This window comes from Kitasatospora sp. NPDC089797, assembly GCF_040684795.1.
GTDB lineage: Bacteria > Actinomycetota > Actinomycetes > Streptomycetales > Streptomycetaceae > Kitasatospora.
On sequence record NZ_JBFBGS010000026.1, the window covers coordinates 1 to 56516 of the forward strand.

Below are 56516 nucleotides of genomic sequence, written 5' to 3' on the forward strand. Positions count from 1 at the left end.
TGATCCACCCCGAAGGGCTTCACCGTTCGACTTGCATGTGTTAAGCACGCCGCCAGCGTTCGTCCTGAGCCAGGATCAAACTCTCCGTGAATGTCAACCGGTAATCCGGTCAAACACCCGCGTTGAGCGGCACGGCAACCACCGGAATAGGGCGGCCCCGCGCACTGCGTCCTCGCTAGTGTTATTTCAAAAGGAATCTCCAACCCCGATCAAGTGACCGAGGCCGGGGATGTCAACATATCTGGCGTTGACTTTTGGCACGCTGTTGAGTTCTCAAGGAACGGACGCTTCCTTCGGACCGCCTTCCAGCGGGCCCTCCGGGCGCTTCGTTCTTTCGTGTTTCCAGCTTACCAGATGTTTTCCGCTCCGTTTTCCGGGGCTTCGTCATCCAACTCGCTGGTGTCGTCTGCGGCTTGACGCCCCGTCCGACGTTCCAAACTCTAGCCGATCCCCGCTCCGAAAAGCGAATCCGGCCGCAATCCGATAAAACGCACATGCCAAATAAGCACCGAACCGAGACGCGAAAAAGCGAAACAGCCGGCACGAACCGAGAAGTGGTGTTCCAAAGGATTGGCTGCCCCGGGACCGTCCGCGCGGATGCGTGTCCGGTGCTCCCAGCCAGGCAGCTCGAAGAACTGTACGCGCATCTGCGTCCGGATGCAAACGACCTGCAAAGGGGGCAGGCCGGACCCCGGGGAGAGGGGTCCGGCCTGCGGCGCGGGCGGGCTCAGCTGTTGGTGGGGAAGCCCAGGTTGATGCCGCCGTGGGACGGGTCCAGCCAGCGCTGGGTCACGGCCTTGCCGCGGGTGAAGAACTGCACGCCGTCCGGGCCGTACGCGTGGGCGTCGCCGAACAGCGAGGCCTTCCAGCCGCCGAAGGAGTAGTAGGCGACCGGCACCGGGATCGGCACGTTGATGCCGACCATGCCGACCTCCACCTCGAACTGGAAGCGCCGGGCCGCGCCGCCGTCGTTGGTGAAGAGGGCGGTCCCGTTGCCGTACGGGTTGGCGTTGATGAGTGCCAGGCCCTCGTCGTACGAGGCGACGCGCACGACCGAGAGGACCGGGCCGAAGATCTCGTCGTTGTAGACGGACATGCCGGGCTTCACGTGGTCGAACAGCGTGGGGCCGAGCCAGAAGCCCTCGGAGGTCGGGGAGCCGTTCCGGTCCTCGGCGGTGATCGGGTGCTTGCGGCCGTCCACCGCGAGCTCGGCGCCGTCGGCGACACCGGACTCGACGTAGGAGGTGACCTTGTCGCGGTGCTGGCCGGTGACCAGCGGGCCCATCTCGGACTCGCCGTTGCAGCCGGGGCCGACCTTCAGGGTGGCGATCCGCTGCTTGATCTTGTCGACCAGCTCGTCGCCGATCGGGTCGACCGCGACCAGGACGGAGACGGCCATGCAGCGCTCGCCCGCCGCGCCGAAGCCGGCGTTGACGGCGGCGTCGGCCGCGAGGTCGAGGTCGGCGTCGGGCAGCACCAGCATGTGGTTCTTGGCGCCGCCGAGGGCCTGCACGCGCTTGCCGTAGCGGGTGCCGGTCTCGTAGACGTAGCGGGCGATCGGGGTCGAGCCGACGAAGCTGACGGACTTGATGTCCGGGTGCTCCAGCAGTCGGTCGACGGCGACCTTGTCGCCGTGCACGACGTTGAAGACGCCGTCCGGCAGCCCCGCCTCCTTCCACAGCTCCGCCAGGAAGTTGGCGGCGGACGGGTCCTTCTCGGAGGGCTTCACCACGACGGTGTTGCCGGCCGCGATGGCGATCGGGAAGAACCACATCGGCACCATGGCCGGGAAGTTGAACGGCGAGATGATCGCGACCGGGCCGAGCGGCTGGCGGATCGAGTAGACGTCGATGCCGGTGGAGGCCTGCTCGGTGAAGCCGCCCTTGATCAGCTGCGGGATGCCGCAGGCGTACTCGACGACCTCCAGGCCGCGGGCGATCTCGCCCAGCGCGTCCGAGTGCACCTTGCCGTGCTCGGCGACGATGATCGAGGCCAGCTCGTCCCGGCGGGCGTTCAGCAGCTCGCGGAAGGCGAAGAGCACCGTGGACCGCTTGGCCACCGAGGCGGTGCGCCACTCGGCGAAGGCCGAGGCCGCGGCGGCCACGGCCTGGTCGACCTCGGCGATCCCGGCGAAGTCCACCTGGCCGGCCACCTGGCCGGTGGCGGGGTCGAAGATGTCGCCGCGGCGGGGCGCCGCACCGGCGGTGGCGACCGACCGGCCGCCGATCCAGTGGGTGATGTGCTTGCTCAAGTCCGTCTGCCTCCGAAGTCCCGGGCGGCGTCCTGCCACCGGTCCGGTCTGGCGCCGCCCGCGAGAGGGCCGGGCGACGGAAATTCACGGGGCTACCGCGCTCGTCTCCCAGTCTGGTGGCGCTCGGGGCACGGCTCAACGAACAGGCTGACGGGGATCACGGATTCAGCCTTACAGGTCGTCCAGCCACTCCCCCGGACGGGTGAACCGGCCGGAACCGGTCCCAGGGCCGCTCGCCCTCACTCCTCGTCCTCCAGGTACGGATCGTGCAACCCGTCCGCGGCCTCCCGGGTCTCCAGCAGGTCCAGCCGCAGGTCCTGCGCCCAGGCCAGTGCCCACCGCTTGAGCCCGTCCACCGCCCCGGCCTCGACGCCCCGGGCCCGGAACCGGCCGTCCGCCGCCTCGGCCAGCGTCTCCAGCCGGTCGGCGAGCGCGGCCGCCTGGAAGTCAGGGTCCAACTCACCTGCCAGCACCAGCAGTTCGCCCTCCCGGTAGTTGCGGGTGAGGGCGTGCACGTCGATCAGGTCGCGCGGCATGCCCCGGTCGACCAGCAGGGCGGTGGTGAGCGCGGCCGCGTCCTCCAGGGCAACCACCGGCAGCACCACCGGCGGCTCATCCGGCAGCACGACCGCCGGCCCGGGGCCGGGCGGGCCGGCGGAGTCCGCCGCCGGAACGCCGAAGTCCAGCCGGACCGGCCGGTGGCCGAGCGGCTCCTTCCGCAGCTCCACCGAGTGCGACCGCCCGCCCAGCGCCAGCCGTACGGTGAGTTGTTCCAGGCGTGGCGCGCCCGGCCGCTCCACGGCCTCGCCGCCGGCCGCGCGGTACGCCCCGGCCAGCGCAGCGGCCACCTCCGGCAGATCGGCGCCACCGGTGGCCAGGGTGAGCCCGTCCTGCGGACAGGCCGCCACACCGTGGGCGCGCAGCGCGTGCCCACCGGCCAGCGCCAGCCCGTACCGGACGCAGACCGGCCCGGCGACGGCGGCCAGGCGCAGCTGGGCGGGGCCCGGCCGAAGGGACGCGTCGACGGTGTGCGGGGCGGTGGTCACGCCTCCAGTCTGACCCGACGGCCCGCCCCGCGCGCAGCCACCGCGCTCAGGCCCCGCAGCCACCGCCACGGGCGCCGCGCCGCCAGCGCACGGCCACCGCGGTAGAGCGCTACCAGCCGCCGAGCCCGGCCGCCGCCTCGTGCAGGACCAGCTCCAGCAGCACCGGGTCGTTGAGCCGCCCGGAGCCGTCGGGGGGCACCAGCCAGCGCACCCCCCGGCTGCTGCGTCCGGGGTGGGGGACGACGATCCAGGTGCCCTCCCCCGCGCCGCGCACGCCGGTGCCGACCCAGCGGGCGGCCGTGCCGACCGGCACCAGGAAGCTGACGTGCTCCTCCCCGAAGTCGGCCAGGACCGGGCCCCGCGGGCCGGTGGCCAGGAGGCCGAGGAGGTCCGCGGCCGGGCGGCCGAGGCGGCCGGGGACGACCAGCACGTCCCAGCGGCGTCCGGCCGGCAGCAGCATCAGGCCGAGCCCGGTGCGTTCCCACCGCTCCCGGAAGGCCTCCGGGTCCGGTGCCACCTGGGCGAGCCAGTCCAGTCCGGTGCACTCCATGTCATGTCCCCGCTTCTCGCCGTTCGTACCGGTCGGGCGCGGCGGGGCGTACGAGACCCGCCGTCACCAGGGAGAGGCGGACGGCGGGTCCCTCTTACACGGGTCGCGGGAACATACCCGGCGGTACTCGACGGTCGGCCGCCGGAGCACCCGGCCGCCGAGGTAGCCGGTCACCGGCTCGGTCAGCTGTCGAAGCCGAGCCCCAGCCGGTCGAGGGTGCGCAGCCAGAGGTTGCGGTGGCCGCCGTTGCGGTCGGCGCGCTCCAGCGAGCGGGTGGTGATCTCGATCCCGGCCCAGCGCACCGGCTCGGGCGGGAACGGCAGCGGCTTGGAGCGCACCATGTCCAGCGAGGTGCGCTCGGTGCGCCCGCCCGCGAGCAGGTCGAGCATCACCTCGGCGCCGAAGCGGGTCGAGCCGACGCCGAGCCCGGTGAATCCGACGGCGTAGGCGACCTTGCCCCGGTAGGCGGTGTCGAAGAACGCCGAGAACCGGCTGCAGGTGTCGATGGCGCCGCCCCAGGCGTTGGTGAAGCGCAGCCCCTCCAACTGCGGGAAGCAGCGGAAGAAGTGGTGCGCCAGGGTGCGGAAGGTCTCCGGGCGCTGGTCGTACTCGTGCCGGACGCGGCCGCCGTAGTGGTAGACCGCGTCGTAGCCGCCCCAGAGGATCCGGTTGTCCGCGGAGAGCCGGAAGTAGTGGAACTTGTTGGCGCTGTCGCCGAGCCCCTGCCGGCCGCGCCAGCCGATCGAGGCGAGCTGCTCGTCGCTGAGCGGCTCGGTCATCAGCGCGTAGTCGTACACCGGCACGACGTACGGACGGACGCGCTTGAGCAGGGACGGGAACACGTTGGTGCCGAGCGCGACCCGGCGGGCGAAGACCCGGCCGTACGGGGTGCGGGCGGCCATCCCGCTGCCGTGCTCGCGCAGTTCGGTGGCCCGGGTGTGCTCGAAGATCCGCACGCCCTGGCCCAGGCAGGCCTCCTTGAGGCCCCAGGCGAGCTTGGCCGGGTGGACCATGGCCACGCCGTCCTTGTCCCAGACCCCGCCGAGGAAGGTCGGCGAGTTCACCTCGGCGCGCAGCTGGTCGGCGTCCAGGACGGTCAGGTCGAGGCCGTAGCGGGCGACGGCCTCGGCCATCTCGTGCAGTTCCTCGACCTGGTGGGGCTGGGTGGCGACGTCGATCTCACCGGTGCGCTCCCACTCGGCGTCGATGCCGTAGCGCTTGAGGGTGGCCTCGATGCCGTCGAGGTTGACGGCACCGAGGCGTTCGAGCTCGGCCAGTTCGGACGGCCAGCGGTCCAGGCCGTTGCCGAAGCCGTGGGTGAGGCTGGCCGCGCAGAATCCGCCGTTGCGCCCGGACGCGGCCCACCCGACCTCGTTGCCCTCGACCAGGACGACGTCCAGCGAGGGGTCGCGCTCCTTGGCGATGAGGGCGGTCCACAGGCCGGAGTAGCCGCCGCCGACGACCAGCAGGTCGCAGGTGGTGTCGCCGACCAGGGCGGGCAGGGCCGCCGGCCGACCCGGGTCCTCCAGCCAGAAGGGGGTGGGCCTGGCGTCACTGAGCGCGCGGGCGGAGTCCATGCATTATCAGCCACTTTCTACGGATAGGTGATGTTTCGGGCCACCGCTGACCGACCGTACGTCAGGCGGCGGCCTTCCGGCGGTTGCCGAGCCACTGGCCCGCCACGGTCAGCGCGACCGCGGCCACGAACATCGCGGTGCCGATGACGTTCACCTGCACCGGGATGCCGCGCTGCGAGGCGCCCCAGACGAACATCGGGAAGGTGACCGTGGTCGGGCCCGAGTTGAACTGGGTGATGATGAAGTCGTCGAAGGAGAGCGCGAAGCTGAGCAGCGCGCCGGCGGCGATGCCGGGGGCGGCCAGCGGCAGGGTGACCCGCAGGAAGGTCTGGGTGGGGGTCGCGTAGAGGTCCTGGGCGGCCTGTTCGAGCCTCGGGTCCATGCTCATCACGCGCGCCTTGACGGCGGTCACCACGAAGCTGAGGCAGAACATGATGTGCGCGATGAGGATGGTGGTGAAGCCGAACGGGATGCGCATGTTGAGGAACAGCGTCCCCAGCGAGGCGGCCATGACCACCTCGGGCATGGCCATCGGCAGGAAGATCATCGCGGTGGTGGCGGAGCGGCCGCGGAAGCGGTAGCGGGCCAGCGCGAAGGCGACCATGGTGCCGAGCACGGTGGCGCCGACGGTGGCGAGCACCGCGATCTGCAGGCTGAGCGAGAGCGACTGGCACATGTCGGCCACGCCGCAGGGGTTGGTCCAGGCGTCGGTGGAGAACTCGTTCCACTCGTAGTTGAACTTGCCGACCGGCTTGTTGAACGAGAAGGCCAGCACGACCAGGTTGGGCAGCACCAGGTAGGCGAGGGCCAACAGGCCGGCCAGGACCACCAGGTGGGCGCGGACCCACTTCAGGATGCGGGACATCAGACCAGTTCCTCCGTCCCGGCCTTGCGCATGTAGACCGTCACCATGCCCAGGATCAGGGCCATCAGGATGAAGCTCAGCGCGGCCGCCGTGGGGTAGTCGAGCACGTTCAGGAACTGCTTCTGGATGCCGTTGCCGACCATCTGCTCGCTCGGCGAGCCCAGCAGCTGGGCGTTGATGTAGTCGCCGGAGGCCGGGATGAAGGTCAGCAGGGTGCCCGCGACCACGCCCGGCAGCGAGATCGGGAAGGTGACCTTGCGGAAGGTGGTGAACGGCCGGGCGTAGAGGTCGCCGGCCGCCTCGTGCAGCCGGGGGTCGATCCGTTCCAGCGAGGTGTACAGCGGCAGGATCATGAACGGCAGGAAGTTGTAGGTCAGACCGCAGACCACGGCGAGCGGGGTGGCGAGCACCCGGTCCCCGGAGGTGAGCCCGAGCGCGTTGGTCACGTCCAGGACGTGCAGGGTGTTGAGCGCGCCGACCACCGGGCCGCCGTCGGACAGGATGGTCTTCCAGGCCAGCGTGCGGATCAGGAAGCTGGTGAAGAACGGCGCGATGACCAGGATCAGGATCACGTTGCGCCAGCGCCGGCTCGCCTTGAAGGCGATGGTGTACGCCAGCGGGTAGCCGACGGCCAGGCAGAGCACGGTGGCGATGGCCGCGTAGGAGAACGAGCGGACGAAGTGCCACTTGTACTCGACCAGGGCGTCCCAGTAGGTCGAGACGTGCCAGGTGACCTTGAAGCCCGCTTCGAGCGAGCCGGTCTGCAGCGAGGTGGACGCCTGGTAGACCATCGGGACGGCGAAGAAGATCACCAGCCAGGCGATGCCGGGCAGCAGCAGCCAGTACGGGGTGAGCTTGCGCTTCGGCTTCGGCCCGGCCTCCGGGAGCGGGATGACCTGGGGTGCGGCCGCCGGGGTGGTGGTGGTCACGCGGCCGCCTCCCCGGTGCCCGCGTCGATCGCCTGGGCGGCGTCCAGCGCGAAGGAGTGCGCCGGGTTCCAGTGCAGCTGCACCGGAGCGCCGGGCACGATCCGGGTGTCGCGCTCCATGTTCTGCTCGAAGACGGTGACCTCCTGGCCGCCGTCGGTGCGCACCACGTACTGGGTGGAGACGCCGATGAAGCTGGAGTCGAGCACGGTGCCGGACAGCCGGTTGCGGCCCTCGGCGACCTGCTCGGAGGCGTGGGCGATGGTGATCTTCTCCGGCCGCACGCCCAGGTGGACCTGCTTGGCCTCGGTGCTGCAGCGCGCCCTCGGCACCGCCAGCCGGGCACCGGCCACGGTGAGCAGCAGGTCCTCGCCCGCACCGCCGGTGACCTCGGCGGGCAGCAGGTTGGACTGCCCGAGGAAGTTGGCCACGAAGGTGGTGCCGGGATTCTCGTACAGGTCGGCGGGCGCGCCCAGCTGCTCGACCCGGCCGCCGTTCATCACCGCGATGGTGTCGGCCATCGTCATGGCCTCCTCCTGGTCGTGGGTGACGTGCACGAAGGTGATGCCGACCTCGGTCTGGATCCGCTTGAGCTCCAGCTGCATCTGGCGGCGCAGCTTGAGGTCGAGGGCTCCGAGCGGCTCGTCCAGCAGCAGCACCTGGGGGTGGTTGATCAGTGCCCGGGCGACCGCGACGCGCTGCTGCTGGCCGCCGGAGAGCTGGTGCGGCTTGCGGCGGGCGTACGGGCCCAGCTCGACCAGCTCCAGCATCTCCTCGACCTGCTTCTTGACGTCCTTCCTGCCGCGCCGGCGCAGGCCGAAGGCGACGTTCTCGAAGATGTCCAGGTGCGGGAAGAGCGCGTAGCTCTGGAAGACGGTGTTCACCGGCCGCTTGTACGGGGGCAGCGCGGTGACGTCCTGGCCGCCGATCAGGACGGTGCCGCTGGTGGGCTCCTCCAGGCCGGCGATCATGCGCAGGGTGGTGGTCTTGCCGCAGCCGGAGGCGCCGAGCAGGGCGAAGAAGGAGCCCTGGGGGACGGTCAGGTCGAGCGGGTGGACGGCGGTGAACGAGCCGTAGGTCTTGCCGATGCCGGTGAGGCGGACGTCGCCGCCGGCCGCGTCGCGCAGCTGGTCTGTCATGGGTGTCTTCCTGGTCTGTCTGCCGGCAGGGTCTGTGGGCCGGGTGCGGGTCAGGCGCCGATGAGCTTGGAGAACTTCTGCTCGAAGTCGCTCTCCTCGCCCTCGGTGAGCGTGCGGAACACGTGCGCCTTGGCCGCCATCTCGGGGGTGGGTACGACCAGCGGGTTGGCCGCGGTGTCCGGGGCGAGGGTGGCGAGCTCCTCCTTCATCCCGGTGACGGCGGAGACGAAGCCGATGCCCGCGACCAGCTGCGCCGCGATCTTCGGCTGATAGTAGAAGTCGATCAGCTTTTCCGCGTTCGTCTTGTGCCGCGCCTTGGCCGGGACCAGCATGTTGTCGGTCGAGGCCAGGTAGCCCTTCTCCGGGATGGCGAACTCGATGTCCGGGTTGTCGGCGCGCAGTTGGATCAGGTCACCGCCCCAGGCGATGCAGGCGGCGATGTCCCCGGAGGACAGCTCCTGGCCGTAGTCGTTGCCGGTGAACCGGCGGATCTGCTTGTTGTCGACGGCCTTCTGCAGCCGGGCGACCGCGGCGTCGTAGTCGTCCGCGGTGAACTTCGCCGGGTCCTTGCCCTGGTCCAGCAGGACCATCCCGATGCTGTCGCGCATCTCGGAGAGGAAGGTGACCCGGCCCTTCAGCTCGGGGTCGTCCAGCAGTTGGGAGACGCTGGTGACCTCCTTGCCCCTGGTCGCCTTCCGGTTGTACGCGACGACGGTCTGGATGCCGGCCCAGGGGTAGGTGTAGAGCCGGCCCGGGTCCCAGTCGGGGGCGCGGAAGCGGGCCTCGACGTTGGTGATCGCGGTGGTGACGTTCGCCGGGTCGAGCTTCTGCGCCCAGCCGAGCCGGATCAGCCGGGCCGCCATCCAGTCGGTGAGCACCACCAGGTCGCGGCCGGTGTCCTGGCCGGCCGCCAGCTGCGGCTTGACCTTGCCGAAGAACTCGACGTTGTCGTTGACGTCCTCGTTGTACTTGACCTTGATCCCGGTGGCGGCGGTGAAGGCGTCCAGGGTGCCGTGCTTCTGCTTGTCCTTCTCGTCGGTGTCGATGTACAGCGGCCAGTTGGAGAAGTCCACCTCCTTCTCACTGTCCGAGAAGTCCTTGGCGGCGTTGGCGGTCGAGTCGCCGGTCGCCCTGGGGGCGGCCGGGATGCCGCAGGCGGCCAGGGTGCCCGCCCCGGCGGTCAGCGCGGCGGCGCGCAGCAGGGTGCGGCGGCCGACCGCGGCCCGGCCACCGGCCAGGCTGCGTTCCCAGGCCTTGCGGACGGGTTCGGGCAGACCGTCGGTGAGCTCGTTGAACGCCTTGAACGCCATGGAACGGGCCTCCTGGGGAAAGAGGGGTGCGTGGGGGAGCACCCCGGTCTCGGGGGTTATCTGTCTCCGAAGACGGTGCGGTGCCAGTCCTTGCGGGCCACCGCGGTGGTGTCGAACATGACGTGCTTGACCTGGGTGTACTCGTCCAGCGAGTACTGGGACATGTCCTTGCCGTAGCCGGACGCCTTGTAGCCGCCGTGCGGCATCTCGCTGATGATCGGGATGTGGTCGTTGACCCAGACGCAGCCGGCGGCGAGCTCCCGGGTGGCGCGCAGCGAGCGGTGCACGTTGCCCGTCCAGGCCGAGGCGGCCAGGCCGTACGGGGTGTCGTTGGCCAGTCGCAGGCCCTCGTCGTCGCCGTCGAAGGGCAGCACCACCAGCACCGGGCCGAAGATCTCGCCCTGGACCACCTCGCTGTCCTGGGCGGCGCCGGTGATCAGGGTCGGCGCGTAGTAGGCGCCCCGGGTCAGGTCGAAGCCGTCGTGGCCGCGCTCCGGGGCCGGGCCGCCGGTGACGACGGTGGCGTAGGAGCGGGCGCGCTCCACGAAGCCGGCCACCCGGTCCCGGTGGGCGAAGGAGACCAGCGGGCCGAGGTCGGTGCGCGGGTCGCGCGGGTCGCCGATCCGGACCGCCGCGAACAGCTCGGCGACCCCGGCGACGAAGGCCTCGTAGAGCGGGCGCTGGACGTACGCGCGGGTGGCGGCGGTGCAGTCCTGGCCGCCGTTGATCAGCGCGGCGGCGACGGCGCCGTGCACCACGGCGTCCAGGTCGGCGTCGTCGAAGACCACGAACGGGGCCTTGCCGCCGAGTTCCAGGTGGGTGCGCTTGACCGTCGCGGTGGCGAGTTCGGCGACCCGTCGGCCGACGGCGGTGGAGCCGGTGAAGGAGACCATCGCGACGTCGGGGTGGGCGACCAGGTGCTCGCCGGCCGTACGCCCGGCGCCGGTGACCACGTTGACCACGCCGTCCGGGATGCCCGCCTCGGTGCAGGCCCGGGCGAACATCAGCGAGGTCAGCGGGGTCAGCTCGGCCGGCTTGAGCACGATGGTGTTGCCCGCCGCGATCGCCGGCAGGATCTTCCAGGCGGCCATCTGCAGGGGGTAGTTCCAGGGCGAGATCGAGCCGACCACGCCGATCGCCTCGCGCCGCACGTAGGAGGTGTGGTCGCCGGAGTACTCGCCGGCGGCCTTGCCCTCCAGGTTGCGGGCGGCGCCGGCGAAGAACGCGGCGTTGTCGACCGTGCCGGGGACGTCGAACTCGGTGGCCAGCTTGACCGGCTTGCCGGTCTGGGCGGTCTCCACCCGGGCGAGCTCGTCCGCGGCCCCGCCCAGGACGGCGGCCAGCCGGGTGAGCGCCTCGGACCGCGCGCCGGGGGTGGCGGAGGACCAGCCGGGCAGGGCGGCCCGGGCGGCGGCGACCGCGCCGTCCACGTCGGCCGGGGTGGCCAGGGCGACCTGCTCGACCACGCTGCCGTCGGCGGGGTTGACGACCTGGAAGGGTTCGCCGTTCCCCCGGGTCTGCCGGCCGGCGATGTACTGCGCGCCCGCGCCGAAGTCGGTCAGGTCCATCTGGGTTCCTCCAAGTGCCTGCGGTTCGACCGCGCTGCGGCGAAACGCTTCCGCGGTGGGGGTCTGCGGTCCCGCTGACCTTGCCAAGTGCAGGGTTGACGTGACAAGGGTCACTTCGACAGTCTCGACACGAAGGGCCTTACAGAGTGCAAGGCTCTTCGCAGGGTGACAGGTCGTCGGGACGATGCATGATTCACCTGACACCCTGTCCCCCTTTCCTCCGCTCCCCCGGCTGCCCCGCCGTTCCCTCCTCCCCCGGCCCTGGAGGCCCGCGATGCTCCCCACCGTCGCCCGCGTGCTCGACCTGGAGGTGATGCGGCGCGGCCTGCCCCAGGTGGTGGCCGGCGCCGACCGCCTGGAGCGGCCGGTCCGCTGGGTCCACGTCAGCGAGCTGCCCGACGTCGCCGGGGTGCTGCAGGGCGGCGAGCTGGTGCTGACCACCGGCATCGCGCTGCCCGAGGACCGCGAGGGCCTGGCCCGCTACGTCCGCGACCTGGACGAGGTCGGCGTGGCCGGCCTGGTGGTCGAGTTCGGCCGGCGCTACTTCGACACCCTCCCGCGCGCCCTGGTGCACGCCGCCGAGCAGCGCGGGCTGCCGGTGATCGCGCTCCGCCGCGAGGTGCGCTTCGTCGCCGTCACCGAGGCCGTGCACGCCCTGGTGGTGAACGCCCAGCTGGAGCAGCTGCGGGTCTCGGAGTCCGTCCACCAGGTCTTCAACGAGCTGGTGGTGGAGGGCGCCGAGCCGCCCGAGGTGATCCGCCAGGTGGCCCGGATGGCGGGCGCGCCGGTGGTGCTGGAGAACCTCGCGCACCAGGTGCTCGCCCACGACAGCGCCGGGCGCCCGGAGGCCGAGCTGCTGGAGGACTGGGAGCGCCGGTCGCGCGGGGTCCGCCCGCCCGGCCGCACCGGCCACGACCCGCGCAGCGGCTGGCTGGTGACCACCGTCGGCGCCCGCGGCCAGGACTGGGGCCGGCTGGTGCTGGTCCAGGAGCCCGGCCCGCTGCCGGAGGGCGAGGCCCACCCGCACGCCATGCTGCTGGAGCGCGGCGCCTCCGCGCTGGCGCTGAACCGGCTGGTGGTGCGCGACCGGGAGAGCCTGGAGCGGCAGACCCACCGCACCCTGCTCTCCGGCATCCTCACCCACGCGCTGACCGTCTCCGAGGTGGCCCTGCGCGCCCAGGCGCTCGGCGTCCCGCTGGAGGGCCGACGGCTGGTCGGCGTGGTGCTGCGGCAGCGCCGCGGGCCGATCCCGGCCGCGCTGGAGGCGCAGGCCCGGCTGCGCGACTTCACCGAGCTGGCGGCCGGCGCCGTCCGGGCCAGCCGGCTGTCCGCCCTGGTCGGCGCGCTGGACGACGAGGGCGTCGGGCTGCTGATCGCGCTCGGCACCCAGCAGGACGAGCACGGCGCGCTGGACTCCTTCTCCGCCACCCTGCGCCGGATGTCCGCCGAGGCCGGCCGGGAGGGCCCCGACGCCCCGGGCCCGGTGGTGGCGGTCGGCTCCTCGGTCGGCTCGGTCCGGGACGCCCGGCGCACCCTGCTGGAGGCCGCCCAGGTCGCCGACGCGGCCCTGCACGACGCGCCCGGCGGCGGCCGGACCGCCTCCTACTACCGGCTGCCGGACGTCCGACTGCGCGGCCTGCTGCACCTGTTGCGCGACGACGCCCGCCTGCAGACGTACGTGGAACGGGAGTTGGGCCCGCTACTGGCCCACGACGCCGAGCACAACGGCCAGTTGGTGCAGATGCTGCGGATCTACCTGGAGCAGGGCCGGAACAAGTCGGCGGCGGCCGACGCCGCCCACCTGTCCCGACCCTCCTTCTACGACCGGCTGCACAAGGTCGAGCGGATCCTCGGCGTCGACCTCGACCAGGTGGAGTCCTGCCTCTCCCTGCACGTGGCGCTGCTCGCGCTGGACGCCGTCCGCCGGTAGGCCGGCGGGCTCACACCCCGGTGATGCGCCCCCACACCTTGTGCAGCTCCGGCCGCTCGGCCGAGGTGACGTCGCGCATGCCGTGCAGCCGGGCCCGCATCTCCTCGGTCGGGAACACCAGCGGGTTCTCGGCGAGTTCGGCCTTGTCCTTGTCCCCGCTGTTCGCCAGCACCTCGCGGGCGGCCGGCACCGGGCAGATGTACTGGACGGCCGCGGCCAGTTCGGCCGCCACCTCCGGCTGGTAGTAGTAGTCGACCAGCAGCTCGGCATTGCGCTTGTGGACGGCCCGGTTGGGGATCATCAGGCTCTCCGCCCACAGCTCGCCGCCCTCCTCCGGCACCAGGAAGGCGATGTCCGGGTTCTCGGCGGTGAGTTGGACGGCGTCGCCGGAGTAGGCCTGGCAGGCGAGGGCGGCGCCGGAGGCGAGGTCGCTGGTGTAGTCGTTGCCGGTGAAGCGGCGGACGTGACCGGTGTCGACCATCTTCTGCACCAGGTCCATCGCCCGGTGCGCGTCGTCGTCGCTGAACCGCGAGATGTCCGCGCCCTGGGAGAGCATCAGCAGTCCGAGCGCCTCGTCCAGCCCGGCGAACAGCGTGATCCGGCCCTTGAGGTCGGGCGCCCACAGGTCGGCGGTGGACCCGAGCTCCCGGCCGAGCGCCTTGCGGTTGTACGCGATGCCGGTGATCCCGGACTGCCAGGGCACGCTGCGCCGGCGCCCCGGGTCGAAGACCGGGTTCGACAGCTGGGGGTCGAGGTTGGCGGTGACGTTGGGCAGGTTGGCCCGGTCCATCGCCTGCACCCAGCCGAGCGAGACGTACCGCCCGGCCATCCAGTCGCTGATCACCATCAGGTCCCGGCCCGGGTCGGCGCCCTGGGTGAGCACCGGGCTGATCTTGCCGAAGAACTCGTCGTTGTCGTTGATGTCCTCGGTGTAGGTGACCGCGATCCCGGTCTTCTCGCTGAAGCCGTCCAGGGTCGGGCGCCGCCCCTGGTCGTCGGTGTCGATGTACTGCGTCCAGTTGGAGAAGTTCAGCCGCTTGTCGCGCTCCGAGCGGTCCGGCGCCGAGCGGCGGTCCTCCGCGACGTACGCGGACGGGATGCCGCAGCCGGTCAGCGTGCCGGCGCCGAGCAGCGCGACCCCGCCGAGGACGGAACGCCGGCGCAGCGCGGACGGGTCGGAGGGTCGGCGGGTCAGGGTGGAGCTGCGGGACATGTGGGGGCCTTCCGGAGCGTGGAACGGCCCCGGGACACGCGGGTGCGCCCGGGGCCGTCCTGGTAGGTACGTCAGCCAGTGTGCGCGTCGGCGAGCGACAGCACCTCGTCCAGCACCGCGAGGCCGGTCTTGGCCTCCTCCTCGGTGACGGTGCACGGCGGGACGACGTGGAGGCGGTTCATGTTGACGAACGGCCAGAGCCCGCGCCGCTTGCAGGCGGCGGCCAGCTCGGCCATCGGCGCGTTGTCGGCGCCCGCGGCGTTGTAGGGGACGAGCGGCTCGCGGGTCTCCCGGTTCCGCACCAGGTCGAGCGCCCAGAACACGCCGAGGCCGCGCACCTCGCCGATCGAGGGGTGGCGCTCGGCCAGCTCGCGCAGGCCGGGGCCGAGCACCGTCTCGCCGATGTGCTTGGCGTTCGCGACGATGCCCTCCTCCGCCATGGCGTTGATGGTGGCCACCGCCGAGGCGCAGGCCAGCGGGTGCCCGGAGTAGGTGAGCCCGCCGGGGAACGGCCGCTCGGCGAAGGTGGCGGCGATCTCGGCGCTGATCGCGACGCCGCCCAGCGGGACGTAGCCCGAGTTGACGCCCTTGGCGAAGGTCAGGAGGTCCGGCACCACGCCCCAGTGGTCGGCCGCGAACCACTCACCGGTGCGGCCGAAGCCGGCCATCACCTCGTCCAGGATGAACACGATCCCGTACCGGTCGCAGATCTCCCGCACCCCGGCCAGGTAGCCCGGCGGCGGGACCAGGATGCCCGCGGTGCCGACCACGCTCTCCAGGATGACCGCCGCGACGGTGCCCGGCCCCTCGAAGGCGATCACCTGCTCCAGGTGCTCCAGGGCGCGCTCGCACTCCTGCGCCTCGTTCTCGGCGTGGAAGTTGGAGCGGTAGGCGTACGGGCCCCAGAAGTGCACCACGCCGGAGACACCGGTCTCGCTGGCCCAGCGCCGCGGGTCGCCGGTGAGGGCGATCGCGTTGGCGGTGGCGCCGTGGTACGAGCGGTAGGTGGAGAGCACCTTCTGCCGACCGGTGTGCAGCCGGGCCATCCGGACGGCGTTCTCGACCGCCTCGGCGCCGCCGTTGGTGAAGAAGATCTTGTCCAGGTCCCCCGGGGTGCGCTCGGCGATCAGCCGGGCCGCCTCGCTGCGCGCCTCGACCGCGAAACCGGGGGCCAGGGTGCAGAGCTTCGCCGCCTGCTCCTGGATCGCGGCGACCACCTTCGGGTGCTGGTGACCGATGTTGGTGTTGACCAGCTGCGACGAGAAGTCGAGGTAGCGGTTGCCGTCGTAGTCCCAGAAGTACGAGCCCTCGGCGCCGGCCACCGCGAGGGGGTCGATCAGCGCCTGGGCGGACCACGAGTGGAAGACGTGCGCGCGGTCGGCGGCCTTGACGGCCTGGCCGGCGGCTGAGTCAGCGGTGGGGATGCTCATGCCGGTAAGGCTAGGGCCGGGCGGCTCCGAAGTGCAGTTTCATCCTGTCAGCCGGACGCACGACCCGCCGACAGGGTGCAAAGCGACAGAGCCCGGGGCGAAACGCCCCGGGCCCATTGTCAGTTCATCCGACCTGAGCCGTCGCTCAGATCGCGGTCATCCTGCGCCCGACCGTCACGACCCGCTAGATCGCGGTCATCCTGCGCCCGACCGTCACGACCCGCTAGATCGCGGTCATGACGTGCTTCACCCGGGTGTAGTCCTCGAAGCCGTACGAGGAGAGGTCCTTGCCGTAGCCGGACTTCTTGAAGCCGCCGTGCGGCATCTCGGCGACCAGCGGGATGTGGGTGTTGATCCAGACGCAGCCGAAGTCCAGGCGACGGGACATCCGCATGGCCCGGGCGTGGTCCTTGGTCCATACCGAGGAGGCCAGCGCGAACTCGACGCCGTTGGCGTACTCGACGGCCTGGTCCTCGTCGGTGAACTTCTGCACGGTGATGACCGGGCCGAAGACCTCGTTCTGGATGATCTCGTCGTCCTGCAGCAGGCCGGAGACGACGGTCGGGGCGTAGAAGTAGCCCTTGTCGCCGACCCGGTGGCCGCCGGCCTCGACCTTGGCGTGGGCGGGCAGCCGCTCGATGAAGCCGGACACCTGCTTCAGCTGGTTGGCGTTGTTCAGCGGGCCGTACAGCACGTCCTCGTCGTCCACGCCACCGGTCTTGGTCTCGGCCGCGGCCTTGGCCAGCGCCTCGACGAAGGCGTCGTGGATCGACTCGTGCACCAGCACGCGGGTGGCGGCGGTGCAGTCCTGACCGGCGTTGAAGTAGCCCGCCACCGAGATGCCCTCGACGGCCTCGGCGATGTCGGCGTCCTCGAAGACCACGACCGGGGCCTTGCCGCCCAGCTCCAGGTGGACGCGCTTGACGTCCTTGGAGGCCGACTCGGCGACCTGGATGCCGGCCCGGACCGAACCGGTGATGGAGGCCATCGCCGGGGTCCGGTGCTCGACCATCAGCTTGCCGGTCTCGCGGTCACCGCAGATGACGTTGAAGACGCCGGCCGGCAGCTCCAGGTCCTTGAGGATGCCGCCGATGATCTCGGCCAGCAGCACGGTGGAGGCCGGGGTGGTGTCCGAGGGCTTCAGCACCACGGTGTTGCCCGCGGCGATCGCCGGGGCGAACTTCCACACCGCCATCATCATCGGGTAGTTCCACGGCGCGACCTGGGCACAGACGCCGACCGGCTCGCGGCGGATGATCGAGGTCATCCCGTCCATGTACTCACCGGCGGCCTTGCCCTCCAGCAGGCGGGCGGCACCGGCGAAGAAGCGGATCTGGTCCACCATCGGGCCGATCTCGTCGGAGAGGGTCAGCCCACGGGGCTTGCCGGTGTTGCGCACCTCGGCGTCGACGATCTCGTCGGCCCGGGCCTCCACCGCGTCGGCGATCTTGAGCAGCAGCTTCTGCCGGGTGCTCGGGGTGGCGTCGCGCCAGACCGGGAACGCGGCGGCGGCCGAGGCCATCGCGGCATCCACGTCAGCGGCACCGGACAGCGGCGAGGTCGCGTACGCCTCGCCGGTGGTCGGGTCGACGATGTCGAGCGTGCGGCCGTCGGCCGCGTCGACGAACTCACCGTTGATGTAGTTGCGCAGCGTGCGAAGGTCGCTCACGAAGTCTCTCCTCGGTCTGGTCCTGCGGCATTGCAGATTCCGGCGCCATGGTACGTCGGCGGGTCCGGCCCACGAAGGGTGCCGAGTGGCCGGGCCGGAACCGGCGCGGTCCACTGGTGGCGGAACGCGCGCCGCCCTGCGGGGGCGCGCGCGTACCGTGCCAGGGTACCTGGAAGACTGCCGGGATCGACAGAGGTAGTACCTGGAGGCGATGAAATCCGCATGTGATTCCGGGGATCGCGACGAAATCAGCAGCTTCCACGCTTGCGAACAAGGGCTCGATCAGGCACAGTGGCCGCGTGGCCAACCGCGACCGGAACGCGAGCGTTCCCCTCGACGCCGCCTCCAAGGCGATCATCGAGCAGCTCCAGGAGGACGGGCGCCGCCCGTACGCCGCCATCGGCAAGGCCGTCGGCCTGTCCGAGGCAGCCGTACGGCAGCGCGTCCAGAAGCTGCTGGACCAGGGCGTGATGCAGATCGTCGCCGTCACGGACCCGCTCACCGTCGGCTTCACCCGCCAGGCGATGGTCGGCATCCGGGTCGAGGGCGACATCGAACCCGTCGCCGACGCACTGGCCGCCCTCGACGAGGTCGACTACGTCGTCTGCACCGCAGGCTCGTTCGACCTCCTGGCCGAACTGGTCTGCGAGGACGACGAGCACCTGCTCGAAATGATCAACAAGCGCATCCGCGCGCTTCCCGGCGTGCGGAGCACCGAGAGCTTCGTTTACCTGAAGCTCCGGAAACAGACCTACACCTGGGGCACCCGATGACAGCCGACCCGGCGCAGAAGGACCTTTCCAAGACCGCCTACGACCACCTGTGGATGCACTTCACCCGCATGTCGTCGTACGAGAACTCCCCCGTGCCGACCATCGTCAAGGGCGAGGGCACGTACATCTGGGACGACAAGGGCCGGAAGTACATCGACGGCCTGGCCGGCCTGTTCGTCGTGCAGGCCGGTCACGGCCGCACCGAGCTCGCCGAGGCCGCCGCCAAGCAGGCCAAGGAGCTCGCCTTCTTCCCGGTGTGGAGCTACGCCCACCCGAAGGCCGTCGAGCTGGCCGAGCGCCTGGCCAACTACGCCCCGGGCGACCTCAACAAGGTCTTCTTCTCCACCGGTGGCGGCGAGGCCGTCGAGACCGCCTGGAAGCTCGCCAAGCAGTACTTCAAGCTGACCGGCAAGCCGACCAAGTACAAGGTCATCTCGCGTGCCGTCGCCTACCACGGCACCCCGCAGGGCGCGCTGTCCATCACCGGCCTGCCGGGCCTGAAGGCCCCGTTCGAGCCGCTGGTGCCGGGCACCCACAAGGCCCCGAACACCAACATCTACCGCGCCCCGGCCTTCCTCGAAGGCCCGGACGGCACGGTCGACCCCGAGGCGTACGGCCGCTGGTGCGCCGACGAGATCGAGGTCGCGATCCTCAACGAGGGCGCCGAGACCGTCGCCGCCGTCTTCGTCGAGCCGGTGCAGAACGCCGGTGGCTGCTTCCCGCCGCCGCCCGGCTACTTCCAGCGCCTGCGCGAGATCTGCGACCGCCATGACGTGCTGCTGGTCTCGGACGAGGTCATCTGCGCCTTCGGCCGCCTCGGCACCATGTTCGGCGCCGACAAGTTCGGCTACCAGCCCGACATGATCACCTGCGCCAAGGGCATGACCTCGGGCTACTCCCCGATCGGCGCCACGATCATCTCGGACCGCCTGGCCGAGCCGTTCTACAAGGGTGACAACACCTTCCTGCACGGCTACACCTTCGGCGGCCACCCGGTCTCCTCCGCGGTGGCGCTGGCCAACCTCGACATCTTCGAGCGCGAGGGCCTGAACCAGAAGGTCCTCGACAACGAGGCCGCCTTCCTGGGGACCCTGAACAAGCTGCGCGACCTGCCGATCGTCGGCGACGTCCGCGGCAACGGGTACTTCTACGGCATCGAGCTCGTGAAGGACAAGGTCACCAAGGAGTCGTTCAACGACGACGAGGTCGAGCGCGTGCTCTACGGCTTCCTGTCGAAGGCGCTCTTCGACAACGGCCTGTACTGCCGCGCCGACGACCGTGGCGACCCGGTCATCCAGCTGGCCCCGCCGCTGATCTCCGACCAGTCGACCTTCGACGAGATCGAGCAGATCCTGCGGACCAGCCTCACCGACGCGTGGGCGAAGATCTGACCACCTGATCCTCCCTCCCCACCCTCCGCCGCAGGGCGGTCCCGCTCCCCGCGGGACCGCCCTGCGGCGTTCGCGCTCCGATCACCCGCCAACATCACAGTCGTACGACCAAACATGCCTGAATGCGGGTGATTTGCCCGTGATGGCCCAGTGCGCCGCAACCGCGACCCGTCCCGGTCGTTCTAATCTGACGACTGTCATATCCCTGCGGCCCCCAGGATGGAACCTCATGTCAGCGGCACCGCCTGACAACGACGTGCTGTGGGCCCGAGGGATCGTCAAGTCCCACTACGGCACCCCCGCCCTGCGCGGCATCTCCCTCGGCGTCCGCGAGGGCGAGGTGCTCGCCGTCACCGGCCCGCGCGGCTCCGGCAAGAGCACCCTGCTCGGCTGCCTCTCCGCCCAACTCCCGGTCGACGAGGGCGAGGTCTGGTTCAACAGCTCCCCCGTCCACACCCTCGGCCGGGCCGGCCGGGAACGGCTGCGCCGCGACCGCTTCGGCTTCGTCGGCTCCGAACCGCACCTGGTGCCGGAACTGACCGCCCGCGAGAACGTCGCCCTGCCGCTGCTGCTGGCCGGCGCCGGCAACAAGGCCGCCTACACCGCCGCCGCCGAGTGGCTGGAGCGCCTCGACGTCGGCGAGGTCGCCCGGCAGCGCCCCGACCGGCTGGTCCAGAGCCAGTGCCAGCGGATCGCGGTCGCCCGCGCCCTCGCCCCGCTGCCGCCCGTGGTCTTCGCCGACGACCCCACCGCCCCGCTGCACCGCGAAGCCGCCGACCAGGTCCTGCGGATACTGACCAGCGCGGCCCGCTCGCACCAGCTGACCCTCGTCCTGGCCACCCACGACCCCGAGCTCGTCCGGTTCGCGGACCGTGCCGTCGCCCTCGTCGACGGACGGCTCACCGCCCCCGCCGCCCCCGTCCCGCGCGGCACCGGCAGCACGAGTGCCTCCACCGTCACCGCCACCCGCCGCTGACGGAACCGCCGAAGCCGACGCCGACGCCGAGCCGCTGAAAGAGTCGACGTGTTCTACCTCCGCCTGGCCCGGGGATACCGGGTGTCCGACCTCGGCCGCTGGCTGCTCACCGCACTGGCGGCCGCCGTCGTCGCCGCCTTCCTGCTGCGCTCCCTCGGCCGGGCGCTGAGCGACCCGCTCGGCGGCACCGACGCGCTGGAGCGGCTGCTCTGGTGCCTGCCCCCGCTCGCCGCCGTCGCCTGGTTCGCGGCCGTCGCCGCCCGCTCGGTGCCCGCCCGGCGACCCGAACGGATGGCCGGGCTCACCGCCGCCGGAGCCGGCTCCCGCCGGATCCGCGCCCTGATCGCCGGCGAGGTCGCCCTCGCCTGCACCCTCGGCAGCGTGCTCACCCTGCTGCTCTTCCTGGTGCTGCGCAACGACATCGCCGGGCCCTCGCTCGCCCCCGACCTCGGCATGGGCGTACCGCTGCCGGCCGCCGCCCCGGTCACCCTGCTCGCCCTGGTCCCGGTCACCGCCGGCATCGCCGCCGCACTGTCGGTCCCCGTCGCCGAGACCCTGCCCGGCGGCCGCAGCCGCGGCCGGACCGGCTTCGGCCCGCTGCGGATCGCGGTACCGGTCGGACTGGTGGTGATCGGCGCCGCGCTCGAACTCATCGCCCTGCGGCCCGGCGCACCCGCCGACGGCCGACCGATCCACCTACCCGCCGGACTCGGCAGCACCAGCACCGCCGCCCTCGGCGGGTGGGCCGCCGGCGCGCTCGGCCTGGCCCTGCTCACCGGCCCGCTGCTCGGCTGGACCGGACGGCTGCTCGCCGTCGGACGGCCCACCCCGCTGCGGCTGCTGGCCGGCCGCGGCCTCACCGCCCAGGCCCGCCGGCTCGGCCCGCCACTGGCCGTCCTCACCCTGGCCGTCGCGCTGGTGCTGACCACCGTCCGCTACTGGATCGGCACCCCGGACAGCGCCGACGCGCTGCCCGCCGTCGAGGCCTGCCTGGTGCTCGGCTGCACCGCCGCGGCGGTGATCGCCCGGCTCGCCGAGGTCCGCACCGACCGGCGGGAGATCACCGAGGCACTGCTGCGCCTCGGCGCCTCGCCCCGGCTGCTGTTCGGCGCGATCGCGCTGCGCACCCTCGCGGTGGGCACCACGCTGCTGCTGACCGGCGGGGCGACCGCCGCACTGGCGGCCGCCGGCCTGCGCTAGCGGCTGTCGTTCGGCCCTCAGCCCGCCGCGGCGAGCTGGCCGCAGGCGCCGTCGATCTCCTGGCCCCGGGTGTCGCGGACGGTCGTCGGCACGCCGTGCGACTGCAGCCGGCGGACGAACTCGCGCTCGTCCTCGGGCCGGGAGGCGGTCCACTTGGAACCCGGGGTCGGGTTCAGCGGGATCAGGTTGACGTGCACCCGGTGGTTCTTGATCAACCGGCCGAGCAGGTCGGCCCGCCAGGCCTGGTCGTTGATGTCCTTGATCAGCGCGTACTCGATGGAGATCCGGCGACCGGACTTCTCCGCGTAGTTCCAGGCCGCGTCCAGCACCTCGGCGACCTTCCACCGGGTGTTCACCGGGACCAGCTCGTCGCGCAGCTCGTCGTCCGGGGCGTGCAGCGACAGCGCCAGCCGGCAGCTGAGGCCCTCGTCGGCCAGCCGGTTCATCGCCGGGACGAGGCCGACGGTGGAGACGGTGATCCCGCGCTGGGACAGGCCGAAGCCGTCCGGCGCCGGGTCGGTCAGCCGGCGGATCGCGGCCAGCACCCGGTTGTAGTTGGCCAGCGGCTCGCCCATCCCCATGAAGACCACGTTGGACAGCCGCGCCTCCCCGCCCGGGATCTCGCCGGCCTTGAGCGCGCGCATCCCGGCGGCGATCTGCTCGACGATCTCGGCGGTGGACAGGTTGCGGGTCAGCCCGGCCTGGCCGGTGGCGCAGAACGGGCAGTTCATGCCGCAGCCGGCCTGCGAGCTGATGCACATGGTGACCCGGTCCGGGTAGCGCATCAGCACCGACTCGACGAGCGTGCCGTCGAACAGCTTCCAGAGCGTCTTGCGGGTGGTGTCGTCGTCACAGGACACGTGCCGCACCACCGACATCAGCTCGGGCAGCAGGCCCTCGGTGAGCTTCTCCCGACTGGCGGCGGGGATGTCCGTCCAGCTCTCCGGGTCGTTCGACATCCGGCCGAAGTAGTGGTTGGAGAGCTGCTTGGCGCGGAAGCCCTGCTCGCCCAGCTCGGCGACGGCCTCCTTGCGCTCGGCGGGGCTCAGGTCGGCGAGGTGTCGCGGGGGCTTGGCGCCGCGCGGCGCGACAAAGGTGAGTTCTCCGGGCTTAGGCATGGTTCCTCAAGTGTCGCAGACGCGCGAGGGCCCCGGACGCCTGGCATCCGGGGCCCACCTGGCGCTCGCCGCCGCGCTAGCTTCCGACGAAGGCCGCCAGCAGCAGCCAGACCACCGGGGCGGTCGGCAGCAGCGAGTCCAGCCGGTCCATGATGCCGCCGTGGCCGGGCAGCAGGGTGCCCATGTCCTTGATCCCGAGGTCGCGCTTGATCATCGACTCGCCCAGGTCGCCCAGGGTCGCCGTGACCGCCGCGCAGCCGCCCAGGATCAGGCCCTGCCACCAGCTGCCGCCGTCGATGATCAGCTGCATCAGCAGGGCGCCCGCCAGCATCGACAGGCCGATGCCGCCGGCCAGGCCCTCGCGGGTCTTGCCCGGGCTGATCGTCGGGGCCAGCTTGGTCCGGCCGAACTTGTAGCCCACCGCGTAGGCGCCGGTGTCGCTGCAGATCGTGACGATCAGGAAGAGCACGATCCGCTGGGGACCGTCGTCGGCCGCCAGCATCATCGCCACGAAGGTCGCCAGGAACGGCACGTAGAAGGCCGTGAACACGCCCGCCGTTATGTCCCGCAGGTAGTTCTCCGGCGGCTCGGCCATCCGCCAGACCATCACCGCCAGCCCGGTCAGCGCGAGCGAGGCTGCGGCCCACTCGACACCGGCCCAGTAGCCGGTGGCGACCATCGCGACGCCGCCCACCAGCAGCGGGACCAGCGGCGCCTTGATCTGCTTGCGCTCGGCGAGCCGGGTGGTCAGCTCCCAGCTGCCGACCGCCACCGCGGCCATCACGACGAACAGGAACAACGCCTTGACCACGAACAGCGAGGCGATGATCACCGCGCCGAGGCCCACCCCCACGCCTATGGCGGCTTGGAGGTTACGGCCGCCGCGCTGCTTGCGCGGCTCCGGCTGCGGGGCGGGCTGGGCGGCCACGGGTGTCTCCTGCCCTGGATGGGACGACGGCACGAAGGGGGGCTGCCCGGCCGCCCAGTGGCTCTGCGGCGGCGCGGGATGCACCGGAGCCCCCGGGTACGGCGGGGTGCCGTGGCCGGGGGCGGGTGCGGGGGCGACGTCGTCGGCTATCGCGCGCAGCACGACCGTCTCCGTCACACCCGGCGGCGCCGGGTACGGACCGCGGGCCTGCTGCGGGCCCGGAGCCGGGTACGGACCGGGGGCCTGCTGCGGACCGGGGCCCGGCGGGTACGGCCCGGGGGCCCCGTGCGGACCGGGCGCCTGGAGCGAGCCGGGCGCCTGGTGCCGACCGGGCGCCGCCGACGGGCCCTGGGCCGGGCCGTGGTCGGGCACACCGGGGTGCGGGCCGGGCTCGGCCGGTACGGGAGGCATGACCTGAGTCTCCTCCGCGTCGCCGCCCCAGTACACCGGAGGCTGCTGCGGGTGATCCGAACGGAGGCCCTGGTCACCCGGCCCGGCACCCGGCGCACCCCGGTGGGCGGCCCGGCCGCCCGGGACCGGTGCCGGGTGCCCGTCGGCCCCCGGCGCCGGGGGCGCCGACGGCCGGGGTGCCTGCGGCTGCGGCGCCGGGCGGTAGGGCTGGAACTGCTGGTCGGACGGGCCCCAGTAGCCAGGGGCGTCAGGGGCGTCGTTCATCAGACCTCGAGCAGCTCGGATTCCTTGTGCTTCAGCAGCTCGTCGACCTGGGCCACGTACTTGGCCGTCGTGTCGTCGAGCTCCTTCTCGGCGCGGCGGCCGTCGTCCTCGCCGACCTCGCCGTCCTTCACCAGCTTGTCGATGCCGTCCTTGGCCTTGCGGCGGACCGCGCGGATCGAGACCTTGGCGTCCTCGCCCTTGCCCCGGGCGATCTTGATGAACTCGCGGCGGCGCTCCTCGGTCAGCTCCGGCAGCACCACCCGGATGATGGAGCCGTCGTTCGAGGGGTTGACGCCCAGGTCGGAGTCGCGGATCGCCTGCTCGATGGCCTTCAGAGCGGTCTTGTCGAACGGCGAGACGACCGCCATCCGGGGCTCCGGCACCGAGAACGAGGCCAGCTGGTTGATCGGCGTCACGGCGCCGTAGTACTCGGCGACGATCTTGGCGAACATCGCCGGGTGCGCACGGCCGGTGCGGATGGCCGCGAGGTCGTCCTTGGCGACGACGACGGCCTTCTCCATCTTCTCCTCGGCCTCGAGGAGGGTCTCTTCGATCGCTTCGCTCACTGTGGTCTCCCTGTCCGGTTCATCTGCTGTTGTCCCGACCGGCGTCGGTCTCGGGGCCGGTCGCGGCGGACGCCGTCCCGCACGGCGGGTTACTGCTCAGGCCCGGACAGAATCCTGGCTGATGAGTGTGCCGATCTTCTCACTCTTCACCGCACGCGCGATATTGCCCTCCGCGAGCAGTTCGAAGACCAGCATCGGGAGGTTGTTGTCCTTGCACAGCGTGATCGCGGTGAGGTCGGCGACCTTGAGGTCGCGGGCGATGACCTCGGAGTACTCCAGCGCGTCGAACTTCACCGCGTCCGGGTTGGTCCGGGGGTCGGAGTCGTAGACGCCGTCCACGCCGTTCTTGCCCATCAGCAGGACGTCGGCGTGGATCTCCAGGGCGCGCTGGACGGCCGTGGTGTCGGTGGAGAAGTACGGCATGCCCATACCGGCGCCGAAGATCACCACGCGGCCCTTCTCCAGGTGCCGGACGGCCCGCAGCGGCAGGTACGGCTCGGCGACCTGGCCCATGGTGATGGCGGTCTGGACCCGGGTCTCGATGCCCTCCTTGACCAGGAAGTCCTGCAGCGCCAGGCAGTTCATGACGGTGCCGAGCATGCCCATGTAGTCGGAGCGGGCCCGGTCCATGCCGCGGACCTGCAGCTCGGCCCCCCGGAAGAAGTTGCCGCCCCCGATGACCACCGCGACCTCGGTACCGGCGCGGACGACCGTGGCGATCTCACGGGCGATCGCGTGCACGACGTCCGGGTCGACGCCGAGCCCGCCGCCACCGGCGAAGGCTTCACCGGACAGCTTGAGCAGCACCCGGCGGCGCGAGCCCGCCTTGGGGTCCTGCGCGGTCTCCTGCGTCTCCTGCATGGACTTCTCCTTTATTGCACCTGCTGGCTCACAGGCCTGGGCGTGCGGATGCCCGGCCTGCGCGTACACGCGAGGAGGCCACTGCCGCGGGAACCGGTTCGGTGTCCTGCACGGCAATGGCCTCCTCGTCGTTCATGGTGCCGACACGGCCCGCCCATGGACGGTTGGCGCTGGGTGAGCCCGTTCGGCGTTCCGCCCGCCCTGGTCAGCGGGCGGGTGCGGTTCCCAGCCTAGAGGGGCCGGGGACCAGGTGGAACGTGGCTCAGGCGCCGACGCGGAAGCGGGCGAAGCGCTTGAGGGTGACGCCGGCCTCCTCGAGGACCTTGGCGACGGTCTTCTTGTTGTCCTTGGCGAAGGCCTGCTCCAGGACGGAGTTCTCCTTCACGAAGCCGGTGACGCGGCCCTCGACGATCTTCGGCAGGGCGGCCTCCGGCTTGCCCTCCTCGCGAGCGGTGGCCTCGGCGACGCGGCGCTCGTTCTCGATGTCCTCGGCCGGGATGTCCTCGCGGGAGAGGAACTTCGGGGCGAAGGCGGCGATGTGCTGCGCGACGTCCTTGGCGACCTCGGCGTTCTCCTTGTCCAGCTCGACCAGGACGCCGACGGCCGGCGGCAGGTCGGGGCTGGTCTTGTGGAGGTAGACCGCGACGAAGCCGTCACCGTCGAACTGGGCGAAGCGACGGAAGACGATCTTCTCGCCCAGGGTCGCGTTGGCCTCGTCCACGAACTGCTGGACGGTCTTGCCGGCCTCGATCTCGGAAGCCAGGGCGGCCTCCAGGTCGGCCGGGGCGCTCTTGGCGACGTGGGCGGCGATCGCGTCGGCGACCTCGACGAACTTGTCACCCTTGGCGACGAAGTCGGTCTCGCAGTTCAGCTCGACCAGAACGCCGGACTTCTTGTCCTCGGCGATCAGCGCGGCGACGGCGCCGTTGGAGGCGTCACGGCCCTCGCGCTTGGCAACGCCCTTCTGGCCCTTGATGCGCAGGAGCTCGACGGCCTTCTCGACGTTGCCCTCGGCCTCGTCCAGGGCCTTCTTGCAGTCCATCATGCCGGCGCCGGTGAGCTCACGGAGCTTCTTGACGTCCGCGGCGGTGAAGTTCGCCATGGTGTGAATCTCTTCTCGCGTCTCGCGTGTCTGCGTGGAGTAGCGCCGGGACCGATGGTTCGGTCCCGGCGCGGGAGAGAGGGGCACCTGCCGGTGTCGTACCGGCGGGTGCCCCTCACCCTTGGTACGTCAGGCCTGCTCGGCCGGAGCCTCGGCAGCGGGGGCCTCGGCGGCGGGCGCCTCGACGGCGGCGGGGGCCTCGGCAGCGGCGGGGGCCTCCTCGGCCTTCTTCTCGCCCTCGATGAGGTCCTTCTCCCAGTCGGCCAGCGGCTGGTCGGCGCCCGGCTCGGCCTTGGTGTCGCCCTTGGCGACACCGGCGCGGGACTTCAGGCCCTCGGCGACGGCGTCGGCGATCACGCGGGTCAGCAGGGTGACGGAGCGGATCGCGTCGTCGTTGCCCGGGATCTTGTAGTCGACCTCGTCCGGGTCACAGTTGGTGTCGAGGATGGCGACGACCGGGATGTTGAGCTTCCGGGCCTCGCCGACCGCGATGTGCTCCTTCTTGGTGTCCACGATCCAGACAGCGCTGGGAACGCGCTGCATGTCGCGGATACCGCCGAGGGTCTTCTCCAGCTTGTCGTGCTCGCGCTGGAGGACCAGGAGCTCCTTCTTGGTCAGGCCGGAGCCGGCCACGTCCGAGAAGTCCAGCTCGCCGAGCTCCTTCAGGCGCTGCAGGCGCTTGTAGACGGTCGAGAAGTTGGTCAGCATGCCGCCGAGCCAGCGCTGGTTCACGTAGGGCATGCCCACGCGGGTGGCCTGCTCGGCGATGGCCTCCTGGGCCTGCTTCTTCGTGCCGACGAAGAGGACGCTGCCGCCGTGGGCAACGGTCTCCTTGATGAACTCGAAGGCGCGGTCGATGTAGTTCAGCGACTGCAGCAGGTCGATGATGTAGATGCCGTTGCGCTCGGTGATGATGAAGCGCTTCATCTTCGGGTTCCAGCGGCGGGTCTGGTGACCGAAGTGGACGCCGCTCTCCAGCAGCTCCCGCATCGTGACGACGGCCATTGCCGTGCTCCTCAGGTGTTACGGCCCGGCTGCGGCGGTCCCGCGGGGTTGTCCCCCTCGGGCGGATTGCGCACGGCCGGGTCAGGCTCGGTTTTGTCCGTGGCGGCCAGGTGACAGCCACGCCTGACGCCCCGATCGTGCCGAGCCGCTTCCACCCGCTCGGTCCGGGGACCGGTCGGGCTCGGCGGACCGAGCGGCACTCGCACCTGGCGGGGGGCTGCGGACGAGCCGCATCCGACCACCGGTGGCGGGGCGTGCGAAGTCGACCCGGTGGACCGGGTCGCGTGTGAAGTGTACGGGAAGCACCGAGCGGCGAGCGACTTCGCGGGCGCGGGAGGACCGGCGGAGGGGCCTCGCACCGGCAGCGGACGGGCTCGGGGCGGCCTGCGGAGCCGACCTGCGGACGACCGGGGAGGAGCCGGGGAAACGGTTGCCGCGAACGGGGCCGCGGCGGCCGGGAGACGGTCGGGGAACGGCTTGCGGACGGTCGTCGGCTGGTGGGCCCACTGCCCGGCCCACGGCCGTCGTATGCCGTTTGTACACCGGATGGCGGTGCCCGTACACCCGTCCGGGGGATGGCGACCGGAGGTGGGGGCGGTTTGTCCACAGGTACCCGTAAAGCGGTGGTGCGGGGACGCGGACGTGGCCAGCCTCGGGGCATGACGGGGCGCAGTGGGGTTCACGGGGTGGTGGCGGTGGTGTCCGTGGTGGCGCTGGTGGCGGCGTTCACCCTGGTGGGAGTCGTGGGCGCGGTGGGGGTCCCGGCCGATCGTGGTCCGGTCGGCGGTCAGGGCGGCGGTCCGGGCCATGGGCCGGGCAGCGGGCCGGCGGCCGACGCGACCGCCCGGGAGACCGGTGCCCGGGGAACGGCGCGGGCCTGGCCGGTGGGCGGACCGGACGGGGTGCTGAGGCGGTTCGAGCCGCCGACGAAGCCGTGGGCCGCCGGACACCGGGGGGTGGACCTCGGCGCGGTCCCGGGGGCGGAGGTGCGGGCCGCGGCCGCCGGGACGATCGCCTTCTCCGGGCTGATCGCGGGCCGCCCGGTGGTGACCGTCGTCCATCCGGGTTCCGGGGCTCCCCCGCTGCGGACCACCTACCTGCCCGTCACCGGCCTCCTCCCGGTCGGCAGCACCGTGGCCGCCGGGCAGGTGATCGGACGGCTCGCCCCGGACGGACGGCACTGCGGCGCGCGCGACTGCCTGCACTGGGGACTACTGCGTGGCGACCGCTACCTCGATCCACTGGCCCTGCTCGGTGCCGGCCGGGCCCGCCTGCTGCCCCTGGGGGCGGCAGCGCAACCCGCCAGCCCCGGCGGTCGGGACGGTCGGGACGGTCGGGACGGTCGGGACGGGGCAGGCGTGCCGTAGGCGTCGGACCAGCCGTAGGCGTCGGACCAGCCGAACGCGCTGGACCGGCCGGACGATCGGCGCAGCCGACTGGGGCACTCCCCTGGACGGCGGTGCGGACAGCCGTGCGGGCAGCGGTACGGACGACGGGTCAGGCGCGGTCCAGCCCGTGCAGCGCCAGGGCGACGGCGGCATCGGCGACCGCCCCGGGGGCTTCCACCGGGCATCCCGTCCGTTCCCCGCCCGCGCACTGCTCCGCCTGCCGGACGGCCGCCTCCACGATCCCCTGCAGCAACGCCGCGGCGAGCCGGGGCTGCTCGTGCCCGAGGTCCTCCAGGGCCTGGACGACCAGGCCGATCAGTCGGCCGTGCGTCGCCCGGATGCGTTCACGGGCGGCCTCGTCGAGCTCCAGCGCCGAGATGGCCATGACCGCACGGTGCCTCGGGTCGCCGGCCAGCGCCAGCTGACCGCGGACGTACGCCTCGATCCGCTCGGCGGCGGTGTCACGGCTCGCCATCCCGGCCTCGATCTCGGCCGCCCACAGCGGGAAGTCCACCTCGCAGAGCGCCTCGACCACGGCGGCGCGGGAGCGGAAGTACTCGTAGACCGAGGAGCGCGCCAGCCCCGTGCGGGCCGCGAGCGAGGGGAAGGTCAGCGCCTCCATGCCACCCTCGGTGAGCAGGATGCGGGCAGCATCCAGGAGGGCTGCCCGCTGCAGCTGTCGATGCTCGGCCACCGTGGCCGCTCGGATCTTCGGCACGGTCCCACTGTACGGAGCCCTACCCGCGGCCGATACGGCGCCGCGCGTTCGGAGGGGCGGGCGGGCCCGCCGACGACCGCCGGGCGACTGCGGATCCGACTACCGGATGTCCGAGAGCTTGGCGCGCAGTTGGAGGACGGACTTGGTGTGGATCTGACTCACCCGGCTCTCCGTCACCCCCAGCACCTGCCCGATCTCGGCGAGGGTGAGGCCCTCGTAGTAGTAGAGCGTCACCACGGTCTTCTCCCGCTCGGGGAGGGTGTTGACCGCCTGGGCCAGCAGTCTGCGCAGTTCGCGGTCCTCGGCCACCTCGACCGGGTCGTCCGCGCCGTGGTCCTCCAGGGTGTCCATCAGGCTCAGCCGGTCGCCGCCCTCGCCCACCGGGTGCAGCAGCTCGTCCAGGGCCACCACGTTGGCGAGCGACAGCTGACTGAAGATCGCGTGCAGGTCCTCGATCGCGATGCCCATCTCGGCCGCGACCTCCGGCTCGTGCGGCGTCCGGCGCAGCCGGGCCTCCAGCGTCGCGTACGTCCGCTCGACGGCCTTCGCCTTCTGCCGCACCGAGCGCGGGATCCAGTCCAGGGCCCGCAGCTCGTCGATGATCGCGCCGCGGATGCGGCTGATCGCGTAGGTCTCGAACTTGATGGCGCGGTCGATGTCGAACTTCTCGATCGCGTCGATCAGCCCGAAGACCCCGGAGGAGACGAAGTCGGCCTGCTCGACGTTGGAGGGCAGGCCGACCCCGACCCGGCCCGCCACGTACTTGACGAGCGGCGAGTAGTGCAGGATCAGCTGCTCGCGCAGCCGCTTCTCTCCGGTCTCCTTGTACGAACGCCAGAGCTCTTCGAGCGCGCTGCGGCCTTGGGCGCCGGCCTCCCGACCGTCCGCGCCCTGCTCCGCCCTCGCACCCGACTGCTCCCGGCGGGGCCGGGACACGGGCGGAGAGGCAGGTGGGGAGACGGGTGGGGAGACGGGTGGGGAGGTGGCGTCCGGCGCGGGGGCGCTCGGCGGCCGCCGAGGGGCGTGGTCGACGGGCGCACCACCCGGCGCGTTCGCCTCATCGCGCGCCCCCGGTCCGCGGGCGGGTTCGGGGCCGCGGTCCGGGCCGGCGTCCCCGGCCGGTGCCGCACCCCTGACCTCGTCGGTGTTCCTGCCCGCGTCGACGTCCCTCGCCGTGTCTGCGTCCCTGGCCGTGTCCGTGTCCCTGGCCGTGTCTGCGGGCTGACCTGGCACCACCGTCGGCCGGCCGCCCTGACGCGACAGGCCTCCCATCGTCCCCGCCGACTTGGGCGGGAACTCGGTCACGGGGCGCCGCTCGGTCCGCGGCCCTCCCGAGGACCGAGCGCCACCGGTCACTCTGTGTCCGGGAATGTGTGTGGGCATACGTTGCTCTGCGCCGTTCTGCCGAGTCGTGTGCTGATAGGGAAGGCAGGTGGAGCGTAGCGTGACCGACTCACTGCAAAGCGCTACCGCCACTCGGTCGTCCCTCGATCCGGTGGCGTTCGCTCACCGGATCCGGGCACACGAGCGGGAGAGCCGGATGAGCAGGTCAGCCGGACCGTCCCGGCTCGCCTCCCCCGGGCGCACCCGTGTTCGCCCTCCCGACCGTCACCTCCTCACCCGCACCTCCTCCGCACCACGCGCCAGTGCGCTCCGTGCCGTTCGACGAAGCCGAGCGAGACCAACTCGTAGAGCCGCTGCAGGACTTCGTCCGGCGGGAGGCCGGACTGGCGGGCCAACCGCTCGACCGGGGCACCCTCCGCCGTGGCCGGGACGGCCTCCAGCACCCGGGCGACGGCGGGCTCCAGCAAGTCCCGCGGCAGCACCGGGCCGGTGCGTTCCGGGGCCAGGTCCTCCCCGATCGCCCCGACCAACTCGGTGATCTCGGCCGCGTCGGTGACCAGCGTGGCGCCGCCGCTGCGGATCAGGGCGTGTACCCCGGCGGAGAGCTCCGAGGTGACGGGCCCGGCGACGCCCATGGTGTGGCGGTTGAGCTCGCGCGCCCGCCTGGCCGTGCTCAGGGCGCCGCTGCGCACCGCCGCTTCGACCACCACCGTGCCGCGGGTCAACGCCGCGATGACCCGGTTGCGGAGCACGAACCGGAAGCGGTTCGGGTGCTCGCCGGGCGGGAGTTCACTGACCAGCAGGCCCTGGGCACCGATCCGCCGGATCAGTTCGGCGTTCCCCTTCGGGTAGGCCACGTCGACCCCGCAGGCGAGCACCGCGATGGTCATCCCGCCGACGGCCAGCGCTCCCCGGTGGGCGGCGGCGTCGATCCCGTACGCGGCACCGGACACCACCACCCAGCCGCGCTCGGCCAGTTGGGCCGAGAGTTCTCCCCCGACATGGGCGCCGTAGGCCGTACAAGCCCGGGAGCCCACCACCGCCACCGAGCGCAGGGCGAGCAGCCTCAGTGAACCCGTGCCGGCGGTCCACAGCCCGATCGGGCGGCCGTCGCCCAGGTCGTCCAGTTGACTGGGCCACTCCGTGTCCCCCGGAATGATGAAGCGTCCACCGGCGTCCCGTACCCGTTTCAGGTCGTCCGCCGGGTCGACGCCCGGGAGCCGCGCCTGGTAGGCGGCCAGCCGGGCGGCGTCCAACCCGGGGTGGTCGGGGACGTCGCCCGCCCGGATCGCCCGGACCACCTCCACGGCAGGGAGCCGACCGAGCCAGCGACCGATCACCGCGTCACCGGGCTCGCTGAGCCGGTTGAGCAGGACCCGGGCGAGACGCTCCGGCTCGGGCACGGTCGGCGGGCCGGTCCCGGCCGGGTCCGCTGCCCGTGGGTACCGCAGCAACTGGTTCATGCCGCCTCCTTGCCGTCGGTCGGGGGCTCCACCCGTGCGTGGGGCCGGTCATCGCCCGGAGCGCTCCCACGCTGGGCCGGGATGCCCCCGTAGCGGCCGTGGCCGCGCTCGGGCAGCGGGAATCCCTGCTCGACGCCGGTGCGCAGGACCAGGGCGGTGCGCACGTCCCGTTGGTCCGGCCGGTCACGGCCGGCCAGGTCGGCGACCGTCCAGGCGACCCGGAGCACCCGGTCCAGGCCGCGGGCGGTCAGCAGTCCGCGCTCCAGTTGGCGGGCGGCGTCGTTGAGCGCCCCGGCCGCGAGCTGCCAGCGGGTGCGCAGTTCGTGGCCCGGCACCTCCGCGTTGGTCCGCCACGGGGTGTGCTCCAGCCGGGCCGCCGCCCGCTCCCGCGCGGCCAGCACCCGCGCCGCGACGGTCTCGGTGGTCTCCGCCGTGGAGTCCCGTTCCATGAGCTCGATCCTGGTCACCGGGGCGACCTGGACCTGGAGGTCGACCCGGTCCAGCAGCGGCCCGGAGAGCCGCCCCTGGTACCGGCTGACCATGGCCGGGGTGCACTCGCAGCCCTCGCCCCGCCGCGAGTACCGGCCGCACGGACAGGGGTTGGCGGCCAGGCAGAGGAGGAAGCGGGCCGGGAGCCGCAGCGATCCGGCCGAGCGGGCGATCACCACCTCGCCCGACTCCAGCGGCTGGCGCAGCGCGTCGAGCACCCGCACGGGGAACTCCGGGGCCTCGTCGAGGAACAGCACCCCCCGGTGCGCGAGGGAGACCGCTCCCGGCCTGGGCAGCCCGCTGCCGCCGCCGACGATCGCGGGCATCGTGGTGGAGTGGTGCGGGGCGCAGTAGGGCGCGGTGCCGATCAGCGGCCGCCCGGCCGGGAGCAGGCCCGCCACCGAGTGGACGGCGGTGACCTCCAGCGACTCCTTCTGGGTCAGCGGCGGCATCAGCGCGGGCAGGCGCTCCGCCAGCATGGTCTTGCCCGCGCCCGGCGGCCCCTTGAGGTAGAGGTGGTGCCCGCCGGCGGCGGCGATCTCCAGGGCCCGCCGGGCCTCGTACTGGCCGGCCACGTCGGCCATGTCGAGGCGCAGCGCCCGTTCGTCGGGCAGGCCCCGGACGCCCGCGCTGGGCAGCATCAGCCCGGCCATCAGCGGGTCCGGTCGACCGCCGACCGGGTCGGGCGGCTCCTCGGGCTCCGGCGCCCCGGTCAGGACCGCGACGAGCTGGCGCAGGCTGCGCACCCCGAGCACCGTCACCCCCGGCACGAGCGAGGCCTCGGGCGCCGTCTGCTCGGCGACCACGACCCGCACGTACCCGGCGTCGGCGGCGGCCAGCACCGACGGCAGGACCCCGCGGACCGGCCGCACCCGGCCGTCCAGTCCCAGCTCGCCGATGAGCAGCAGGTCGGCGATGGAGGACGGGTCGAGCCGTTCGGCGGCGGCCAGCACGGCGCAGGCCACCGCGAGGGCAAAGATGGCCATGTCACAGTCTTCTCGTCGGGAGCTCAGCACCGACGAAAACAGCCCGACAGGGGTCTTCGACCTCCCCTATCGGGCCTGACCGAACTCACCTGACTTCACCAGGGAGCCCAGCTGTGTTGCAGCTTCTCATGCCCGGTGGCCGCCGCGTAAGCGCGAGCCCCTCCACCCTTCGTGGTATCGCCCGAGCCATCCGCTCGGTGATCAACCCGGCCTCGCTCTTCACCACCCCGGCCGCCGCGCCGACCCCCGCGTCCATGACCGTCCCGGACCCGGAGGGCCCGTATGAGCCGGGCGAGATGCCGGCCGCCGAGGCCATCGAGGCCGCCGCCCGCTCCTACCACCTCGCGGCCGACCAGGCCCGCCGCTCCGACCGCGCCAAGCGCGCCGCGAAGAAGGTCCTCGGTCGTCTCCCCGCCGGCGTCTACTCCGGCTGGTCGGTCGAGCGCGTGCCGTGCGACCGGGAGACCGTCGACCTGAACGCGGTCCGCTCCATCTTCAAGGCCCACGGCCTGGGCAACGTGCCGATGAAGCAGTCGGCGCCGTCGCTCAAGGTCACCCTGGTCGAGGTGCCGGTGCTTGCCGAGGCGGTGGCCGCGTGAACGCCACCGACACCACCCAGACGTTCGAGCGGATCTACCGCGACCAGTCCGGCTACCTGACCGGCTACATCTCCTCCCGCCTGTTCACCCCCGACGGGCACCTCGCGGAGGACCTCACCTCCGAGACGTTCCTGGCCCTGTGGCGCAAGCTGTCAGCCGGCCTGGTCGTCGGGCACCCGCGGGCGCTGCTGCAGCTGATGGCGGACCGGGTGATCGTGGACCACTTCCGGCGGTCGAGCTCGCGGGAGACCGCGACGGACTTCGGGGCGTCGAACGCGACCGAGGCCGCCGCAGGGGCCGGAGACGTGCCGCACCTGGCAGGACTGTTCGCCGAACTCGAAGCGGCGAAGGACGTGCTGGCGACGGCCGCACAGGCCTACCGGGCGGCCGGCCGGCGGGAATCGCTGGCGAAGGCGAACCTCCGCACCGCGGTGAACCCGGAGGCGATCGAGCGGGCGAAGGGCCAGCTGAAGTCGGCCGGGCAGGCGCGGCAGGCATCGCTGGAGGCGTTCGCCGCCGCTGGTCGCGCGGTCGCGCAGGCCCGGGAGGCGTGGAACACGGGTGCCGGGGAACTGCACGGTCTCGGTCTGGGCGCCGGTACCGCGCACATGGCGGGTGCCCAGTGAGCGAGAACCAGAGGAAGGGACCCGAGGAGAGCGTCCTGCCGGCGGTCGCGGCGGTTCACGTGCTGCTGGCCACTCACCCGGAGCTGGCGCTGCTGCCGATGCAGTGGCTGATCACGCCGGGCGAGGTGACGATCCTGATCGACCGGCAGAGCCCGATGCCGCGGGAAGCGGCGGAGGCACTTGCCACGGCGCTTGGCGTAGAGGTCAGGCCGGGGATCGCGTTCGAGCACGAGGGCGAGTGGCACCTGCCGCTGTACATCGAGGCAGTGCTGGGCGGCGCGCCGCTGTTCGCGTCCGCCCACGTGGCGGTCGACGGGTCGGAGGCGAAGCGGTGAGCCGCCCGTCGAAGGTGCCCCGGCCGACCGAGGACGCTGCCCTCGCGCGGGTCCGTGAGCGCCGGATCCCGTCGCCGGTGATGCTGCTGGAGCACCTCGCCGTGGCGGCCCGCAGGCGGGACCGGCGGGCGGTGCAGCTCATCCGCGCGTTGCTGGACCGCGCCACCGGAGTTGCTGCGCCGGCGTAGTGAACGGCTGTGCCCCGGCCGGTTGGGTCGGCCGGGACCCGGCTCCCACAGGCAGGCCGCGTAGAAGCCGCCCGGTGCCGGCGACCTGTCGAACACCCTGCGCCGCGCCGCCCGCTCACGTGGCTGCCGAGTAGTTCCGCCCGTCCACGCCCTGTGGAGGCTCCTTCATGGATGCGCTCACCCTCGCCGACGTCGAGGCCGCTCTGGCGGCCGGCGCCGACGACTACCTCGCCGACTCGCCACACGCCCGGCGACTCGGCTACCGGATCACCCTCGCCGGTCACACACATACCGGTACCACCACGGTGTACGGCCGACTCGACGACGACCAGGCCGCCGCGTTCCTGGCCCGGCTGCACCAGCCGGCCGGGGCCCTGCCTGCAACCGCCCAGCTGGACCTGACCCCACCCGCATGACCCTGGCCGGACCCCGGCCACCCCACCCCGAAAGGACGATCAGATGTACGAGGACGACGACGGCTTCGACGAGTACCAGGACGACGGCGAGTGGCGGCCCGGCGAGTGCGACCACTGCTCCGGCGGGGACGGGAACGGCGTCACCGCCAACGGCCCCCTCGGCACCCTGTATTGCGCCTGCTTCATCGGGCAGGGCGCCGTCCCCGAGGACTGTGTCTGCGGTCCTGAGGACTGAGCGGGCACGGGAAAGGGGCCCTGGCCGTTTGCCCCGGCCAGGGCCCCGCCTCACCGACGTTCCGCTCAGCTCGTGTAGAAGTCGGCCGATGCGGGCTGCACCGGCCACTTCGCCTCGCCGCGGCGGGTCATCGGGTAGCGGATCGAGAAGACCTCAGCGCTGAACCGGATGTCGTTGACTTCGACGACGAGCTGTCGCCCGTCGACCTTGACGGTCGAGGTCCGGATGACCCGCAGCAGCGGGACACCAGGCGGCATCAGCAGCGCCGCCGTTTCGACCGGACTGGGGGTGATCGCGGTGATCTCCTCCTCCCAGCTGATGGGCTGCCGTGCCCACTCCTCGATGCGGTCGTAGATCCCGCCGAGGCCGGAGTTCCCGGCGATGACGGGGACGGCCGCGACGGCGTCGGGGTGCAGGTAGCTGTCGGTCAGCTGACGGTAGGCCGGCACGTCGGGGTCGCCGTTGATCCGCTTGCGGGCCACGACGGGGGTTCCCGGCTCGACGCCGAGGTAACCCGCGATGTCGGCCGGCACCGGTTCTTCACCGACCTCGGTCCGGGTGCCCTCGACGAGACGCCAATGCTGAACGTTGGCGCCGGAGTAGTAGCCGAGGTTGTCACGCTCCATGGCCCTGGCACGGACCATGCGGGTGGCGGGCTTCTCGCGCACGAAGGTTCCGGCGCGGCCGCCCTTGTACTCGACCAGGCCCTCGTTCTTCAGGATCGTGAGCGCCGTACGAGCCGTCTGCCGGTTGACGCCGTGCTCCTCGACGAGGGCTTCCATGGTCGGAAGTCGGTCGCCGGGCTGGAGTTCGCCGCTGTGGATGCGTTCACGCAGGCCAGCTGCGATCTCCTCTGCGGTTCGTGGCATTGGGGCTCCTCTCAGTTGGTCCCCAGCGGGGTGACTCAAGCTTACGTGCTAGCACGTTCCCCTTGACGGGGGCCGCCACCCTGAGCCACCATCAGATTACCGATTAGGTGCTAGCACCTAAATCTTTCGGGGTGGCCTCGCCATCCCAGAATCCGCCCGCCTCCTCTGCGGCCGGAACCCTCAACCATTCATCCCAGAAGGGCTTATCCGCCATGCCCAGCATCAACGGATCCGAGAAGCGGGGTGAGCCCGCCGCCCCCTGCCGGAGCCTCGACCTCCACGTCTTCTTCCCGGAGACGGACGGCTCCAACTACCGCCGCCCCACCGACAGCGAGCGCGTCGCCCTCCAGGTGTGCGACACCTGCCCGCTCGCCCGGCGCGCCGCCTGCCTCGACCAGGCCCTCGGCTTCCCGCTCAGCGAGCAGTACGGCGTCATCGGCGGGGCCACCGCGATCCAGCGCAAGACCATCATCCGCGGCCGGCAGGCCGCCGAAATCATCGGAGTCGCCGCGTGAACACCTACCACGACCTCCGCTACCCGGCGGCCCACACCCACTCGGTCGAGGGCCGGATCCGGATCCTCCTGGAGATGGCCTCCTCCAGCCTGCGTGCCCTGGACAACCCGCGGACCGAACCGGCGCTGCGTCGGCAGACGCAGGAGTGGGTCGAGGACTGCGCCGACCGCCTGGCCTACCTGTTCGGCTACGACCCGAGGGACGGTGCCCGATGAACGCGAACCCGCTGCTCGACCAGGCGCTCGCCAATGTCCGCGCCCGGCTGGCCGTCGGCTGGCCGCTGCTGGTCCTGGCCCTCGCGCTCTACGCCCCCGCCGATGGCCTGACGCGGATCGTCCTGCTCGCGGTCGGCGCCGTCCTGGCGACCGCCCGGGTGCCGGCCGCGGCCCCGGTCGGAGAGTCCGGGAAGACGTTCTCCTCGCCGAAGACCCGTCCCTCGGTCCCGACGCAGCGCCAGGGCGGTGACGACCAGTGAGCGACATGTCGAGCTGGCGGGCCCAGCGCGCGGAGGAGGATCGCAAGGACCGCGGGGCCGCGCGGGCCGAGGCCCGGGCTGACGAGCAGCTCCGGCGGGAGGAAGCCCGGCGGGACCTCGCGGCCCGGCAGCGCCGGGACGCCGTCGAGCGCAAGGCCCGCGAGGACGCGGCCGCCAAGCGCCGCCAGGAGCGCGCCGCGAGGGCGGCGAAGGCGACCGGCTGGGTGACCGCCGACCCGGCCCGCGCGTTCGTGCGCCTGGTCCAGTTCTGCTCGGTCGTCCCCGCGCTGATCTCCCAGGTCGCCGCGCTCGACCACGCCGAGGTCTCGGTCCTGCTCGCGGTACTGCTCGCTGCGATGCTGGAGGGCACCGCCTGGGCGCTGGTCGCGATGGGCGCGAACGCCGAGCACGGCTCCCGCTCCACCCGTACCTGCCGGGCCGGGGCCTGGGCCGCCGGCGGGATCGCCGCTGCCATCAACTTCGCCCACGGCTGGCAGTCCTACCCCACGCAGCACTGGGTCGCCGCCGTCCTGGCCCTCTCCAGCCTGGTGGCGGTCTGGCTGACGGACCTGCAGACCCACGGCGGACGCCGGCCGACCCGGGCCGAGCGCCAGGCCGAGGCCGAGCGCGAACGCGCCGAGGAGGAGGCCGCCTGGGCCGAGCGCGGCGCCCGGGCTGCCCACGCGGCCGCCCGTGCCGAGCACGAGCCGAAGGTGCGCGAGCTCGCCGACCGGCTGCTGTCCGCGACCCCGTACGGCGCGCTGTCCGAGGACGACGCCTGGCGCACCGCCTGGGAGTACGTCCACGGCCTCACCGTTCCGGGCCTGACCGCCGACCTCCTCGCGGGCCGCATCGGCGCCCGGGCCCGGGTCGCGGAGCTGTCCACCCTCCCGGCGCCGGCCGACCTGTGGCCCGGCCTGCCCGACGACCCCCACCCGACTCTGACCCTGCCGATCACCGTCGGCCCTTCCCCGGCCCCCGCCGACAGCATCTACCTCGACGCCGTTCCCGGCCCCCTCGCGGACGCCTGGACGACCACCGCTCAGACACCCGAATCCCTTGGGGGAAAAGGGCTCCAGGCCCCCGAAGAGGGCTCGGAAACCGGCCCGGCGAAGCCGCAGTCGGACCGCTCCGGGAACGGCCCGCAGAAGCCCGGCAGGCCCCTCGATCCGGCGGACCTGGAAAAGGTCCGGGAGCTGGCCGAGCTGTTCGCCTCGGCGAACCGCCGGATGTCGACCTCGGACGTGAAGAAGATCCTCGGCGGCGGCCGCACCGAGTACCTCGTGCGCCTGCGCCAAGCCGTCGAAGCCGAACGCGACGCTGACGGGTCGCCGAAGGCCTGACCGCCCCTCGGGTGCGAGCCCTGCGATCTCTCGCACTCCTCGCCCCCGCACAGCTCGTACATCCCGCACGACCTGGAGGCCTCCGTGCCGATCGTCTCCTGCCCCCGCTTCCGCTGTGCCACCTGCCAGGACTGGGGAACCGTCGTCCCCCGCGACGGCGGCCGGCCCCTTCCCTGCCCCGAGCCCGACTGCCCGATCCGCGCCACCCCCTCCCCCCGCACCATCACGACCCGCTGACCGAGGAGCCCCCGTCATGACGTACGCCATCACCGCCGCCGCCCAGACCACCGTCCCGGTCACCTGGACCACCCAGGCCGGCACCACCGCGACCGCCCACATGCCGACCCTGCTGCACGCCTCCTACGCCCAGGCCGCCGCCGGCCACACCCAGGCGGTCGTCCAGATCGCCGACGCTCCGCAGCAGGTGACCCCGGCGGTCACCCAGACCGGCAGCCCCGGCGGCGGCGCCATCGCGGGCCTTTCCGGCGCGACCCTGCTCGGCCTGGGGATCGTCGTCTGGTTCGCCGCGAAGTGGAAGACCCACGCCCGGGAGGTCAAGCGCGCCTTCGTCGCCGGCGCCGCGGCCATCGTCCTCATCGGCTCCTGGGGCCTGTTCGGCACCCTCACCCAGACCGTGAAGAGCACCGGCGACAACGTCGGCAACTCCGTCTCCACCACGATCGGCCAGCAGACCAGCGCCCGCTGACACCGCCCGGCTGACGGCTGACCGCGTCGCCCCGGCCCCCACACACCCACCCCGGGCCGGGACGGCAAGGAGAGCCGCCAGAAGGCGCTCGACCACCGAGAGGAGAATCCCGATGGGCCTGCGAGACCTGATCAGCCGCGGCGCCGCCGGAGCGGCCGCCCGGATCGACGACCGGATGCTGGGCGAGCGCGCGATGCGGGCGGTGCGCCGCGAGCACGACGAGTGGGCGCGCACCGTGCAGCCCGGCGTCCCCTACTACAGCGTGTTGCCGACCCTGGGCATGGACCTGGTCCTGGCCGGCCACATCCAGCGCCCGATCCACCACGTCGTCACCTTCGACCGCCGCTCGTCCTGGGGCCCGATGACCGGGCAGTGGAGCGCCGCCGACAGCAACACCACCAGCTGGGGACTGTGGCGCGAGTGCGGACCGCTGACCACCGACCGGCAGTGGACCCAGCGCGACCAGGACGCCGCCGACGCCCAGCTCGACGCGAAGCTCGGCCCCTGGATGCAGCAGGAGGCCGACCGCCGGATCTACGGCTCGGCCCAGTACCAGGCCCTCACCGACCGGATCGAGCGCCAATACCCGGCCACCGTCGCCGCCCTCGCGGCCTGACCGGCCGAACCCCCGCGCCCCGTCCACCCGACCACCGGCACCGCCACCCCCGAGGCCAGGAGGCCCCCGTGAGCAACGAAATCTCCATCCGCGACATCACCATCGACCCGCACGGACGGCCCGTCCACTGCGGCGAGGACATGGAGGACGACTACGACATGTGGCGCTGCTGGCACTGCAACCGCTACATCGGGCAGGGCCCGGTGCGCGCCCTGCGGGCCTACCAGGGCATCGAACTGAGCCGCTGACCGGCCACCGGCCGCGAGGGGTGCGGCACACCGCACACGCCGCACCCCTCGCACTCATCGCACGCATGAGACAGGAGACCTTGAGGTGACCGCCACCGTCCCGGCCGGTATCCCGGCCCAGCCCCAGCAGCACCACGCCGTCGACCTGACCAAGGGCCCCGCCGACGCCGTCTGCGACCAGGCGGTGCCCGGCGACGACGCCCAGCCCGCCGGGAAGCAGGACCGGGGGCTGGGGAGCCGCTTGAAGGACAAGCTGTCCGAGCGGCTGCCCGACGACGGCGCGCTGAGCGCCCACCTGGCCCGCGCGCGGGCGAACACCGCCGCGTGGCTGCGCACCGACGACCTGTCCGAGACCGACATGGCGGCCGCGGTCGTGGAGGACCGCCGCCGCCAGCACACCGCCCGCGACACCCAGCTGCGCCAGGAGATGGCCCGGGTGTCCAGCCGCATCATCACCGCCAAGCGAGGCGAGACGATGCGCGACGACAACGACCCGCGCCGCGACGGCCCCGAAGTCGCGCGGCTGCGCGGCGAGCGCGAGCTGCTGGAGACCCAGATCGCCGAACACCGGGAGATGGCCGCGCTCCTGGGCGACGCGCCGACCCCGGGCGAGATGTCCCGGGCCCGCTGGAGCAAGCGGGCGGGCCGGGCCGCGACGCTGCTGGGCGGCGTCATCGGCGGCGGGGTCATCCTGCCGGTGCAGGACCCGAGGCTGCTGCTCGTCTCCGTCCCGGCCGGCCTGGTCGCACTGTGGCGGGCCGGGAGCATCAGCCCCGGCACGGAGGCGCCCCGGCCCGGGCAGGCCGTGGCGCTCGGGCAGGTCCCCGCACGGCCGAACACCACGGCGCCCCCGGCGGACGCCGCCTGGCCCAGCCCCGCAACCGCGGTGGCGGGAGCGGACTCCGCCGGGCCGGGGCCGGTACCGGCCGGGGTCATCCCCGCCGACCCGGCGGTGCCGCCGACCGGGACCTTCCCCATCGCCCAGGTCTCGACCCCGCAGTGGGCCGGGGAGTGCATCCGCCGGGCCCTGGTGAAGGAGGGCGTGCCGGTCGCGGAGATCACCGACGTCCAGCAGCAGCCGTGGGGCTGGACCTGCAAGGTCCGCATCTCCGAGGGCACCCCGGCCGCGATCATCAAGGCCGCCCCGGACCTGGAGACCCTCATGGACCTGGAGACCGGGCGCTGCATCCCGACCCCGACCAAGCGACGTGCGGTGGTCGACCTCAAGGTCGCGCACACCGACCCGTTCGCGTTCGTGCCCGGCCCGCCGCGCCGGGCCCCGAAGTCGATGTCCATCAAGGACCGGGCCCTGCTCGGCTACGCGATGGACGCCCGCCCGCTGGAGATGAGCCTCTACGGGGTCCAGGGCGGCATCATCGCAGGGTCCGGCGGCGGGAAGTCCGCGAACATCCGCACCTTCGCCGAGTACCTCACCGCGTGCCGGGACACCGTGGTCGTCGCCCTCGACCCCTCCGGCGTCGGGCTCGGCCCGCTGGAGGAGGCCGCGGCGCTCACCCTCACCAGCAAGGAGGAGATCGAGTGCTTCCTCGCCGGGATGCACCAGGTCTCCCTCAAGCGCCCCGGGCTCCTCGGCAAGCTGAAGATGGGCACCGACTGGCAGCCCTCCGAGCGCTGGCCCGCCCTGGTCGCGATCGGTGACGAGTGGCCCCAGAACACCGACGCCGCGAAGGAGTCCGGCGTCGGGATCCAGCTCACCGGGCGCAAGGTCTGCGTCCAGCTCCTGATCGCCTCCCAGTTCGCGACCACCGACTACATCGGCTCCGCGATCATCTCCAACCTGAGCCTCCAGGTGCTCGGCCCCTGCCGCCAGAACGACGTCACCGCCACCTTCGGCGGCGGAGCCATCGACGACGGATGGCTCCCCCACCGCCTGGTCCCCAAGCAGGCCGACGAACTCAACGACGTCGGCAAGTTCTACCTCCGCGGCGGCGGCTACAACGAGCCGATCATCTGGCGCGGCAACTGGTACGACGACGCCACCTGCATCGACCTCGCCGCCGAGCGCGCCGCCGCCGGCGTCACCCAGCTCGACGAGGAATCGTTGCGGATGGGCGGCAAGGAGTTCGCCGGACTGTTCGAACGGTACGCCGCCGCCCGGGACCGCGCCCGCCAGGTCGCCGCCGACACGATCCTGTCCGACACCATCACCGTGCTGCGCCGCGAGGGCCTGGACCGGGCCCGTACCGAGCGCATCACCGACCTCCTCGCCGAGGTCATGCCCGCCGTCTACCAGGGCGTCAGCGCCGACGAGATCGGCCGCCGCCTGCGGGCCGCTGGTGCGGGTGGCGCCGTCAAGATTGGCGCGGTCGATGGCCGGACCAACGCCAACGGCTACCGCCTCGACGACCTGGTCGAAGCCCACGACGCGGCCAACTAGCGCCCGGTATGCCCCGGTTCGGCACCCGGACAGCTGACAGTCGATGCCTGGAATCACCCGGAATGCCCCCCGGTCGGCGGGGCTGCCCACGCGGTCCCCCGACCGGGTTGACCACCTCAGCGACTGCCACCCAAACCAGGGCAAACCACCCCGCCGACCGGGGATCGACCGCCCCGCAAACCGGAACAAAGGAGACACCCGATGAGCCCGACCATCACCACGGTCCCGCACGAGATCCACTCCACCACCGGTCCCTACACCGTCCAGGCCGAGCAGCTCCCGTGCGGCCTCTACGTCTACGAGATTCCCGCCGACGTCGACCGCGGCGAGCGCTGCCGCTGGCGGATCGGCCACCACTCCGGCCGCTACATCGCCTCCACCCGGGAGCGTGCCGCCGCCCTCCAGCTCGCGGCCGACATCGCGGACTGGGCGAACTGGACCCTCGGCGCCGACATCCTGCGCGCCCACAACATCGGCCCCGGCCGAGACCAGGCCAGGATCGACGACTTCCTCGCCCGGATCAGCCAGGCCGGAGGCCACCTCGGTACCTGCTCCGACTACGGCCCGTACGGCTGCTGAGCCGATGGGCCCCTGCATCCCGATGACCGCGCACGTCGGTGCAGAGAAGTGCCTCGACCGCGAGTGCGACGACTACTACGACGCGGACGGCGAGCCCCTCGACATCGACGTCTGCCCCCACCTCGACACCGAGCAGCTGTGCGAGACCCACTCCACCACCGACGGTAACCGCGTCGTCCACCGCGAACCCTGGCCTTGCCGGTCCGCCGACAACTCCGAGGAGACCGACCGATGAGCCTGACCGCCGCGCTCGCCGCCTGGGAGCGGACCTCGGCCCATGCCGCCGGCAGCCACGGCCGCCTCACCCACGAGATCAAGATCCGCGAACTCGACACCGGCACCACCCTCACCCTGCTGATCACCCCCGGCCAAGCCGCCGACCTCATCCAGCGCCTCAACACCGCCAAGGAGACCACCCGATGAGCACCTTCGCCGCCCTGATCCAGCGGTACGCCGACGACGTCGCCTACCTCGCCGCCGGCCTCACCGGAACCCCGGAGCCGGCCGCGAGCCTCACCCCGGAGCAGTTCGCCCAGCTGGTCCAGGACGCCGCCGACGAACTGGAGGCCCACGCCGGTCTCGGCCTGTACCCGGACTCCGACGACCTCGACGAGGCCGCCGCCCGCCTGCGCGCCGCCCTCGCCTCCGGCCCCGCTGCGCAGCGCGACCTCCTCGACCAGGCCGCCCGGCTCCTGGAGGCCGCCGAGTTCGCCGCCAATGAGATCCGCCTCGCCAGCTGACCCGCTGTCCCCGGGCTGTGCGAGACACCGCATGAGTCGCACATCTCGTACAGCCCGCACCCATCGCACTCACTCTGACCAGCCGAAAGGAAACCCCGATGGGCCTCCTCGACAAGCTCACCGCCACCGACCAGCTCGACGACCGGACCGAGGCGCAGGGCGCGGCCCGGTGCGACGCCAACCTCGCCCGCCTGCGCCAGGCCGACCCGGACGCGGGCCGGATCTTCCCCGCCCAGACCCCCTTCACCGACGCCCACCGCAACCCCGCCCTCCAGGCCCAGCTCGCCGAGCAGGTTCGCCGGTACGCCACCGCCAAGCACGCCACCGGCTGCATGGACCTGTACGACGCGCTCTTCGCCGGACCGGGGGCCTGACATGACCGGGCAGCCCCGGTACTACCGCGCCCTGGTCAACATCCTCATCGCCGCCGGCGAGATGGCGACCTACTACGGCGACGCCGGCACCACCCCCTCCGAAGCCCTCCGCTCGGCCACCCTCCTCGCGCTGGCCGAGCATCCCGGCAAGACCGTCGCGGGCCACCGGATCTGGCCGTCCAGCGACTGACCCACCACCCCGCGAACCCCCTGACGACCAGGAAGGAGGAGCCGAGATGCCCACGACCGAGACCACCGCCGACCTCGACCTCGCCGAACTCCTCGGCCCCCTCCTGGTCGCCGAGGTCGAGGCCTACCTCGACACCGCCGCCCGCCAGCACCCCCCGAGCCCGGCCCGCCCCGCGCAGACCGCCGCCCTGCCGGGCCCGGCCTGGTACCGCATCGCCCAGCACCTCCAGGCCGACCCGCCCCCGACCCCCCGGGCGGCCGCAGCCCCGACCGGGCCCTGGTGGGGCGGCTACCCCACCCCCGCACCCACCCTCGCCGACCGCGTGCTGCGCCGGCGCCCGACCGTCCCCGTCACCACCCGGCAGCACCTCCAGCTGATGGACCGCTACATCGCCGCCCACGGCTGGACCCAGGGCCAGCTCTGGGACCAGACCGGCGCGGTCTGCGTCCTCGGCGCCCACATCCGCGTCCTCGCCGCCGGCTACGGCACCCCCACCACCGCCTGGCAAGCCCGCCTCGCCATTGGCAACGCCCTCGGTCGGCTCGGCCATCCCGTGCCGGTCGACAGCTGGAACGACCGAGCCACCACCACCCACCACGATGTCCACGCTCTGCTGCGCGCCGCCGCGGCCCGTAGCTGACAGAGGCCATGTGGGGGTGCAAGTGAGGAAGGCGCCGACCCGCGAGTTCTCGATCCACCCGGCGATGCCGTTGTACTGCTGTTGCGCGCCAGCGGAGGCGATGCCCATCTTCAGGAAGCCGGTCTATTCGACGATCGGTACACATCGTCAGCGCCTAGATATCCGAACACCTAGGCGCGGACCGCGTCGGCCTCCCAACAGGCAGTTCGCAACGACCACGGCACCGGCCCGGAGCGGGTATGACTAGCCTGTTCGGCCAGCTGCCAGCAGGTCGTCCTCTCGATGCTGGACAGCAGGGCGAGCACGAAGGCACGGGCTGTCGCCCGCGGCCTCGCCCGACGGAACCGGCCTGCGATCCAAGCCATGGCCTAGCCGAACATCGCGTGCCAGCGGCTACGTCAATGCTGCGTCCCGCAGCCGCCGCGTGATCGCCATGAGTCCACAAAACCCTTAATGATCACGCAGCGGCCATTGCCCCCACCCAGCTTCAATACAAGATCATGAGACCATTCTGGAGTGCTGGAGCGATAGATGATTTGACATCAGAAATTTTCCGGTTCATCTGACGACCCACCAGTCAAGGCGCTTGCATGTCAGGACTGCCGGGCCGACCAGCCTCGATGCCCTTCATTGCCAGGAGATCCGTTACGAGATCGTCACCCGGAATGGTCAAGACCGCCCATCTGCAAGTGAGAGATTGTCATTCGGCTTTTTAAGCCTTTTTAAATCAATGGGAATCTCTTGAGAGAGTCTTGATGTCACGATGGTCTCTGGCCTCGTCCGCGTTCGGCGGCGGGGCCTTCTCCATGCGTCGGGTGCGCCCTGTGGCGGCGCTCCTGACGCTCGGCCTGCTGGTGCAGGCCGGGGTAGCGGTGGACGCGCTCACGGCCGCCCCTGCGGTCGCCGCGCCCGCATCGCCGCCCGTCCCCCCGGCTTCTCCGGTTGACGAAGCGGCCGATGAGGCGTCAGCACTGCTGTCTGCCCGGCTACACAAGCGTCGTGTCGAGGTCACCGGCGCACGAACGGAGTTCACCACGCTGTGGGCGAACCCCGATGGCACCCTGACCTCCGACCGGTCCACCGGACCGATCCGGATGAAGGTCGGCGACGCCTGGGTGCCCGTCGACACCACGCTGGTGCAGACGCCGGACGGCAAGGTCGCGCCGAAGGCGCACCCGGGCGGGGTCGTCTTCGAGGGCGGCGACGCCGGGGTGACGGTGGGCGACAGCCTGCCGGGTGCCGTACCGAGCACTGCTCCCACGACCGCTCCCACGACGACTCCCAGTGCGGCGCCGACGGCACCCGCCGCCACGCCGTCAGCGAGCAGCTCCGCCTCGGCGGCTGCCTCGCCGTCGGCTGCTCCGTCGCCGTCGGCTGCTTCCTCGGCCTCCGCCCCGGCGTCCCCGTCGGCGTCCCCGTCGGCATCCGCCTCGGGTTCGTCCGCGGCCGAGCCGTCCCGGGCCTCCCGCAACGGCGCCCGCGCCGCCGCGGCCCCGGCCGCCGAGCCGAAGCCGGCCGACCAGCAGCCCACGGCCCCCAAGCAGGCCGACGCCAAGCCCGCCGAGCGCGAGCTGGTCAAGATCGGCTCCGGTGAGCAGCAGGTCAAGTTCGGCTGGCTGGGCAAGCTGCCCAAGCCCAAGCTGGACGGCAACAAGGCCACCTACGTCGACGCCCGCCCCGGTGTCGACCTGGTCCTGGAGGCCACCCGGACCGGCTTCGAGCAGTTCCTGATCGTCAAGGACCGTGCCGCCGTCGCCCAGACCGGCACCGTGACGATCCCGCTCGACACCACCGGCCTCACCGTCGCCCCACAGCAGGACGGTTCGATCCAGCTGCTCGACAAGGCCGACGGCAGGACCGTCGTCCGGATCCCGGCCCCCGTGATGTGGGACGCCGCCGTCGACCAGGCCTCGCAGGAGCACCTGAACCGCGGCGCGGTGACGATGCAGCTGCGCGGCCAGGGCGCCGACACCGAGCTGGTGTTCACCCCGGACGCGGCCTTCCTCGCGGACAGGAAGACCCAGTTCCCGGTCACCATCGACCCGGTGGTGGACGTCGGCACGCTCTTCGACACCTACGTCCAGACCAACGAGAACATCGACGCCTCCGCGTCGACGGACCTCAAGCTGGGCAGCTACGACGGCAAGGTCGTGGCCCGGTCGTTCCTGACCATCCCGGGCGGCCCGTTCAACGGCAAGCAGATCCTGAACGCCACGCTCCACCTCGCCAACTACCACTCCGCCTCCTGCACCCCGAAGCAGTGGGAGGTCTGGAACGCGGGCGGCGCCGCCTGGTGGACCCGCTGGGGCAACCAGCCCGCGCTGGAGCGCAAGTGGGCCACCTCGAACGACACTTGGGACGTGGCGGGCGACGGTGACAGCCACGACTGCTACGCCCCGGACGGCTCGTTCTGGGCCAACGCCGACGTCACCGAGATGATCCGGAACTTCGCCGGGTACGGCTACAACGACTACGCCTTCGCCCTGAAGGCCGCCGACGAGTCCAGCAGCCTGTCCTGGAAGCGGTTCAGCTCCGCCGAGGGCTACTGGCCGCCGTTCATCTCGATCACCTACAACACCGTCCCGGCCACCCCGGCGACCGTCGAGGTGCTCCCCTCCCAGCAGGGCAACCCGCGCTACACCTCGGACGCCAACCCGCGGTTCCAGGTGCAGGCAGCCGACCCCGACGGTGACCCGCTCAAGGTCTACCTGGACCTGTGGCGCGGCGGCACCTTCCTCGGCACCGTCGTCCGGGACACCCCGAACGGCGCGATCGCGACCGTCCGCCCCTCCGACTACGGCATCGCCAAGCTCGACGAGGGCGTGCAGTACTCGATCTGGGCCATGCTCGACGACGGCAAGTCCCGGTCCGGATGGGTCGGCACCAACGTCATCGCCGACACCGTCAAGCCCGGTACGCCGTTCGTCAGTTCGGCCGACTACCCGGCGGACGGCCTGTGGCACGGCACCGCCAACCAGGCGGGCTCGTTCACCTTCTCGCCCGCCCCGGGCACCGACGACACCGCGGCCTACGTCTACACCCTGGACGGCGGCACCCCGGTGACGGTCGCCGCGACCGGCGCCCTGACCACGTCGATCACGCCGACCACCGAGGGCCGCCGGGTCCTGTCGGTGCAGTCCAAGGACCGTGCGGGGAACCTGTCCCCGCCCGCGACGTACACCTTCCACGTCGGCCAGGCGGGCATCAGCTCGCCCGTCAACGGCACCCAGAGCGCCAAGCGCGTCAAGCTCTCGGTCGACGCGCAGACCCAGTTCAAGCGGGTGGTCTACCAGTACCGCCGCGGCCCCGGCGCCACGGAGTACACCGTCCCGCGCGCCAACCTCACCAAGGCGGACAACAGCCCGGTCACCGAGGACAAGCCGCGCCTCGCGGACCTCGGCCCGCACGCCAACTGGAACGTGCTGGACACCCTCGGCCAGGTCGGCGGCGTCGTCCAGGTCCGCGCCGTGCTGTTCCCCGAGGACGGCTCCGGCAACGGCTACACCACCGTCTGGAACACCATGACGGTCGACCGCAACGCCGACGGCGCCGCGAGCACAGGCATCGGCCCCGGCTCGGTCAATCTGCTCACCGGTGACTACTCCACCGACGTCACCGACGCCGACGAGTTCGGCATGTCGGTCAAGCGCACCACCTCCTCGCGCGACCTCGCCCGCGGCTGGCAGCCCCAGGGCGAGCGGCTCACCGTCAACCAGCACCAGATCGGCACCGACACCGCGGGCTTCACCCCCGGTCAGGCCGACATCTCGCGCTCCACCGCCCGCGGCCACGACAGCTCCACCGATTCGCTACTGGTCACGCCGAAGGGTGGCGACTCCTACGTCGCTGTGGGTCCCGAGTACACCTTCGGCTTGGGAATGAAGCCGGGCCGCACCTACCGGATGACCGGCTGGATCTACGTTCCCGGCGCCACCGGCCTGAACCCGGACCTCGAGCGCTACGGCCTGCGGCTGGTCGGTGTCTCCACTGTCCCGTCCGCTCCGAACGGCTACGTCCACGTCTTCTCGCCGAAGGCCTCCTACACGGACGCCTGGCAGCAGCTGACGGTGGACATGGAGGTGCCGAAGGACGCCACACAGGCGTGGTTCCGCATGTACAACGGCTTCTCCGCAGCGGGCAAGGAGGTCTTCTTCGACGACCTGTCCGTGAAGGAGATCGTCGCCCCCTTCGGCCCCCAATGGGCCGGCGGTCCCGACGCTGGACCTGACGCAGATTTCCGCGCGCTGTCGTTCCCGCAGTCCGACCTGGTCGAGATCAAGGGCAACGACGAATCTTCTCTTACCTTCGCCAAGGGCGCGGACGGCAGTTTCTTCCCGGAACCCGGCGCCGAGTCGATGGCGCTGAAGGCAGTGCCAGCGAAGTCGGGTGCGATCGTCCTGTCCACCTCGGGCCAGTGCCTGGAGGCCCCGAGCGGCGCGGCTGGCAACGGCGCACGGCTCCAGCCCGCCCCGTGCACCGGCGCCGCCAACCAGCAGTGGACCCGCGGCGACGACCTCACCCTGCGGCTGCTCGGCTACTGTCTGGACAACCCTGCCGGCTACACCGACAACGGCACCCCGCTCACCCTGTGGGGCTGCAACGGCGGCACCAACCAGCAGTGGGAGGCGCGCACCGATGGCATGGTGACGAACCGCTACTCGGGCAAGTGCCTGGACGCCGACAAGGGCGCCTCGATCTGGGTCTGCTGGGCAGGCCCCAACCAGATCTGGGACCTCCAGACCGCCGGCACCACCTACGAGCTGACCGCGCTCGACGGCTCCAGGACCGTCTTCGCCCGCCAGGCCGGTTCGAACATCTACCAGGTGGTCAGCGAGACCGGCCCGGACGCCGCGTCGACCACCCGCTACCAGTACGACACCACCGACGGCCGCTCACTGGTCAAGCGCGTCCTCCCGGCCGTCGAGCCGGGCGTGGACGACGCGAACGGTTGCACCGTCGACCCGCTGCCGCGCGGCTGCGAGGTGATGGAGTACGACTACGCCAAGGCAACCACCGCCACCGCCGCGACCCCGGGTGACTACCTGGACCGCGTCCGCGGGGTGAAGGTCTGGTCGTGGAACCCCGCCACCTCCAAGCAGGAGCCCGTCGAGGTCGCACACTACGCGTACGACGACAAGGGCCGCCTGTCGCAGGTGTGGGACCCACGCCTGGCCAACCCGCTGAAGACCGCCTATGCCTACGATGAGACTGGCCGGCTGACCCGGATCGGTAGCGCCGGCGAGCTGCCATGGAACTTCGACTACGGCAAGGCCGGTTCTGACCAGGACCCGGGCCGCCTTCTCAAGGTCCGCCGCGCCACGCTCGCACCCGGCAGCAAGGACCAGGTCAGCGGCGAGAACAGCACGAACGTGGTCTACGACGTGCCGATGACACGTGCCGCGGGCGGTCCGTACGACATGTCCGGAGCAGACGTAGCGAAGTGGGCGCAAACCGACGCGCCGACGGACGCCACCGCGGTCTTCGGCCCGGAGGACGTCCCCGCTGTCAACACTGCCACAGCCGCCAAGCCCGGCCCAGACGGCTACAAGCCGGCCACCGTCCACTATCTCAACGCCTCCGGCAACGAGGTCAACACCGCAACCCCGTCCATCACCCCCGGCGGTGACATCGACACCACGGAGTTCGACCGCTACGGCCACGTCGTTCGCACCCTGGAGGCCACCAACCGCTCTATCGCGCTCGGTGCCCACGCCGATGCAGATCGATTCGCTTCAGAGCTCAATCTGCCCACGGACTCCCCGTCCAGAGCCCGCGTCCTCGACACCCGCACGGTCTACACGGCCGACGGGCTTGACGTGACGGAGACGCTCGGCCCGGTCTACCGCGCCTCGCTCGCCGAGGAGGTCAAGGGCCAGACCACCCCGGTCGCCGTGACCTACGAGGCCGAGAAGCTGCCGCAGCTGGGCACCAACGCCAAGGTCCAGGTCGACAACGACTGCTGCGGCCTGACCTGGTCCGGCGGCGCTCACCTGAGCATCCGCGGCACGACGGTGGGCGCCTTCGACACCATGCGGTTCAGCGTCCCCGAGGAGGGCGACTACGTCCTCTCCGGCCAACTCACCAAGAACAGCGACCACGGCGTCATCCAGTGGGCGATCAACGGCCAGGACGTCGGCCAGCGGATCGACACCTACAGCGCCAACCCGGTGGTCGCCCCGTTCACCGTCGGCCAGTCGGTGCACCTGGCACGCGGCGACCACGAGCTCAAGCTCGCCCTGGTCGACACCAACACCGCCAGCGGCGGCGAACGCTTCCACACCGGCATCGACACCGTCACCCTGACGAAGGCGACCGTCAACCCGACCCTCCCGGCCGGCACCTCGGTCGTGGCCCGGGACCACAACACCAACACCTACGATGAAGGGAAGCCCGACGGCCAGGCCTACCACCTGGTCACCACCTCGACCGACGGTGCCCGCATCGACGGCTACGCCGACGACGTCGAGCTGCGCGTGACCAAGCGTGGCTACGACCCTGTGCTCGGCGGTACCTCCGGCTGGACCCTGAAGACGGCCACGTCGGTCACTACCGACGCCCTCGGCGTCAAACTCACGACCACCGTCAAGTACGACGCTCTAGGTCATGCCCTGGAGTCCCGCAAGCCGGGATCCAACGGCGCCGACGCTGGCACCGTCAAGTCCGTCTTCTACACGGCCGGGGCCAACCCAGGTGACGCCCTGTGCGCCAACCGTCCGGAGTGGGCAGGCCTGCCCTGCGTCACGATGCCGGGCGGCGCGGTCACTGGCGCGGACTCGACCCGGATGCCGACGACGCTCCCGGTGAAGCGAGTCACCCGCTACTCGGCGTTCAACGACCCGGAGGAGGTCACCGAGACCAACGCGGGTAAGTCCCGCAAGACCGTCACCACCTACGACGCCGCAGACCGGATCACCTCCACCGAGATCACCTCAGACGAGGGCAAGCCGCTGCCGCAGGTCACCACCGAGTACGACCCGGCGACCGGTGAGAGCGTCAAGACCAGTGCGGGCAGCAAGTCGCTCACCCGCGTGCTCGACGTGCTCGGCCGCCTGATCTCGTACACGGACGCCGACGGTGGCACTACCACCACGGAGTTCGACCGGTACGGCAAGCCGGTGAAGGTGAGCGACCCGACCGGGTCCACCACTTACGGGTACGACCGCGTCAAGGAGCCGCGCGGACTGGTCACCTCCGTCAGCGACAGCGTGGCTGGCGAGTTCACCGCGAAATACGGCCCGGACGGTCAGCTCATCGAGCAGTCCTACCCGGGCGGGATCGTCCGCAGGGACAGCTTCAACGCCGTCGGCGAGGCCACCAGCCGCAGCTACACCCGCAGTTCCGACAACACGGTGATCTGGGCCCAGACCACCGATATATCCACCCAGGGCCAGGTGGCCAAGGACACCAGCTCCACCGCCACCCGCTCGTACCAGTACGACCGGCTCGGCCGGCTGGTGAAGGCCGAGCAGACCACGGTCAACGCCGGCTGTATCACTCGGCAGTACGCCTTCGACGCCCACTCCAACCGCCTCTCCAAGCAGACCTCCCGGAGCGGCGCGGACGGCAAGTGCAGCACCGCCGGGGCCACGGCCGAGAATCACACCTACGACAGCGCCGACCGCCTTACTGACGCCGGCTTCGTGTACGACGCCTTCGGGCGCACGGTCAAGACCGCCACCGGCGCGACCAACACGTACTGGGCGAACGACAAGGTCGCCGCCCAGGAGAAGGGGGACACCAAGCAGGAGTGGGCCGTCGACGCCGCCCACCGCCTGACCGCGTTCACCACCAGCAAGAAGCAGGCCGACGGCAGCTGGGCCAACGCGACGTCGAAGCTCAATCACTACGGCGACGATTCCGACATAGTCCGCTGGACAATCGAAGACACTACCCAGGGCAACCTGACTCGCAACATCTCGGGCCCGGATGCCGGCCTAGCCGCCACCACCAGCAAGACCGGTGACGTCCAGCTCCAGCTGACCAACCTGTTCGGCTCGGTGGTCATCACCACCGACACTGCGCTCAATAAGCCGGTCGTGCTGGACTTCGACGAGTTCGGCATCCCCCAAGACGGCCAGGCGAACGTCCGCTTCGGCTGGCTCGGTGGCAAGGAGCGCTCCGCGGAGGCACAGGACGGCGACATCCTCATGGGTGCCCGCCTCTACAGCCCCACACTCGGCCGCTTCCTCCAAGTGGACCCGGTCCCGGGCGGCAATGCCGGCCCGTACGACTACTGCACCGGCGACCCCGTCAACTGCACCGACCTCGACGGCAACTGGGGCATGCCCAAGTGGCTCAAGAAGACAGTCGAGGTCGTCGCCAAGGTCGCTGAAGTCGCCTCCTACATCCCCGGGCCCATCGGCACTGTCGCGGCCGCCGTCTCCTCAGTCTCCTACGCGGCCACCGGCAACTGGGAGAAGGCCGCAGAGATGGCCGTCACTGCGGTCGCTGCGACCGTCGGTGCCGGTCCCGTCGTCAGGGCTGCGGCGACAGCCGCGAAGTCCACACGGGCCGCGTCCCGGGTGGACCGGGCGGCCTCGGTCTCGCGAAAGATCTTCCGCCGAACGGGCTGCAACTCGTTCGAACCAGAAACGCCGGTCCTGATGGCCGACGGCACGTATCTGCCGATCAGTGAGATCCAGGTCGGCGACTACGTTGCGGCGGCAGATCCGGAAACTGGTGAAACTAAGTCTCAGCCAGTCCTCGCGGTCCACACGAGCTTTGCTCCGAAGCACATCGTCGAAATCGGTACGGACACCGATTCTGATTCGCCGGGAATCCGGGCCACGTCCTACCACCCGGTCTACGTCAATGGTCGCGGATGGGTGAACGCCGAAGACGTTAAGGTCGGCGACCAGCTGCAGGGGCCCAACGGCACGCTCAGCACGGTCGCCTGGATTCACGACGAAGGTGTACTCGACGAGCAGATCGTTTACAACCTGAATGTCGGCAATGCCCACACGTACTTCGTGGCCACCGGGTCCGACGATGTTCTGGTCCACAACACGAGCGACAGCTGTCCAATCGTTCGCGTTCAGCCGACCTCTCGTTCAGGCTTGGCCGGGCCGGGGCCGCATGCCCGCTTCGGTGTGGTGTGGCCCAAGGGCATGTCGCGTTCGTTCGACTCGATCCACGCGAAGATCGACATGATCGGCCGGAAGTACGGTTGCCATGCGTGCGGCTCAAAGACCAAGCTCACCTCGAAGGGAAGGTTCATTCCCGATCACTTTCCCGCAGTCTCCGTGAACAAGCGCGCGGGAGGAAACCTCCCCACCCTCCTACTCCCGCACTGCACGGTATGCTCAAGGAAGCAGGCGGCATTTATGTCGAAAGTGTCCAATGTAATCAGAAAGCGGCAGAAAGGCCGCTGATGAGATCAGGCGATTCAATTGAAGGGAATCAAGTGAAGCTCTTCATCCGAGCTCTCATCGTCGGCGAGATCGACGAGGACCAGGTGCCTCAGATTACGGCTGATGCCCTGGGTGCCTTCAACCACAACCCGTTCATCGTTTTCGCTGACGGCTGGGAAATCGAGATCGGTACGACGGCCGACCTCAAGGGCGATGCCACCTGGCAGCCGGGCATCGAGCGTTCGACTTACTACCTGGATTGCTCCCCCGACGATGAGCAATCCTGGCAGGAGATCCACACGGCGCTGGACAATCTCCGTCAAGGATTCGAAGCGGTCGGAACCCGGCTTGCCTGGCAGCTCGTCGACCAGCTGACCGAGTAGGCAGATACGGCCAAGAAAGGCGGCACTACCCTTTTGGGTGGTGCCGCCTTTCGCTTGCGACCGAAGGGGAGAAGAGCAAGCTCAAGCAACTGGCCGGGGCCCGCAACCAGCTCCAGCGCTACGGTCGACCCCACGACCCCAAGGTCAACCGGCACCAGATCGACGCCAGCACGCCCCGCCGAACCCACTCGGCGGGGCGTAGTTGTATCTGAGGCGCCAGCGCCACGGCACCAC

52 protein-coding genes and 1 rRNA gene are annotated in these 56516 nt (G+C 71.6%); 29 read left to right on the top strand and 24 right to left on the bottom strand.

Annotated features, from left to right (window positions below):
* From AB0O91_RS21650 to AB0O91_RS21695, 10 genes are all read right to left on the bottom strand, one after another.
* Positions 1 to 91, bottom strand: a 16S ribosomal RNA gene (locus AB0O91_RS21650); the annotation flags it as partial.
* A 636-nt stretch (positions 92 to 727) separates the two neighbouring features.
* Complete coding sequence (locus AB0O91_RS21655) at positions 728 to 2251, bottom strand: CoA-acylating methylmalonate-semialdehyde dehydrogenase (protein ID WP_363435650.1); 1524 nt, start codon at positions 2249 to 2251, stop codon at positions 728 to 730.
* A 239-nt stretch (positions 2252 to 2490) separates the two neighbouring features.
* Entirely contained in the window at positions 2491 to 3297 is an 807-nt protein-coding gene (locus AB0O91_RS21660; RefSeq protein ID WP_363435652.1) for a nucleotidyl transferase AbiEii/AbiGii toxin family protein, read from the bottom strand.
* A gap of 109 nt (positions 3298 to 3406) precedes the next feature.
* Positions 3407 to 3847: a hypothetical protein gene (locus tag AB0O91_RS21665; RefSeq protein ID WP_363435654.1), complete on the bottom strand. Its 441-nt coding sequence runs from the start codon at positions 3845 to 3847 to the stop codon at positions 3407 to 3409.
* A 182-nt stretch (positions 3848 to 4029) separates the two neighbouring features.
* Positions 4030 to 5424, bottom strand: a complete 1395-nt coding sequence (locus AB0O91_RS21670; protein WP_363435656.1) for an FAD-dependent oxidoreductase — start codon at positions 5422 to 5424, stop codon at positions 4030 to 4032.
* A gap of 61 nt (positions 5425 to 5485) precedes the next feature.
* On the bottom strand, positions 5486 to 6289 hold the full coding sequence (locus AB0O91_RS21675; protein ID WP_363435658.1) for an ABC transporter permease: 804 nt from the start codon (positions 6287 to 6289) through the stop codon (positions 5486 to 5488).
* Positions 6289 to 7182, bottom strand: a complete 894-nt coding sequence (locus AB0O91_RS21680; protein ID WP_363435846.1) for an ABC transporter permease — start codon at positions 7180 to 7182, stop codon at positions 6289 to 6291. Before AB0O91_RS21680 ends, AB0O91_RS21675 begins: the two co-directional genes overlap by 1 nt.
* A 32-nt stretch (positions 7183 to 7214) precedes the next feature.
* Positions 7215 to 8354 carry an ABC transporter ATP-binding protein gene (locus AB0O91_RS21685; protein WP_363435660.1) on the bottom strand — a complete coding sequence of 380 codons (1140 nt, stop codon included), beginning with the start codon at positions 8352 to 8354 and terminating at the stop codon, positions 7215 to 7217.
* Between the two features lie 50 nt (positions 8355 to 8404).
* Positions 8405 to 9664 (bottom strand): spermidine/putrescine ABC transporter substrate-binding protein, encoded by a 1260-nt coding sequence (locus tag AB0O91_RS21690; RefSeq protein ID WP_363435662.1) that lies wholly within the window; start codon positions 9662 to 9664, stop codon positions 8405 to 8407.
* Between the two features lie 56 nt (positions 9665 to 9720).
* A complete protein-coding gene (locus tag AB0O91_RS21695; RefSeq protein ID WP_363435664.1) occupies positions 9721 to 11232 on the bottom strand; it encodes a gamma-aminobutyraldehyde dehydrogenase in 1512 nt (503 codons plus the stop codon).
* 274 nt (positions 11233 to 11506) lie between these two features.
* Between AB0O91_RS21695 and AB0O91_RS21700 the strand changes: the two genes are divergently transcribed.
* Entirely contained in the window at positions 11507 to 13162 is a 1656-nt protein-coding gene (locus AB0O91_RS21700) for a PucR family transcriptional regulator ligand-binding domain-containing protein (RefSeq protein WP_363435666.1), read from the top strand.
* A 10-nt stretch (positions 13163 to 13172) separates the two neighbouring features.
* Here AB0O91_RS21700 and AB0O91_RS21705 read toward each other — a convergent pair whose 3' ends face one another.
* From AB0O91_RS21705 to AB0O91_RS21715, 3 genes are all read right to left on the bottom strand, one after another.
* Positions 13173 to 14375 (bottom strand): spermidine/putrescine ABC transporter substrate-binding protein, encoded by a 1203-nt coding sequence (locus AB0O91_RS21705; protein WP_363435668.1) that lies wholly within the window; start codon positions 14373 to 14375, stop codon positions 13173 to 13175.
* A gap of 71 nt (positions 14376 to 14446) precedes the next feature.
* Positions 14447 to 15805 (bottom strand): aspartate aminotransferase family protein, encoded by a 1359-nt coding sequence (locus AB0O91_RS21710; protein ID WP_363435670.1) that lies wholly within the window; start codon positions 15803 to 15805, stop codon positions 14447 to 14449.
* A 223-nt stretch (positions 15806 to 16028) separates the two neighbouring features.
* Positions 16029 to 17474 carry a gamma-aminobutyraldehyde dehydrogenase gene (locus tag AB0O91_RS21715; protein WP_363435672.1) on the bottom strand — a complete coding sequence of 482 codons (1446 nt, stop codon included), beginning with the start codon at positions 17472 to 17474 and terminating at the stop codon, positions 16029 to 16031.
* A gap of 299 nt (positions 17475 to 17773) precedes the next feature.
* On the opposite strand from AB0O91_RS21715, the gene AB0O91_RS21720 reads away from it, so the two are divergent.
* From AB0O91_RS21720 to AB0O91_RS21735, 4 genes are all read left to right on the top strand, one after another.
* Positions 17774 to 18247 carry an Lrp/AsnC family transcriptional regulator gene (locus AB0O91_RS21720; protein ID WP_030306695.1) on the top strand — a complete coding sequence of 158 codons (474 nt, stop codon included), beginning with the start codon at positions 17774 to 17776 and terminating at the stop codon, positions 18245 to 18247.
* On the top strand, positions 18244 to 19638 hold the full coding sequence (locus tag AB0O91_RS21725; protein WP_350515316.1) for an aspartate aminotransferase family protein: 1395 nt from the start codon (positions 18244 to 18246) through the stop codon (positions 19636 to 19638). The genes AB0O91_RS21720 and AB0O91_RS21725 overlap by 4 nt, the downstream gene beginning before the upstream one ends.
* Before the next feature lie 229 nt (positions 19639 to 19867).
* Positions 19868 to 20614, top strand: coding sequence for an ATP-binding cassette domain-containing protein (locus AB0O91_RS21730; RefSeq protein WP_363435674.1), 747 nt, complete (start codon positions 19868 to 19870; stop codon positions 20612 to 20614).
* 48 nt (positions 20615 to 20662) lie between these two features.
* Positions 20663 to 21814 (top strand): hypothetical protein, encoded by a 1152-nt coding sequence (locus AB0O91_RS21735; RefSeq protein ID WP_363435676.1) that lies wholly within the window; start codon positions 20663 to 20665, stop codon positions 21812 to 21814.
* A gap of 17 nt (positions 21815 to 21831) precedes the next feature.
* On the opposite strand, the gene rlmN is transcribed toward AB0O91_RS21735, so the two are convergent.
* From rlmN to rpsB, 6 genes are all read right to left on the bottom strand, one after another.
* Entirely contained in the window at positions 21832 to 22932 is a 1101-nt protein-coding gene (rlmN, locus tag AB0O91_RS21740; RefSeq protein WP_363435678.1) for a 23S rRNA (adenine(2503)-C(2))-methyltransferase RlmN, read from the bottom strand.
* Between the two features lie 76 nt (positions 22933 to 23008).
* On the bottom strand, positions 23009 to 24271 hold the full coding sequence (locus AB0O91_RS21745) for a phosphatidate cytidylyltransferase (protein ID WP_363435680.1): 1263 nt from the start codon (positions 24269 to 24271) through the stop codon (positions 23009 to 23011).
* A 263-nt stretch (positions 24272 to 24534) separates the two neighbouring features.
* Complete coding sequence (frr, locus tag AB0O91_RS21750) at positions 24535 to 25056, bottom strand: ribosome recycling factor (protein WP_363435848.1); 522 nt, start codon at positions 25054 to 25056, stop codon at positions 24535 to 24537.
* A gap of 141 nt (positions 25057 to 25197) precedes the next feature.
* Complete coding sequence (gene pyrH, locus AB0O91_RS21755) at positions 25198 to 25962, bottom strand: UMP kinase (RefSeq protein ID WP_030056790.1); 765 nt, start codon at positions 25960 to 25962, stop codon at positions 25198 to 25200.
* Positions 25963 to 26224: 262 nt separating this feature from the next.
* Complete coding sequence (gene tsf / locus AB0O91_RS21760; protein WP_363435682.1) at positions 26225 to 27064, bottom strand: translation elongation factor Ts; 840 nt, start codon at positions 27062 to 27064, stop codon at positions 26225 to 26227.
* 129 nt (positions 27065 to 27193) lie between these two features.
* Complete coding sequence (gene rpsB, locus AB0O91_RS21765; RefSeq protein WP_363435685.1) at positions 27194 to 28069, bottom strand: 30S ribosomal protein S2; 876 nt, start codon at positions 28067 to 28069, stop codon at positions 27194 to 27196.
* 659 nt (positions 28070 to 28728) lie between these two features.
* On the opposite strand from rpsB, the gene AB0O91_RS21770 reads away from it, so the two are divergent.
* On the top strand, positions 28729 to 29436 hold the full coding sequence (locus AB0O91_RS21770) for a M23 family metallopeptidase (RefSeq protein ID WP_363435688.1): 708 nt from the start codon (positions 28729 to 28731) through the stop codon (positions 29434 to 29436).
* 130 nt (positions 29437 to 29566) lie between these two features.
* On the opposite strand, the gene AB0O91_RS21775 is transcribed toward AB0O91_RS21770, so the two are convergent.
* The 4 genes from AB0O91_RS21775 to AB0O91_RS21790 all read right to left on the bottom strand — a co-directional run bounded on the left by AB0O91_RS21775 (position 29567) and on the right by AB0O91_RS21790 (position 34457).
* Positions 29567 to 30151: a helix-turn-helix domain-containing protein gene (locus AB0O91_RS21775; RefSeq protein ID WP_363435850.1), complete on the bottom strand. Its 585-nt coding sequence runs from the start codon at positions 30149 to 30151 to the stop codon at positions 29567 to 29569.
* A 123-nt stretch (positions 30152 to 30274) separates the two neighbouring features.
* Positions 30275 to 31111, bottom strand: coding sequence for an RNA polymerase sigma factor WhiG (whiG, locus tag AB0O91_RS21780; protein WP_363435691.1), 837 nt, complete (start codon positions 31109 to 31111; stop codon positions 30275 to 30277).
* 680 nt (positions 31112 to 31791) lie between these two features.
* Positions 31792 to 32982 carry a DNA-processing protein DprA gene (gene dprA, locus AB0O91_RS21785; RefSeq protein ID WP_363435693.1) on the bottom strand — a complete coding sequence of 397 codons (1191 nt, stop codon included), beginning with the start codon at positions 32980 to 32982 and terminating at the stop codon, positions 31792 to 31794.
* Entirely contained in the window at positions 32979 to 34457 is a 1479-nt protein-coding gene (locus AB0O91_RS21790) for a YifB family Mg chelatase-like AAA ATPase (RefSeq protein ID WP_363435694.1), read from the bottom strand. Before AB0O91_RS21790 ends, dprA begins: the two co-directional genes overlap by 4 nt.
* A gap of 113 nt (positions 34458 to 34570) precedes the next feature.
* On the opposite strand from AB0O91_RS21790, the gene AB0O91_RS21795 reads away from it, so the two are divergent.
* The 6 genes from AB0O91_RS21795 (at position 34571) to AB0O91_RS21820 (ending at position 36856) form a co-directional block, all read left to right on the top strand.
* Complete coding sequence (locus tag AB0O91_RS21795; RefSeq protein WP_363435696.1) at positions 34571 to 35056, top strand: hypothetical protein; 486 nt, start codon at positions 34571 to 34573, stop codon at positions 35054 to 35056.
* On the top strand, positions 35053 to 35682 hold the full coding sequence (locus tag AB0O91_RS21800) for a sigma factor (protein WP_363435698.1): 630 nt from the start codon (positions 35053 to 35055) through the stop codon (positions 35680 to 35682). Before AB0O91_RS21795 ends, AB0O91_RS21800 begins: the two co-directional genes overlap by 4 nt.
* Positions 35679 to 36017, top strand: coding sequence for a hypothetical protein (locus AB0O91_RS21805; protein ID WP_363435699.1), 339 nt, complete (start codon positions 35679 to 35681; stop codon positions 36015 to 36017). The genes AB0O91_RS21800 and AB0O91_RS21805 overlap by 4 nt, the downstream gene beginning before the upstream one ends.
* Positions 36014 to 36205, top strand: a complete 192-nt coding sequence (locus AB0O91_RS21810) for a hypothetical protein (RefSeq protein ID WP_363435701.1) — start codon at positions 36014 to 36016, stop codon at positions 36203 to 36205. The genes AB0O91_RS21805 and AB0O91_RS21810 overlap by 4 nt, the downstream gene beginning before the upstream one ends.
* A gap of 167 nt (positions 36206 to 36372) precedes the next feature.
* A complete protein-coding gene (locus tag AB0O91_RS21815; protein ID WP_363435703.1) occupies positions 36373 to 36621 on the top strand; it encodes a hypothetical protein in 249 nt (82 codons plus the stop codon).
* Between the two features lie 43 nt (positions 36622 to 36664).
* Positions 36665 to 36856, top strand: coding sequence for a hypothetical protein (locus tag AB0O91_RS21820; RefSeq protein WP_363435705.1), 192 nt, complete (start codon positions 36665 to 36667; stop codon positions 36854 to 36856).
* A gap of 65 nt (positions 36857 to 36921) precedes the next feature.
* Here the strand turns inward: AB0O91_RS21820 and AB0O91_RS21825 are convergent, their stop codons facing one another.
* Positions 36922 to 37725, bottom strand: a complete 804-nt coding sequence (locus AB0O91_RS21825; RefSeq protein WP_363435707.1) for a GntR family transcriptional regulator — start codon at positions 37723 to 37725, stop codon at positions 36922 to 36924.
* 212 nt (positions 37726 to 37937) lie between these two features.
* Here AB0O91_RS21825 and AB0O91_RS21830 point away from each other — a divergent pair, with 212 nt between their 5' ends.
* From AB0O91_RS21830 to AB0O91_RS21910, 17 genes are all read left to right on the top strand, one after another.
* Positions 37938 to 38240 carry a WhiB family transcriptional regulator gene (locus tag AB0O91_RS21830; protein ID WP_363435708.1) on the top strand — a complete coding sequence of 101 codons (303 nt, stop codon included), beginning with the start codon at positions 37938 to 37940 and terminating at the stop codon, positions 38238 to 38240.
* Positions 38237 to 38455 (top strand): hypothetical protein, encoded by a 219-nt coding sequence (locus AB0O91_RS21835; protein WP_363435710.1) that lies wholly within the window; start codon positions 38237 to 38239, stop codon positions 38453 to 38455. Before AB0O91_RS21830 ends, AB0O91_RS21835 begins: the two co-directional genes overlap by 4 nt.
* Positions 38452 to 38715, top strand: a complete 264-nt coding sequence (locus AB0O91_RS21840; protein WP_363435712.1) for a hypothetical protein — start codon at positions 38452 to 38454, stop codon at positions 38713 to 38715. Before AB0O91_RS21835 ends, AB0O91_RS21840 begins: the two co-directional genes overlap by 4 nt.
* Positions 38712 to 40058 (top strand): hypothetical protein, encoded by a 1347-nt coding sequence (locus tag AB0O91_RS21845; RefSeq protein ID WP_363435714.1) that lies wholly within the window; start codon positions 38712 to 38714, stop codon positions 40056 to 40058. The genes AB0O91_RS21840 and AB0O91_RS21845 overlap by 4 nt, the downstream gene beginning before the upstream one ends.
* Before the next feature lie 253 nt (positions 40059 to 40311).
* Entirely contained in the window at positions 40312 to 40764 is a 453-nt protein-coding gene (locus AB0O91_RS21850; RefSeq protein WP_363435716.1) for a hypothetical protein, read from the top strand.
* A gap of 112 nt (positions 40765 to 40876) precedes the next feature.
* Positions 40877 to 41380 (top strand): hypothetical protein, encoded by a 504-nt coding sequence (locus tag AB0O91_RS21855; RefSeq protein WP_363435718.1) that lies wholly within the window; start codon positions 40877 to 40879, stop codon positions 41378 to 41380.
* Between the two features lie 68 nt (positions 41381 to 41448).
* Positions 41449 to 41628 carry a hypothetical protein gene (locus tag AB0O91_RS21860; protein ID WP_363435720.1) on the top strand — a complete coding sequence of 60 codons (180 nt, stop codon included), beginning with the start codon at positions 41449 to 41451 and terminating at the stop codon, positions 41626 to 41628.
* Between the two features lie 85 nt (positions 41629 to 41713).
* Positions 41714 to 44026 (top strand): hypothetical protein, encoded by a 2313-nt coding sequence (locus tag AB0O91_RS21865; RefSeq protein WP_363435721.1) that lies wholly within the window; start codon positions 41714 to 41716, stop codon positions 44024 to 44026.
* Between the two features lie 201 nt (positions 44027 to 44227).
* Positions 44228 to 44605, top strand: coding sequence for a hypothetical protein (locus tag AB0O91_RS21870; protein ID WP_363435723.1), 378 nt, complete (start codon positions 44228 to 44230; stop codon positions 44603 to 44605).
* A gap of 22 nt (positions 44606 to 44627) precedes the next feature.
* A complete protein-coding gene (locus AB0O91_RS21875; RefSeq protein WP_363435725.1) occupies positions 44628 to 44840 on the top strand; it encodes a hypothetical protein in 213 nt (70 codons plus the stop codon).
* Positions 44837 to 45028 carry a hypothetical protein gene (locus AB0O91_RS21880; protein ID WP_363435727.1) on the top strand — a complete coding sequence of 64 codons (192 nt, stop codon included), beginning with the start codon at positions 44837 to 44839 and terminating at the stop codon, positions 45026 to 45028. The genes AB0O91_RS21875 and AB0O91_RS21880 overlap by 4 nt, the downstream gene beginning before the upstream one ends.
* Positions 45025 to 45345 (top strand): hypothetical protein, encoded by a 321-nt coding sequence (locus AB0O91_RS21885; RefSeq protein ID WP_363435729.1) that lies wholly within the window; start codon positions 45025 to 45027, stop codon positions 45343 to 45345. The genes AB0O91_RS21880 and AB0O91_RS21885 overlap by 4 nt, the downstream gene beginning before the upstream one ends.
* Positions 45346 to 45443: 98 nt before the next feature.
* Positions 45444 to 45719 (top strand): hypothetical protein, encoded by a 276-nt coding sequence (locus AB0O91_RS21890; RefSeq protein ID WP_363435731.1) that lies wholly within the window; start codon positions 45444 to 45446, stop codon positions 45717 to 45719.
* Position 45720: 1 nt separating this feature from the next.
* Positions 45721 to 45909 carry a hypothetical protein gene (locus AB0O91_RS21895; RefSeq protein ID WP_363435733.1) on the top strand — a complete coding sequence of 63 codons (189 nt, stop codon included), beginning with the start codon at positions 45721 to 45723 and terminating at the stop codon, positions 45907 to 45909.
* A gap of 46 nt (positions 45910 to 45955) precedes the next feature.
* Entirely contained in the window at positions 45956 to 46549 is a 594-nt protein-coding gene (locus AB0O91_RS21900; protein ID WP_363435734.1) for a hypothetical protein, read from the top strand.
* Positions 46550 to 47643: 1094 nt separating this feature from the next.
* On the top strand, positions 47644 to 55920 hold the full coding sequence (locus tag AB0O91_RS21905; RefSeq protein WP_363435736.1) for a ricin-type beta-trefoil lectin domain protein: 8277 nt from the start codon (positions 47644 to 47646) through the stop codon (positions 55918 to 55920).
* 32 nt (positions 55921 to 55952) lie between these two features.
* Positions 55953 to 56282, top strand: a complete 330-nt coding sequence (locus AB0O91_RS21910) for a hypothetical protein (RefSeq protein WP_363435738.1) — start codon at positions 55953 to 55955, stop codon at positions 56280 to 56282.
* Positions 56283 to 56516 lie beyond the last annotated feature (234 nt).

What these genes read in the sequence shown, in the direction of transcription:
- AB0O91_RS21665 (WP_363435654.1), bottom strand. Translation starts at nt 3,847, where the DNA reads ATGGAGTGCACCGGACTGGACTGGCTCGCCCAGGTGGCACCGGACCCG.
- AB0O91_RS21670 (WP_363435656.1), bottom strand. Translation starts at nt 5,424, where the DNA reads ATGGACTCCGCCCGCGCGCTCAGTGACGCCAGGCCCACCCCCTTCTGG.
- AB0O91_RS21675 (WP_363435658.1), bottom strand. Translation starts at nt 6,289, where the DNA reads ATGTCCCGCATCCTGAAGTGGGTCCGCGCCCACCTGGTGGTCCTGGCC.
- AB0O91_RS21685 (WP_363435660.1), bottom strand. Translation starts at nt 8,354, where the DNA reads ATGACAGACCAGCTGCGCGACGCGGCCGGCGGCGACGTCCGCCTCACC.
- AB0O91_RS21690 (WP_363435662.1), bottom strand. Translation starts at nt 9,664, where the DNA reads ATGGCGTTCAAGGCGTTCAACGAGCTCACCGACGGTCTGCCCGAACCC.
- AB0O91_RS21695 (WP_363435664.1), bottom strand. Translation starts at nt 11,232, where the DNA reads ATGGACCTGACCGACTTCGGCGCGGGCGCGCAGTACATCGCCGGCCGG.
- AB0O91_RS21700 (WP_363435666.1), top strand. Translation starts at nt 11,507, where the DNA reads ATGCTCCCCACCGTCGCCCGCGTGCTCGACCTGGAGGTGATGCGGCGC.
- AB0O91_RS21705 (WP_363435668.1), bottom strand. Translation starts at nt 14,375, where the DNA reads ATGTCCCGCAGCTCCACCCTGACCCGCCGACCCTCCGACCCGTCCGCG.
- AB0O91_RS21710 (WP_363435670.1), bottom strand. Translation starts at nt 15,805, where the DNA reads ATGAGCATCCCCACCGCTGACTCAGCCGCCGGCCAGGCCGTCAAGGCC.
- AB0O91_RS21725 (WP_350515316.1), top strand. Translation starts at nt 18,244, where the DNA reads ATGACAGCCGACCCGGCGCAGAAGGACCTTTCCAAGACCGCCTACGAC.
- AB0O91_RS21730 (WP_363435674.1), top strand. Translation starts at nt 19,868, where the DNA reads ATGTCAGCGGCACCGCCTGACAACGACGTGCTGTGGGCCCGAGGGATC.
- rlmN (WP_363435678.1), bottom strand. Translation starts at nt 22,932, where the DNA reads ATGCCTAAGCCCGGAGAACTCACCTTTGTCGCGCCGCGCGGCGCCAAG.
- AB0O91_RS21745 (WP_363435680.1), bottom strand. Translation starts at nt 24,271, where the DNA reads ATGCCTCCCGTACCGGCCGAGCCCGGCCCGCACCCCGGTGTGCCCGAC.
- frr (WP_363435848.1), bottom strand. Translation starts at nt 25,056, where the DNA reads ATGGAGAAGGCCGTCGTCGTCGCCAAGGACGACCTCGCGGCCATCCGC.
- pyrH (WP_030056790.1), bottom strand. Translation starts at nt 25,962, where the DNA reads ATGCAGGAGACGCAGGAGACCGCGCAGGACCCCAAGGCGGGCTCGCGC.
- tsf (WP_363435682.1), bottom strand. Translation starts at nt 27,064, where the DNA reads ATGGCGAACTTCACCGCCGCGGACGTCAAGAAGCTCCGTGAGCTCACC.
- rpsB (WP_363435685.1), bottom strand. Translation starts at nt 28,069, where the DNA reads ATGGCCGTCGTCACGATGCGGGAGCTGCTGGAGAGCGGCGTCCACTTC.
- AB0O91_RS21770 (WP_363435688.1), top strand. Translation starts at nt 28,729, where the DNA reads ATGACGGGGCGCAGTGGGGTTCACGGGGTGGTGGCGGTGGTGTCCGTG.
- dprA (WP_363435693.1), bottom strand. Translation starts at nt 32,982, where the DNA reads ATGAACCAGTTGCTGCGGTACCCACGGGCAGCGGACCCGGCCGGGACC.
- AB0O91_RS21790 (WP_363435694.1), bottom strand. Translation starts at nt 34,457, where the DNA reads ATGGCCATCTTTGCCCTCGCGGTGGCCTGCGCCGTGCTGGCCGCCGCC.
- AB0O91_RS21815 (WP_363435703.1), top strand. Translation starts at nt 36,373, where the DNA reads ATGGATGCGCTCACCCTCGCCGACGTCGAGGCCGCTCTGGCGGCCGGC.
- AB0O91_RS21820 (WP_363435705.1), top strand. Translation starts at nt 36,665, where the DNA reads ATGTACGAGGACGACGACGGCTTCGACGAGTACCAGGACGACGGCGAG.
- AB0O91_RS21825 (WP_363435707.1), bottom strand. Translation starts at nt 37,725, where the DNA reads ATGCCACGAACCGCAGAGGAGATCGCAGCTGGCCTGCGTGAACGCATC.
- AB0O91_RS21830 (WP_363435708.1), top strand. Translation starts at nt 37,938, where the DNA reads ATGCCCAGCATCAACGGATCCGAGAAGCGGGGTGAGCCCGCCGCCCCC.
- AB0O91_RS21840 (WP_363435712.1), top strand. Translation starts at nt 38,452, where the DNA reads ATGAACGCGAACCCGCTGCTCGACCAGGCGCTCGCCAATGTCCGCGCC.
- AB0O91_RS21850 (WP_363435716.1), top strand. Translation starts at nt 40,312, where the DNA reads ATGACGTACGCCATCACCGCCGCCGCCCAGACCACCGTCCCGGTCACC.
- AB0O91_RS21855 (WP_363435718.1), top strand. Translation starts at nt 40,877, where the DNA reads ATGGGCCTGCGAGACCTGATCAGCCGCGGCGCCGCCGGAGCGGCCGCC.
- AB0O91_RS21870 (WP_363435723.1), top strand. Translation starts at nt 44,228, where the DNA reads ATGAGCCCGACCATCACCACGGTCCCGCACGAGATCCACTCCACCACC.
- AB0O91_RS21875 (WP_363435725.1), top strand. Translation starts at nt 44,628, where the DNA reads ATGACCGCGCACGTCGGTGCAGAGAAGTGCCTCGACCGCGAGTGCGAC.
- AB0O91_RS21880 (WP_363435727.1), top strand. Translation starts at nt 44,837, where the DNA reads ATGAGCCTGACCGCCGCGCTCGCCGCCTGGGAGCGGACCTCGGCCCAT.
- AB0O91_RS21885 (WP_363435729.1), top strand. Translation starts at nt 45,025, where the DNA reads ATGAGCACCTTCGCCGCCCTGATCCAGCGGTACGCCGACGACGTCGCC.
- AB0O91_RS21890 (WP_363435731.1), top strand. Translation starts at nt 45,444, where the DNA reads ATGGGCCTCCTCGACAAGCTCACCGCCACCGACCAGCTCGACGACCGG.
- AB0O91_RS21895 (WP_363435733.1), top strand. Translation starts at nt 45,721, where the DNA reads ATGACCGGGCAGCCCCGGTACTACCGCGCCCTGGTCAACATCCTCATC.
- AB0O91_RS21900 (WP_363435734.1), top strand. Translation starts at nt 45,956, where the DNA reads ATGCCCACGACCGAGACCACCGCCGACCTCGACCTCGCCGAACTCCTC.
- AB0O91_RS21905 (WP_363435736.1), top strand. Translation starts at nt 47,644, where the DNA reads ATGAAGGTCGGCGACGCCTGGGTGCCCGTCGACACCACGCTGGTGCAG.